The following is a 57,671-nucleotide window of genomic DNA, read 5'->3' as shown; positions in this document are numbered from 1 at the left end:
GTAAAGAAAAATCAGGAAAAGTTATTTCGGTTATTTCGGCTGAAGAACTGGAAAAAAAATCAGGACAAAACTTAGCAACAGTATTGTCACAAGTAGCCGGAGTTGAAATTAACGGAAACCAATCAGCTAACGGTAAAAACTTGGGATATTATATCCGCGGAGGTAAGAACCGTCAAATTTTAATATTGATTGACGGGATTCCGGTGACAGATGCTTCGGGGATTAGTTTAGAGTATGATTTGCGTTTGCTTCCGGTAGAACAAATTGAAAAAATTGAAGTGATGAAAGGGGCAGCGAGTACTCTTTATGGTACCGGAGCGGCAACGGGAGTTATCAATATTACATTGAAGAAAGCTTCAAAAAAAACCATTCATGGGAATGCTTATGTAAATATCGGTTCCAACAATACAACGGATAACCATAAATACAACGGGCAGGATTTTAACCAAGGATTTTCGGTGAGCGGCAATACCAACAAAATAAATTACTTCGCAGGGTTAAACAGCACTGAAACCAAAGGCATGTCACAAATTGACGGTAACAATTATGAACCGGATAGTTTTTCTAGACAAAATATTTTGACTAAATTAGGATATAAAGCTACTGAGAAACTAACCTTAGACTTCTTTGGCAATTATGATAAACTGAACAATAATTACGATTTGCCTTTTGATAATACCGGTTTTGAAGATAATAGTCTAAATAAAACAACTTCGGAACAATTTCGTTTTGGATTCGCACCAAAGTTCAAATACAATAAAGGGGAATTCAATCTGAATACCAGTTTTGAAAAAATAAAAAGAGATTATAACGAGTACAATGCTTATACTGCTGCAACGGATTATTCTTTATACCAATCAAGAAGTGTGATTGTTGATGCTTTTAATAAGTACCAATTCAGCAATCAATTCTTTGTTGTCACCGGTGCGAATTTTCAGTTTCACGATATGGCAACTGATACGCCTTATGGTAATTTGGAAAGAGAAAGCACTAAATTTAACATGATTGATCCTTATGTGACTTTTGTTTACAGTTCAAATTTTGGTTTGAATTTTAACGCGGGTGCCCGATTGAACGAGCATAGCGAATATGGTAACCATTTGGTATACAACTTCAATCCGTCGTTTCACTTTATGACAAATTTTCCGTTGAAAGTGTTGGCTTCTTACAGCACGGCTTATATCACGCCAAGTTTGTACCAATTGTATTCGGAATATGGGAATACCGAATTAACGCCGGAAGAAAACAGAACAGTTGAAGCCGGTTTTGAAACCGAATTGTTCAACAAAAAATTGAAGTTGAACGCCGTAGGTTTTTATCGTGATGAAAAAAATTCGTTTGGATTTTTCTTTGACAACATAACCTTTGATTCCTATTATATCAATCTTGATGGCAGCAACAGAGCCAAAGGAGTAGAAACCGAGCTCTCATGGGATATTACTACTAAAGTGAGAGTAAACGGAAATTATACTTTTACCCAAGTTGACGAAGCCTTGAATCGATTGATTCCGAAACACAAAGTAAATGCCGGTTTAGATTTTCAACCGACAACCCGAAGCTTTTTCAATGTGAGTTACCAATATTTTGATGCGCGCAATGATGCCTTTTTTGACGGGAATACATTTATGACACAAAATGTCAAATTAGATTCATATCAATTGCTGAATGCAATGGCTAAATACGAATTAATCAAAAGCCGATTGACCATTTTTGGTTCGGTAACCAACATTTTTAACGAAGAGTTTGTAGAGAATATCGGGTATTCCACCCGAGGCAGAAATTTCAAGATGGGGGTAACTATCATTTTGTAATTGTGGTGAAAAGGCTAATCGAAAGATTAGCCTTTTTTATTAATAGTTACATTGGTTCAAAAGATTTTTTCTGATTATTTATTTTCCAAATACATTGCTGTTCTTAATGGGTTGATGGCTTTAGCATCAGTAAAATCACGTTGAATTAATATTGGTGATTGAGGAATTAGTTTGCCGTTAGCCATTATTTTACTGATGGCAGCGCTAAGCAAAGGTTCATCAGTATTGCCTAAAACACCAAGATTACTTATTTTTTCTACTATAGGAGTATTGGGTTCAATGCCTAAAGAATATTCGCCAAAATCATTTTTATTGACTACTTTGGAAACTATGGGTTGCATAGCATATTTATGACTGGGATTTACATTAGCTTTCCCAAATGTCGGAGAGTCGTATAACGTTATAGAAGCTACATTTTTGCCGGTAGTTATATCTCCGATTTGAATTACATTAACATAAGGTTTTAAACAGTTAATGACTAGTTCGCTGGCTGAAGCGGTGCCTTTTGAAGTTAAAACATATACCTTGCTGAGGTTTAAACTATTTAGATTTCCGGCAAAATTATAGATTGATGTTCCAGAAAAAGCTTCTACTTTGGCATTCCATTTCAGTTTAGCAAATAATTGTCCGGAGAATTGCCCCGTTATCATACTGGCTAATTTGGTAGCACTTGTCACTGCACCTCCTGAATTGTATCTTAAATCTAAGACCAAATCGGTTACATTTTGAGCAACAAAACTGCCAAATGCAGCATTCAATTCAGTGTCATAACTTGGATAAAAACCATTGTACATCAGGTAGCCAATGTTGTGTGTCCCTTGATTAATTACTTTACTCAGAAGAACAGGATTCTCAGAAAGGTTGGTTTTGGTTAAGGTTATTGATTTTCCGTTAGGCGTAATGGTAACAAAACCGGTGCTGTCAATACTATAATCGGCTAAGTTGACAACGTAAGCTTCATTAGTTCCAAATAGAAGATTCCTATAAGTGGCATCTGTTAATGGAATTCCGTCAATGGCATAAAAAACATCACCACGTTGAATATCTTTGGTAGCCGCATCTGAGCCGGGAATGATATATCTTACCCAACCAAATACATCGGTGGTTGCATTAACATGCTTTAAACCAAAATCCATTCCGTTATTGAGAGTAGTTCCTGAGAGCGTCCCTTCAAGTACAGTATAGTCGCTATATATAACACTGAATCTATCAGTAACATTATCGGTACGAAGATGGTTGAATAAATCAACAGGACTAGCAAAAGAATCTAAAAAATCAAAGTATTGCGATTCATTATCATCTTTGGTGTCAACTAAATCCGGGACATCGGCTTGCCATAGGTAATATAAATTCATGCCTTTCCAAACAAAATCATTTACTTGTAAATTAGACGGAACCGGATGGTCATCCATATCTTCACAAGCTAAAGGAAAGGCAAGTAAGAACAACAGTAGCAACAGTTTTACAAAATTTTTCATAGCAGTAATTTTATTTAATATAACGTAAATTTACTAAGTTTAGTATGAATTAAAACATATTGTTGTAACAAATAAAAGTATCTTTCGTCTGGACTTTATAACCACCAACCAAAGTGTAGTTTAAATGAATCAAAAAGAGTTTATGCAATTGGTCAATCCGTTTAAGGATAAACTTTTCCGAATGGCAAAGCGATTACTCGTGAGCACGGAAGAGGCCGAAGATGCTACTCAAGAAGTTTTGGTAAAGTTGTGGAATAAGAACGAAACATTGGATGAATATAAAAGTATTGAAGCAGTAGCGATGACAATGACCAAGAATTATTGTTTGGATCAACTGAAATCAAAACGAGCGAGTAACATGAAAATTGTTCACAATAATTTCACCGATAGAGAAGCCAGCTTACAACAAAAAGTAGAAGACAAAGACACTTGGGATTGGGTAGCCAAAATAATGAATGATTTACCTGAGCAACAAAAACTGATTGTTCAAATGCGTGATATTGAAGAAATGGAGTTTGAAGAAATCAGCAAGATTTTAGAAATGAATGAGTCGGCAATTCGCACGGCACTTTCAAGAGCAAGAAAAACTATAAGAGAAACCATGATAAAAACACATCATTATGGCATTGGATAGAATAGAAATATTAGTAGAAAAATACTTTGAAGCACAAACCAGTATAGCTGAAGAGAAAGAGTTGAAAGACTATTTTACTTCTCCCGATGTTGCGCAGCATTTGGAACAATACAAACCTATATTTGGTTATGCAACTCAAGCAAAACAAGAACAGTTTACCGCGACGATTCCATTAAATACTAATAAGCACAAAAGCGTAGTTTGGTTATCTGTTGCAGCGTCTGTTGCAGTTTTATTGAGCGTGAGTTTATTTACATACAATCATTATAACCAACCTAAACCACAAGCCTTAGGCACTATTAATGATCCCGAAGTAGCCTTCAGAGAAACACAAAAAGCGTTGGCGATGATTTCTGAACATGTAAATAAAGGCATAGGAAGTATGAGTTATTTAAATGAATACGAACAATCAAAAAACAAAATTTTTAAATAAAAAAATCACTAGAAATCATGAGAAAATTAATTTTAAGTATAGTATTGGTATTAACGGCTAACACTTTTTTTGCTCAATCTGTTTTTGACAAATTTGACGGTCAGGAAGATATAACGGCTGTCATTGTCAATAAAAAAATGTTTGCCTTATTAAGTAAAATGGATGTAAAAGACAAGGAAACCCAACAATATGTCAATCTGATTAAAAAATTGGATAACCTGAAAGTATTTGTTACTTCTAACGATAAAAAAGGAGATGAAATGAAATCGGTATCCGATAAATATATTAAATCATCTGCCCTTGAAGAATTAATGCGCGTTAACGAAAAAGGGAAAAGCGTAAAAATTTATGTAAAATCAGGTGCTACTGATTCGCAAATTAAAGAACTTTTAATGTTTGTTGAAGGTGGAGGTAAAGAAGAATCAGTATTAATGTCATTAACCGGAAACTTTGATTTGGATGAGCTTTCAGTGTTGACAGATAAAATGAAATTGCCTGGAGGCGATGATTTAAAAAATGCTTCAAAAGGTTCAAAAGGGTCTAAAGGTTCTAAATAAATAAAATATGAAACTCTCTGTTTTAACTGCCGCATTGCTCTCTCTCTTTTTGTTAAGTTGCAATAGCGAGCCTTCTCTTCAAAAGTATTTTGTTGATAATGCTGAAAAGAAAGATTTTATTGCTTTAGACGTTTCGTCAAGTATTTTGAATGCTGATAAAGCCAAACTCACCGCCGAACAAAAAACAGCATTAGCATCTTTTGATAAGATGAATATCATTGCTTTCAAATCGGATAAAAACAATCAGGCATTATATGAAGAGGAAAGCCAAAAAGTCACTCATATTTTAAAAGGAAAAACCTATCAGGAGCTAATGAAAATTGGTTCCGGGAAAGACGGAGCTTCCATAAGTTATATAGGTGATGAAAATGATATAGATGAGTTTGTGTTGTTTGCCAAAAAGAAAGAAAACGGTTTTGCTGTGGTTCGTATTTTAGGCAATGATATGAATCCTAATAATATCATCAATATGCTATCCATTTTGAAAAGCTCCAATATTGATATGGAACAATTGAAGCCATTACAAGGATTTGTAAAATAATTGATTAGGTTAGTTAGAAAAAAGTCCCGAATTACTCGGGACTTTTTTATTTTTTAAAGTATTTAAACGGAACAATTAACATACCAAAACATTCGCCATCTTCTTTTCCTATATGCTTGTGATGCATTTTATGTGCCCTTCTAACGGCCTTTGCGTAACGGTTGTTAGCATTACGGAATAATTTAAAACGCTGATGAATAAAAATGTCATGAACGGTAAAATACGCCAAACCATAAGCAAAAATGCCAAGTCCGATAGCTAAACCTATTTGGAGTATATTATTTTGCCACAACAAAAAGAAACCAATACTTATTACGGCATAAAAAATAAAGAAAGCATCATTGCGCTCAAACCATGAATCGTGGTCTTTTTTGTGATGATCAGCATGCAAATGCCATAAGAAACCGTGCATTACGTATTTGTGACTGAACCATGCCATGAATTCCATGATGCAAAAAGTAAGGATAAAAACTATGATATGGATGTACATGATGGTTATATTAAATTCAAACGATAATTAACATAGCATTTGGCTAATAAACCAAATTTTTCATAATCAGGAACTCGGATTCGGGTATTTTTTATTTCCATAGAAGGTGTCTTTTTTAATTTGGATAAAAGTTTTTTGTAGTACACATAAGCAGTATAGACACCAAATTTAGCTTCCAAAGGGAGTTTTACAATACCCTGAAAACCGGCTTCAAAATCAGCTTCAATTTCTTTGATAATGGCATTTTTTGAGCATTCATCCAAACGGGATAAATCGGCATTGGGGAAATAACTTCGATTTAAGTCTTCAAAATCGGCTTTTAAATCACGAAGAAAATTAACTTTTTGAAAGGCAGAACCTAATCGCATGGCAGCTTGTTCTAATTCATCAAACTTTTTTGTGTCTCCGTTTACAAAAACTTTGAGACACATTAATCCTACTACATCTGCCGAGCCATAAATATAATCTTGATATTCGGCAAACGAATGGTAATTTGTTTTATGTAAATCCAATCGCATACTTTTCATGAAGGCGTCTATCATAGTTTGTGGAATATGGTATTTATGAACGGTATGCTGAAAAGAGTTTAAGATCGGATTTAAACTGATTTTGTTTTCCAAAGCGCTTGCTAAATCTTTTTCAAACATTTCAAATAAAGCTTCTTTATTATAGTCGTGAAAGGTATCTACAATTTCATCGGCAAAGCGAACAAATCCATAAATATTGTAAATATCCTGACGAATGCTTGGGGCCAGCATTTTTACAGCTGCCGAGAAAGAGGTGCTGTATGATTTAGTCACATTTCGGCTGCATTCAAACGATACGGTGTCAAAAATTGATTTCATAAAAACAATGAGTTATAGATTTTTTGCAATGAGTTCAGCTACTAGTTTTCCTGATATTAATGCTGGTGGGACACCGGGTCCGGGAACAGTTAATTGTCCGGTAAAATAGAGATTAGAAACTTTTTTACTTTTCAATTTTGGTCTTAAGAAAGCGGTTTGCAACAAGGTATTGGCTAACCCATAGGCATTCCCTTTGTATGAATTGTACTCTTTAATAAAATCGTTTACACAAAAGGATTCTTTAAAGATAATTGATTCTCGTACTGATTGCTGAGTCAGTTTTTCAAATCGGGTAATTATTTTTTCAAAATATTCTTCTCTAACTTCCGGTATGTCCTCTAAACCCGGTGCTAACGGTATTAAAAATATTCCAGCCTCTTTACCATCAGGTGCGGAATTTTTATCCGTTTTTGATGGAAAACTGGCGTAAAACAATGGTTCGTCGGGCCATTCCGGGTTATCATAAATGGCTTTGGCATGTTCATCAAAATCAACATCAAAAAACAAAGTATGATGTTCTACATGTTCAATTTTTTTGTCAAAACCAACATAGAAAAGGAGGGAAGAAGGAGCAAATGTTCTATTCTCCCAGTATCTTTCTTTATAGCCTCGGTACTTTTCGTCTAGTAAACTCTCGCTGTGATGGTAATCGGCACCGCTTACAATGATATCACCTTTTATAGTTTCTCCATTCACAGTAAGACTGGTAACTATGCCATTGTCAACATTAATTTTTTCGATATTGGCCTCGGTAATTATAGTCACACCAAGTTCTTTGGCTAATTTTTCCATGGCCAAAATAACACTATACATACCGTTTTTTGGATGCCAAGTCCCTAAACCAAAATCTGCAAAATTCATAAAGCTATAAAAGGAAGGTGTATCCGAAGGTTTAGCTCCCAAGAAAAGTACGGGGAATTCCAGGATTTGGATTAGTTTGCTATTGGTAAAGCGTTTGCGAATGTCTTTGGAGATGTTGCCAAAAAATTGATTTACTTTTTTAGCGGTTTCCAAAGTGACTAATTCTAAAGGGGAAACTCCCGGGCGATAAACCAAATCTTTGATGGCAATATCATAGTTACCTTGAGCTTCTTTCATAAAAGCAGCCAGTTTTTGACCACTTCCTTTTTCAATGGTTTCAAAAGCAATAATGATTTCGGGAAGGTTATCGGCTATGGTTACAAAATCATTGATGCCAAAATAAACCTGATAAGCAGGCGACAGTTTTATAAGTTCATAATAATCGGATGGTTTTTTACCAAAATCAGCGAAGAAGCGTTCAAAAACATCGGGCATCCAATACCACGTTGGACCAATGTCAAAAGTAAAACCGTCTTTTTTGAGCTGACGTGCTCTTCCGCCTATGGTAGCATTTTTTTCATAAATAGTGACTTCATGCCCTTGTTGTGCCAGATAGCAAGCAGCAGCTAATGAAGAAAATCCGGAACCTATTATTTTGATTTGTTTTTTCATATTGTTTAACAAAAATACAAAAAAGTTAAACAATAAAAAATGTTTTTCGCAATTATAAAAAATCGACTAACCCTTTGATGGAATTAAATATACTAAATTTTTCATCCAATTGCTCTTTTTCAATAGATTCAGTAGCTCTACCAATGGCCCATAAACTGGAAGATTCCTCTAAGATTTCTTTTTTTGCCTTTTTAATGTAGTCATTTACCTCTGATTTGTTAGGTTCAACAGTCATATAGCAGACAAATATAATGTTGTCGAAATACTTTTTTAAATCTTTTAAACTGTCAAGCGGAACACTTTCACCAAGATAAATAGTTTTATAACCATGGTTCAGAATTTCATAATTCAAAAACATCAAACCCAACTCATGAATTTCATTCATAGGTAGATAAAGCACAAAGACTTTATCTTCTTTTGATGGAGACACTGATTGTACTTCTTCGGTATTGGTGAGTAATTTTTGTTTGATTAAATGTGAAATAAAATGCTCATGAGCGGGTGTTATAGTATCTGCTTGCCACAGCATCCCGACTTCTTGAATTAAAGGGATAAAGACATCATAAAATACTTCACGAAACGACCTTTCTGAAAGCAATCGGTTGTATGTCGAGAAAAATAAAGTCTGATCAAAATTCATCATAGCCATTTTAAAGGAGCTTATGGCATGATGTTTTACGCTTTTCTCAGAGATGATTTCGTTGACTAATTCCGGAATACGCTCTTTGGAAAGCTTTGAGATATTCGAAATTTTATAGCCATGGTTATGAAGTAGCGTAATGTTTAAAAGTTTCTGAAGATTTGTTACATCATACAGACGAATATTAGTTTCGGTTCGCATAGGCTCCAAGACGTTATACCTTTTTTCCCAAATACGTATGGTGTGCGCTTTGATTCCGGTGAGATTTTCTAAGTCTTTTATGCTAAAGACATTTTTAACATTGTTCATGTTTTTGTTCAATTTATTAAACAAAATTAACAAAATAAAGTTAGCACAATGCTTTTTGGAAATATACTTTATAAAAAAATAAAATCTTGATAAATTTGTTAACCAAAAGAGTAATCAAGATAAGGGCTAACGTAGTTTTTCAACCTAGCATTCTTTGGAAATAAAAAAACAGCTGATAAAAATGCCTTGATTTATCAGCTGTTTTTATTCATATGTGACCACGATGGGATTGATAAACTGTCGTTTTTTTATGCCTTTTTCGTCTTATAAGACGTTTTTCGAGACTTTTTTGTAATGATTTTTTTGTTGATGTGGACAATAGTGGACTGAAAAACCACTAACTGGACACAAAAACGGGCACAAATTTTTGACATGAATTTGTTAAAATTTAACTTTAACAACATCAAAAAAGACTGGAATGAAAACACGATTTTATCTTAGAAAAGGGACTAAAAGCTATTCAATTAATTTTGAATACAGAAATTCATATGGAAACATTCGGTTAAGAACTTCAACTGGATTTACAATTCTTAACCCTAAAGAATGGGATGCCAAAAAGGAACGATTAAAACTTCCGTCATCAGTATTGAATGCTGCGAATATTAATTTGAATTTATCCGCTGCTATTTTCAAATTCAACAAATCTATTATGTATATCAACGAAGATGAATTATCTGAAATACATGCACAAAAGATAATGTATGTTGCCTTTGGTAAGAGCAATAATATTTACACTGAAAAAACGAATTTTACCAAGAGAAATTTGATTGAATACTATGAATGGTTTTTAGATTATTATTCCATGAACAATAGCCCATACACTAATAAAAATCTAACATTAGGTACTATCAAAACATACAGAACTGGATTATCAAGGCTCCAAGAATATATTGAAGACAGAAAATTAAAAAGTTTTTCATTTAACGATTGTAATAGGGATTTTTACAATGATTATATAAGTTATTTGACCGCCAAAAATTACTCTAAAAACTATATTGGTACAATCATTCAAAAACTTAAAACAGTATTGGGTTATGCCTTTGATGAAGGGATACATAGTAATGTAGAATTTAAGAAAAACTATTTTTCCAAATTTGCAGAAGAGATAGATCATGTTTATTTATCTACGGAAGAACTAAAGAGAATTATGGATTTAGATCTACAAAATTCTGTCTTAGAAATTGTTAGAGATATTTTTTTAATTGGATGTAATACAGGATTGAGAATTTCTGATATACTATCGTTACTTAAAAAGACAAATCAAATAATTTTCACAGAAGCTGACGTGAAATATTTTAAAATAAAGCAAATCAAAACTTCAAGTACAGTTATTATACCCCTTAATTCTGTCGTCAATGATATCATCAATAAATATAAGGGGAGCTTACCTAAATATCAACATCTTAAGGTTATTAATGAAAACATTAAAAAAATCTGTAAAAGAGCAAATATTACTGAAAATCATATTATAAGAAGAACTGAAGGTGGAAAGGAAGTAGAATACGAATTCCCTAAATATAAACTTGTTTCCTCGCACACAGCCAGAAGATCATTTTGTACAAATGCCTATAAATCTGGAATGCCAATTCAAGATATAATGGCTATTAGTGGCCATAAAACGGAGCGTGTTTTTCTAAATTATGTAAAGGTTGAAAAAGTGGAGAATGCTAAAAGAATTGCGAAATATTCTTTTTTTCATTGAGCAAATTGGTTATGTAGAAAGAGGCTCCGCTATTCTTTAGATTATATCAGTATTTTCAAGGCTTAGCAAAGATTTATTTTTATAGGTACAACTATAGGGTAACAGTTCTAACACTTTGTTTTAAGCAATACAAAAGTATAATATATATTTATGTTGTATTATCAATTTCATTTACAATAAGAAATTACATTACGCTTTTTAGCTAGCATGATTATAAGTCATAGATGCTTCATTTATTATTCTTCATTTTCCTAAAGCAAGATCATAATTCCTAGCTCTTATTTTTAATAATTTGAGTTGCTTTTTTTTAAAATCAGCTTTGAACTAATTTTTTTGACTGAAAGAATTTGATTATAATTTTATTATTGTGTTCTTATCCCTTTGTTTTCGGCAGACTTCATTTTTTTATTGTTTTTTTTCTAATTATATTTTTTTTGTAAGAAAAAAAGTTTTAGATTTATGAAAAAATTAACAATAACTATTTGCCTAAAAACCTGTAATCTATATGCTTAAAAAATTCCCACTACTACTTTTATTGTTTATTTTATTTATTTCCGGTTTTACCATTTTATATTTCAAAAATGCTAATAATTCGATTGTTTATGTGGATAATTATAAATTATTTGAAGGATTTAGGATGACTAAAGAACTTAAAGAAGCCGGAGAAAAAGAATTGCGATTCAAAAAAATCCAATTAGACTCGTTGCAATTTTTACTTAATAAAGCTGCTGACAATACTTCAAGATCAGCAATAATGCAACAATTAATCAATCAAAAGCAAGCTATAGAAGAATTTCAATCAAATTACAGTCAGTCAAATTCCGAAAAGATATGGGAAAGAATTTCGAACTACACCAAGGACTTTGCTGAATTGAAGCACTATGATTTAGTTATTGGCTCTAATGGCAAGGAGCAACTTTTGTATGGAAAAAAGGATAAAGATGTTACCGTTTTATTGTTGGACTATCTAAATAAAAGATATGAAGGTTTTCAATAAAGCGCTTTGTTTCGTGTTGTGTGTGCTTGCCTTGTCCTGTAAGAATGATGAAGAAAGTAAATTGGATGATTCTGATATTAGATTTCGGTATTTCAATTTAGAAAAACAAGGCTGGAAATCTAAAAGACATTTGCAAAAAGCAGATGGAATTAATTTTGAAGCAACCGAAGTTCCTATACAATATTATTTACTCAAGAATATGGGTAATTCGGATTTGATAAAAGTTGATTCAATATATGAAGTCAATAAAAGAGAAAGAGTTATTGAATTTACTTTTGAACAGGATTATGAGGAAGATTTACTTCAGGAAAAGTATACTAATTTGAATTATGAAAAATCAGTGGAATACCTATCATTTAGCATTCAAAATGATTTTACTGTTGTAACATCAAAACACGACACCATAGCGTGTACAGGAGCCCTATTTGAAAGAACATTTAAAATAGCTCCTAAAAACAAATTGTTGTTGTTTTTCTCTGGTATTAACCCCAATGATCATATACAATTAGTGTATCAAGATAAATTATTCAAAACCGGAACTCTCAAGTTTAGATTTAAAGATCCAATATTAAAACTGTAATTATATGTTTAAAGCAATCCGTACCAGCAAGTTTACAAAAGGTGTTATATACTATTTGGTATTAATGTTATTTATTGAAATGACACAGCCTATAAGGATGTATGCCTTGACAAGTGGGCCTAAACAGCCTGAATTCACTTCTTTTACACCTCTATCTACCTCAGATATGGTTAGTCTCACCTCAGGAGACTTTAATTACAACATACCGATAATGGATGTTGGAGGGTATCCTATAAATCTTGCTTATGACTCAGGGGTTACTATGGATCAAGAAGCCTCATGGGTAGGACTAGGTTGGAATTTAAATGTTGGACAAGTGACAAGACAGGTTAGAGGATTGCCTGATGATTTTCGGGGGGATTTGGTTAATTATAAAAATAATATGAAAGATAATGTTACCGTTGGATGTAATTTTAATTTATCTCCGGCTCTTTTTGGTAACGATACACCTTTTAGCCTCGGATTGGGTGCTCAGTATAATAATTATAATGGTGTTTCGTTCACGCCATCTATAGGTGTGTCATACTCATTGGGTGGAATAGGTGAAGTAGGAGTAAGTCTTTCCGGTAATGTTGAAGAAGGAGCGACTTTATCTCCTTCGATAGGATTGTCAACAAAAATAACAGGAAATACTACTGCTTCTCTGGGGCTTTCGGCTGGATTGAATAGTAGAAAAGGATTGGAGAATATGGGTATGTCTATTTCTACAGGTACGGTTCAGAAAAATGATAAAGCCTATAAAGAAGGAACGGACAAATATGATGATACTAAAGATCATACAGGTACACATTCCGGAGGTGGTGCTTCAATGGGAGGCAGTCTTTCATTTAATAATCAGAGTTACACTCCTAGCAAACGAATTGCATACAATAATAATAATAAAACGTTTAATGCCACTTTAGGAGGTGAAATTTTTGGTTTAGAAGGTCAGGTAAGAATCACAGGCTATGGATCTGTTCAAAGTATTGATGAATCCTATAAAAACAGAAATGTTGCCGCATTTGGTTACGAAAATACTCAATATAAAAACAGAAGAGAAGGCGTATTGGATTTTAATAGAGAAAAGGAGCAGGTTATTTCAAAAAACACCAATGCTTTACCGGTAACTAATTATACGTATGATATTTATAATATTGAAGGACAGGGAGTCTCAGGTATGTTTAGGCCTATTAGATCCCAAGTTAGCTACCTGTATAATGATGATGTAGCTGATTTTAGTTCGAGTAATAGTTTTGGCGCTGAATTTGGCGGAGGGAATTTAATACATGGAGGTGTTAATTTTAATGATGCCCCTACAAATAGTAAAACAGGTATTTGGAAAAATAATAATTTCGCCTTACCTGTTTTTTCTGAGAGCAATAAAGATATTAACAAGAACCCTTTATACGAACCTATAACATTTAAACTTGTAGGAGAATTAGATGTAGACAATGAAATTAATTTATACACAGGACGTATTAGAGAGGAAAGACCTTTAAGGCTGCAATTAGACCTTGATGAAATAAACCCAAGCGTGTTGCCTATATATATGTTTAAACCTAATGTGAATTTGGCTCAAGCAGCAACAAATTACACTCCGAATAGTATCCCTGTAACCACTAAAATAAAGCGTTCAGGGAGACTTTTAAGAAATCAAACCATTCAAAAAATTACAGCTAAAGAAGCTGATGGCAAATTTGTTTTCAGAAACACTTTTGCAAAAGATTACCATACGGCTGGAATGAAGGTATTACAAAATAATGGATCAACCTATGTTTTTGGTAAATCAGTATACAATACAAAAAAAGTTGAAGCAACTTTTGACGTATCAGGGCAAAATCAATCAATACCTGACAATGATATTCAAAATGGTTTAATAAGCTATAGCTCCTCTATGTCACAAAATTCTAGCGCTTTTAGTGACCGTTATGAAAATAGAGTAACAACTCCAGAATATGCCCATACTTTTTTACTGACCAGTGTACTTTCTACCGATTATGAAGATATTAGTAACGATGGTCCATCAGATGATGATTTAGGAAGTTATACTAAATTTGACTATACTAGTAAAGGTGACCCAAATTATATATCTGACTATAAATGGAGAGTTCCATTTAAACGATTTAAAGCTTCCTTTAACGAAGGTTTAAAATGTAGTGGTAAAGATCAAAAAGGTAATTATATATATGGAGAAAAAGAGCTAACCTATCTTAAGAGAATTGAAACCAAAACACACGTTGCTTTTATCGATTTAGAGGACAGACATGATGCGATGGGAGTTATTAATCAGGATGGTGGAGCCGGATCAGCATCAATGAAGTGTATAAAAACAATACGTTTGTATTCAAAGACGGAATTAATAGCTAAAAATATTACTCTTGATGAGGCTCAGGCTGCCAATGCCGCTAATCCAATTGCTGTTCAACCTATAAAAACGGCTCATTTTAATTATAATTATTCATTATGTAAAAAAATCCCGTCCTCAGATAATGATCAAGGAAAATTAACTTTAGAAAGCTTGTATTTTACCTATAGATCCTCAAACATGGGTAAGTTTACACCATATGTTTTTCATTATAATGAAGATAGTATTGAATCAAATGCAGATTACAGTATTAAATCGTTTGATATTTGGGGGAACTACAAGACTAATTCGACATTTTTGCCCACTACAGACTTCCCTTTTGTTGAACAAGACCAAAATACCGCTGATCAAAATACCGCTATGTGGGTACTAAAAAGTATTCAACTACCTTCCGGCGGAACTATAAAAATTACCACAGAAAGTGACGATTATAAGTATGTTCAAAACAGAAAGGCTATGCAGATGTTTAAGGTGATTGGAGCAGGTGGAGCAACGCCAGATGGGCCACCAAGTAGTTATAGTGACCGATTATACACTCTTAGTGGAGGACATAATAGATTTATCTATGTACAAACTAACAATCCTAGTATAACTGTTCAACAATTTAAAGATAATTACTTGTCTGAAAACATGTATAAACCTATTTACTTCAAATTTTTAATTAGTATGCATGCATCAAGTTATGATTATGTTTCCGGTTATTTTGAAATTGACCAAAAAAGAATCCAAGACATGCAAGTTAATGATGGCGTTGTTTCCCTCCCCCTAAAATTTTTAAGAAAAGATGGAGGATTTACAGGCAGTGATGAGGTTAACCCTATAGCAAAATCGGGTTGGGGATACGGAAGGACTTACTTGAATAGATTTGTTTATGGTGGTGGAGATGAAGTTAGCGCTGGATTTGTATCAATTGTTAAAAATCTAGTGTATAGTATTGGTTCGATGGCTGAAATTTTTACGGGACCAAATAGAGCTTTAGAATTAAAGCATTGTGCTGATAAATTCGATAAAGCGAGATCATGGATTAGATTGGAAAATCCTATTGGTAAAAAATTTGGTGGAGGCTTAAGGGTTAAGAAAATTGAATTAAGCGATAATTGGGATGTCATGAATAATGAGGACAATCCTATTTATGGAGAAATGTACGGACAAGAATATACCTATACATTGGAAGACGGTGTTGGGTCAAGTGGTGTCGCTACATTTGAGCCTAATGCTTCACCTGAAAATCCTTTTGTAGAACCTTTTTATGGTAATGACAATCAAAATTATGCAGAGAGAATAGGAGCTCCTAGGGAAACTAATTATGTAGAAAAACCTTTTGGTGAGAATTTTTTCCCTTGCCCAAAAGTTACTTACTCAAGAGTTACCGTTACTAATTTAAATAAGAAAAATGAATTTGATGATAATAAATTCATAAAAAAACACGCAACAGGAAAGGTTGTAACGGAACATTATACCACTAAAGATTTTCCTACTATAGTTGATTATACAGATTATGATGTAAGACTCTACGATTATAAAAGTCCATTATTACAAATGTTAAGTGTTTATGCTCAAAGTCATTTAACAGCCTCACAAGGTTTTACTATTGAGACTAATGATATGGATGGAAAGGTTAAATCGCAAAAAGTGTATGCAGAAAATCAAAATTCTCCAATTTCAAGGGTAGATTACAATTATAACGTTGATTCTACTGGAAAATTAAGTAGTGTGTTCACCACTATAGATGAACATGGGAAAATTAATGAAAAATCACTACTTGGAATTAATTATGATGTGATTAATGATTTTAATGAAAGTAGAACGGTAACTCAATCCTATGGATTTGATGCTAATATAGCCTCATTCTTAGCAGGTATCTGGCCTGTTTTTGTTCCTATTGTTTTGCCGAGAGAGGCGTATAACGAATCACAGTTAAGAACCGCTACAACTACTAAAGTAATTCATAAAACAGCTGTTTTGGTTGAAACAGTTGCCTATGATTTAGGGTCGCGAATTGCAACCAAAAATCTTGCTTGGGATGCAAAAACAGGTCAAGTGTTGCTTACTCAAACTATAAACGAATTTGATGAGAAGTACTATAGTTTTAATTTCCCATCCTATTGGTACTATAAAAATATGGGAATGGCTTCTGAAAATATTGATTTATCAGGCAAATTAGCAGAAACTATTACTTCAGGTGATTCTTATTTTTATCTTAATGGTTATTCACCTTTAGTACCTGCTAATAATATCAATAAGTTTTTTAAAGTAGGTGATGAGTTATTCTTTGATGACAATGGATTAAATACAAAACTTTGGGTTTATGCTATTAGTAGCAATCATATTAGACTAATGAATAAATCTGGTGAAATTATAGATTCATCCAATCAGCCTTCCGATTTGCATTTTAAAATTATTCGTTCTGGAAATAGAAATCAGCAAATGTTAGCTATGGCATCAATCACATTAATGAAGAACCCTATTTTAGATATAAACGGAAATTTAAGATCCCAATTAGGAAATGATTCATTTGGTTATGACAGCAGTAATGATGTGACTAGTGTTAAGGTAATCAATGCCAATGCTATTGAATATAGTGATGATTGGAAATCACAATGCGAAAATAATCTACCTAATGAATACGGTTTTTTGAACGCTATTCCTGAAACTCCAGTAAACCCATATTTGTATAATATTAAAGGTGATTGGAGAGCAATTAAGTCTTATGCATACTTAACGGGACGTAATAATTTTGAAACTACCAATAGACGTAAAACAGGTTTTTTCAAAAAATTCAGCCCATTTTATAAATTGAAAAGTCAGGATTGGTATATAGACATGGCTGGTTGGACTTTTGCGAGCCAAGTTACAATGTTCAGTCCATATGGCGTTGAACTTGAAAATATGGATGCATTAAAAAGATTTTCTTCTGCCCAATATGGATATCGATATACGTTACCTATGGCAGTTGTTTCAAATGCAAAGTATAGAGAAATTGGATTTGATGGTTTTGAAGATTATGATCCTATGAATATTTTACTTAATCAATCGGCATCTCTAAAGCCTCATTTTGGTTTTTCTCAAGGAGTTTATGATAAAGACAATGCTTATATAACAGATAAAAAATCTCATACAGGAAACAATAGTGTTGCTGTTTACCCTGGTCGTAGTGTACAATTTATAAGAAGAGTTGATGGGTGTCCTATTGATGCTGATACAGAAGGAACAAGAAATAAGTCTTTTGAAAAGGCTAAGACGACAATCAATTCCTCAACTAAAAAGAAACAATAGATATGAAAAAACTAGTTTTATCAATAACGATCCTATTTGTAACTTTATTGGCTCATGGACAATCTAATACTATTGCTTTATTGACAAGTAGTCCAAATATTAGTAGTCCAACTACCTTGACTGGAGGAACTTCCCTTGCTTTAAGCTTTAATATTAATTTACCATCATCTTCAAGTTGTTATCAAAAGATTGTATTTAATTCAGGAAGTTTGATTTATTCTTCATCGCAACTTCCTACGGGGGCTTCCGTTAGTCAGGATAATAATAATATTTATAACAGAACTGTTACAATATCAAATATAAATAGCACTACTAGTGGTATCTTAAATTTTAATATTACTTTTTATGTGCCAACTGGAGAATGTTTTACTGCTCAGTCATTGATAGCTACTTTAAGTACTTATGACGGAACTTGTTCGCCAAGTCCTGCAGTTTATCAATCGCCTTTGCTGACAATTAACAATACAGATAAACTAGATACAGATTTATCACAGGTTGAGCCGACTAATACTACAAATATTTGTGCTGGTACAGTTGTTAAGTATAAGTATCGAATTGCGAATCCCGGGAATTGTCTTAATTATACTAATGCTAAAGCTTTTTTGCAATTGTCGTCATGTGCGACGGTAATTGGTGTATATAATCAGAATTTAGATTTCAATAATCCGATTGCATTATTACCTCCTTCAGGTTCAAGTCCACCAAATTCGCAAACCATAAGTTGGAATGTATTTACTAATCCTAGTACTCCACTACCTATGACTATTTGGTCGTATCCTTTAACCTTTTATGTTTATGTTAAATACCCATGTAATATCTGCAATAGCACTCCATTTTTCAAGCCTATAACATACGCAACTGGTCAAAAACCTTCCAATTGTGGAAGTAATTTAACATATCAATCGCTAAGCCATGAGTTTACAACGTCATTATCGGGTGTTAATTGTACTGATTGTAACGGAGGAGGAGGATCAAATATTGCGGTTACAGCACCCACGTTGCCTTGTCCTAGTGTTTGCAATGTTTCTAATTATTTGACTGCAACTTATAATGTAAGTATTACGCCTGGAAGTAATTATAACAGGATATTTTTTATAGCTGATGTGCCCTCTGGTTTTCTTATAAATTCAATTACGAACTCACCACCAACCGCCTGTGGTATTACTCCTGTAGTTGAATATTTAAATTCATCAGGTAATTATGTACCGTATGCGCCTTCCTCAACTCCTTTAGCCACTACAAAAGTTAAATGGACTTATAATTGTACTATTCCTAACGAACCACTAACCTTAAATTTCAATATTTCATATCGATATAATTTGCTTAGTCCACCTTCGGGTCAGGTGCCTTTTTATTGTCATCTTTATTATGATACTATTGACACTGCCCATAATTCTTCCAATGGAGCTGGATATTCAACAGTTGCTTCATGCAGTCAACAATTAACAGCTAATAAGTATATTATTCGCTATAATCCAGATGAAAGTGAGGTGCTAAATTCTTCAGGAACACCAGCCCTTTTTGGTTCGGTTAATGATGGTTCTCCTGGCGAAGTTTTTAGTTATAGAATAAATGTGAAAAATATTTCTAATACAGGTGTTTCAAATGTAAAAATATTGGATGATTTAAGTAATAAACTTGTTTTTTAGGTCCAATAAAGTACATATACACAACTGATCCAAATCCTCATGAATCAAGTTTTACCATTTTGACAGGTAATACTATGAACATTCCTGATATGGGGGCAGTTGCTCCTTTGGTTACAATAACGAATGGACCTACTTCGACCCAACTAAAAGTTGAAAATATTAATTTTCCATCAGGAAATTGCCTTGCAAACAAAACCTTGTATATTGAGTTTAAGGTGCAGGCAAAGAATAGTCTTATGGCTCAAACCCAAATTGTGAATCAAGCTTACGTCAAGAATTCTAATGGAACCTCTTTAGTTAGTGATGCTTATTTACAAGCAAACATGACCATTAAGTCGTTATTTCATTTAAGTAATAAAATGTTTGTAAAATGTAGAAAATTTACGACTTGGTTAAGTGATGATTCTGCTACTTTAACAGAACCTCCAGTGCCAATAATACAGAAAGTACGAAATGGTGATAAGATTGACTTTAAAATGCTGGTTTTTAATGACGGTTCAGAAAATATGACTCTCTATGATTTATTAAATTTAAAACCGCAACCCGGTGATCAATTTGAAAGTGATCATACACCTCGTGGATCAGATGGTAATACTTATATTAATTATTTTAACACAACAGGTCCACCAACTATTACTACTAATACATCTTTTGTTCAACCACCTGTGGTAAGTTATAATAATGATGTAATAAATATGTTACGGGACAATTTAGCTAATTGTCCACCAGGAAGCGGGACTAGCTCGCCATGGTTGCCTAGTTTTGGGAATTCAACAAACTGGATGAGGATTAATTTCTCATCAGCAGGTCATGTTTTGCACCCGGGAGATTATGTTGAAGTTATATACTCTGCCAAAGTTTCAGGCGACACAGGGCCATCTTACAATTCCTTTATTTATAATGCGAAAGATAATTTGGGTCAGTGTGTAGTTCATGCCAACGCCAGAAAATTGACTATAATTAATGACGGTGAAGGCTGTGATCCTCCCTGTATTGATTGTGCCTCTTTTGGACTATTAAAAGGAGAAAAATATTTGGTAAGTGGATGGGTAAAAGAAGAGTCAAATGATAATCCAAAGAAACAATTTAAAACTTATGTTAATAGTTATATCAATGTTTCATTTAAACACGAGAATTCTAATGATTTGTTTGATAATCCCTACATCTATACTTTCAGACCTACAGGTGATATTATAGATGGCTGGCAAAGAATTATAGGTGAAATTACTGTGCCAGGTGATGAAACTATACGAGTTGGAGATATGATACTAGAGCTTAAAAATGAGTCAAGGTTTGAAAAAGTAATGTCTTATTTTGATGATGTTAGGGTTCTGCCAACTAAAGGGAATATGAAAAGTTTTGTTTATGATCAAAAGACCCAGCGCTTGATGGCTGAACTTGATGAAAACAACTATTCAACCTTTTATGAGTATGATCCGGAAGGTGGATTGATCCGGATCAAAAAAGAAACTGAAAAAGGAGTTTTCACCATTCAAGAGACGCGAAGTGGTAATGTAAAAGTTGGAGGGAAAGAATAATGAAAAGTATTAATATGATATTGTGGCTTCTGTTTTTATCTATTAGTATAAACAGTTATGGGCAGCAAAAAAAACTTTCAGTTGACGAGGTGATTAGAACCGCTGAAGATGTACTGAAAAAACGGAAACAGGTCTCTTATAATACAAAGTACACATTATACAGTGATTATAGTACTAAGGAAATATACGAGCAATATAAAGGTGTTTTTTTAAAGAAAAATAATGTGTGTTATGTTAAAATTAAAAACACCGAGTTTATTGCCTACGATAATTATGGATTGAAAATAAATAATGATGAGAAAGCTATACAAATTCGGAATGCAGCTAACGCTGCTTTTGAAGAGTCTCCACTATCAGTTACTGCTTATTTAAAAGTATTTGAAAATAGAACGATTAAAAATGATAAAGACTTTTATATATGTGAATTGAAGCCAGGGAAAATTTCGCAAGTAATGTTGAGTAAAGTAATTATTTATATTAAAAAATCTGATTTGAGCATTACCAAGCAATTGTTGTATTATGTAGAAAAAATGGAAACTAAAGATAAAAACGGGAAAAAAATCTACACTACTCCAAGATTAGAAATAACATTTTCAAACCGGATAATAGACAATAAAAAAGACGATTTACTAATAAAAAGAGATAATTATTTTACTGTCAAAGGGAGTGACATAAAGTTGTCTCAACGATTTTCAGGTTACAAATTATTTAAATCATAAGGAATATGAAAAAATCATATAGCTTCAATAGTTTTATTTCCAGTATGAGTTTTATGGAGGTTACTTCATTAGTGTTAACTATAAAAAAGACTTTTTTTATGAATTATTTTTTATTTTCTGCAAGTAAAATAGAAAAGCAAATAGTATTTGTCTTTTTGTTATTATGTACTAATTTTTCAGTTTTTAGTCAAAAAAATATCTACACTGCGCCTGAAGTCACAATGACATATGTTGACATTAATAATCATATGGAAGGATACTTAAGGGATCCTCAATATACAATGCCTAATCATATTTCAATTGTCCCAAAAGCTTATGCGAAATTAAAGATAGACAATGAAATTGGACCATTTCAATGGGTTAAAGTTACCGTGACAGCTTTAATTACTCCATTACTTTCTAATGGGGATGATGATACAGCAAATTCATTTTCAAAAGAGTTGACAGCTGAGTATAACCCATATGGCCATTCGTCAAATTTTGCAGATTTGTCAGTTTACGAACTTGTAAACAGTTATGGTGTCAGATTAAAAGTAGAAAATGTTCAAGTAACTAATCTTGCTAATGGCACGACAACTGATACAGTAGATCAAAATGTATCCATAGAGTTGGGTTTTAATACTGAAAGATATTATTTAATAACGAATCAACAACCCACTATAACCTCACAAATTGCCTACGACTCTGATGGGATGCCTCTAGCCCTTAATTTTAATTGGCCAAGTTTGACAGGTGCATTACAATATGAATTAGAATGGACTTGGGTTGATAATTATGCTGAGGACGGAAGTGTTTTAGCTGCTGATTTAATTGATTTTTCTTCAAGAGATTTTGAATTAAATAATACAAGAGTACAAACCGATAAAACATACTATCAAATTCCTCTGATTTATTCCAGAGGGTATGTTATTTATAGAGTTAGGGGCGTTGGTCGATTTGTAGATAATAGTGATTCTGTAGACAAAGTGTTTTATGGACCTTGGAGTTCTGGAGTGGATGATAAAACAAAAATTTCAACATGGGAGAATAGTTTTATTTCTATTAACGGTCACGAAAATCAAAAAAATTGGCAGTTTCAGGCTAGCTATGCTGAGCATGGAAAGAAAAAGGAAGTGGTAAGTTATTTTGACGGATCTCTACGTAACAGACAGACTGTTACCAAGGTTAATACTGATAAAGGAAATATAGTAGTCGGAGAAGTTATATATGATACACAAGGGAGAGCTGCCTTAGAAGTATTGCCAGTGCCGATAAAAAAGGATTACATTCGCTATTTTAAAAATTTAAATCAAAATTCTAACGGTGAGTTATATTCCCATTTAGATTTTGACTGGGATACTAAAGAGGGTGAATGTGGAGTGCCTGCCGGTATAATGAATATCAATAGTGGTTCAAGTAAATATTATTCAAAAAACAATGACTTTTTTGATAGCCCCTTTAGAAATTATATACCTGATGCTTTCCAATTTCCATTTAGTCAAATAGAATATACTCCTGATAACACCGGTAGAATATCCAGAAAAGGAGGCGTTGGCCCAGCTCATCAATTGTCTACAAATCATGAAATGCAATATTTTTATTCTATTCCTCATCAGGAAGAGCTTAACCGTTTGTTTGGTTATCAAGTAGGATATGTATCTCATTATAAAAAGAATATTGCAGTTGATCCAAATGGTCAAGTAAGTGTAAGTTATCTTGATCCACAGGGTAGAACTATAGCTACAGCATTAGCAGGAAATAGCCCTGAAAGTTTAATCCCGTTAAAGGAATCAGAAGAGGGTTTAAAAAAAATAACTGTAGACCTTTTAAATAAAGCAGATGCAAATGACGGAGATACTGAATTAGATAATAATGAACTAAGCACATCCTCTAATTTTTTCAATTATAATGATATTTTAACACTTTCAAGTCAATTAGGTGTAGCGGGCAACAATATTGACCACACTTTTAAATATAATATTTATAATAAGAATGTTTTTATTCCAGAAAAGTGCCCACAGAAATATTCATTTGTATATGATTTGCAGATTGGTTTAAAAGATCAATGTAATAATGATTTATTACACCCTCACAATTCAATGGTAATTGGAACATATGGTATAGGAACTGGTGCTTTAGTTAATTATTCACAAGGATTCACTCCTTCACCATTATTTCTAAATACTGGTAATTATTCACTGGTAAAAGAATTGAAAGTCAACAAAGAAACTCTCAATAATTATGCGGATCATTATGTGCAAATGTTGACTAATAAGGATATCGGAAAAGAATGTTATATAAGCCCGGATGGTTTTAGCCCTCAATTAAATATTGATTGTAATACTACTTGTAGTGAATGTGAACAAAGTATAGGGAGTAAATGTGAATATGTTTTAAAACAAATTAAAAACATTTATAATGTTCCTCAAACTAATACAACCATATTTATTCAAAATGAATCTGATTGTAGTATAAAAGTTTATAATTTGAATGAGAATGAAGATGAGTCAATTAATTTTGGACAACTTATAAGTCAAACGGATGTTGATCATCAAGTGATTAGTATGATTAATGATTGGAATTTATTGAGAAATACTTGTGATAAAATTTGTGGAAGTGCTTTTGCATCAAGTTGTTCAATAAATGAAAAATCATTAGAAAATGATGTTAGTCCAGGTGGTCAATATGGAATGACACCCGGTATGGTTAATAGTATAAACGATAATCCAGCAAATAGTGATAGTACTAATGCAAGTTCTACTTTATTGAGTGTTTTTAATGAAGATAATCAAATTATTTACAATGGACAAGTAAATAATACCCCAGGAAACGATTTTAATTGGAGACATCCAATGCCTATGTATACCGATACAGACGGAAGTTTATCACAAATTGAAGTTGAATATACAGGTGTGACGAGTACCAACCCTAGTGGATATACACCTCAAATAGTTTCTACCGCCGTTGTTCAAACGGGTGGTTACGTTTATCCTCAGGATTTACTATTACTTGATGATTTCATTGGCAAATGGAAGGAGTCTTGGGCAAAGTCCCTTGTTAAATACCATCCAGAGTACTGTTATTTAGAATATTCTAACAATTTATGTCAATTAATAAAAAAAACAGTTGTAAAACAATTTTCAGTTAATGCTGGTGTAACCACTGAGACGGGTTCTGTTACAAGGTTTTTAAATTCAGATGAGTATGATGGTTATTTGAATTATTTAGATACATATCAGAAGGCTTACCAAGCAGGCTTATTTGATTTAGCAAGCCCAATGATGAGCAATCCAAATATATATAGCGGTGACCCTTATTTTCAAATTATAAATGGAGAGACCCCTAATCTACTTGCTTGGAGACAAAGTATAATGCTTGAAGCTTTAAATAGTCAATACGAAACCTATTTATTAAACCAAAACGGATTAGCTACTGACCCATTAAATTACGCCAAAATGTTCCAAGCTGCGGTTATTATGGCTAGATGTAACGCAATTCAGGTATGTAATTTCAATGATGTCAGTTTAACGAGTTCAAGTTTTACAAGCTTGTCACCTAATGCCCAAGAAATCATTAAAAATAGAATATGGAATACGTATAAAAATTTATACATTTCTTTAAAACAAAAAATCAAGCATGTTTTTATTAATGCTTATGCCAAATCAAATGGTTGTTTCAACGGATGTATAGGGACAGGTGGTTCAGATAATATTACGAATGTAATCAATAATTATACTGCATATAACGGAAATAATACCTATGAAGAAATCAATACTTATATAGCTGCAAATAATCCAACTTCAACCACAACTATACCTTTATGTTCTTTGCCACAAGCTGCGGCATATGGTGCTAAGATTAAGAAGTTCATTCCAATTGATTTTGGGTATGATTCTGGAAATTTAGGTGGTTCTTTAAATCAGTTGTTAGCTCTTAATAATTATCAATATTATTTACAAACGGGAAATTGTCCATTGATAAATGATTTAAACTTGTTTATAAGTGGTCTTTTTGAAGATGTTAATTTGACAACATCTTCCAGTTTAGTAGGCTGGAATCAAATAGGGCAGGGATTGACAGCAAATTTATTTCATGAACTTACAGGGACTCCTATGCCAACTACTTTAACCCCAACTATGGGAGTTACTATAAATGGTTCGGATTTAAACTTTACTTTTGCCCCTATAGTGCCAAGCTATGTTGCTTCTGCATCACAACTGGTATTGACACTTCCTGCTTCAGCTAATTTAAGCTGGAATAATTATTCAATGGGTAATAGCAGTAATGATTGGCATATTATTGCTTGTAGCCAATTGTATTATGATGTACTTACCTCTAACTTATCGGCTAATCCACCGATTTATGGTTTCCAGATTATTGCCAGGATACAACAAGGTTCAGGGACTTTTAGAGATGTTATATTAACTGGAAAAACGATTGCTAAAATTGGTGCTTGTCATCTTGAGGGACAGTCAGGAACAGGTGAAGTTATTACGCCAGTAGTAACAGCCTGTAATGATAAAAAAATACAATTTCAAGATGCTTTTAAAGCACTTTATAATCATTTATTACAGACAAATCATTTATTTGATAGCGCTTATGATTTAACGAGTGACCCATTTTATATGAGTAGTTTTTTAAGAACTATGTTTGGCTCAACTGCTTCTGATAATGTTACATGGACCGGAACTCAACAGACAGATCATTATTTATTTCAAATATTTAAGAATTCTACCAGTATGCTTGCTTTGCAATTTTGGACAGAAAGCTTTATTGATAATGGTATAATACCACAAGATTTGATTTCATTATCCGTTGATAATTATATTTATGAACCTCAAAATTCAACCAATGAAGCCGGAAATTATATAACGAGTATTTTTAACGTTGATAACGGAACAATTACAGTAGGAGGAACTTTAACGAATTGTCAAGGGCAATATTGTCCTGGTGAGACTAAAAAACCATTGTATTTGCTATGTTGTTCTCCATGTGGCGAATGGGATTATAATGGGAATGGTATTGGAGATATCTGTGATGGTAATAATGGAAATTGTGGTACAGTAGATACTGATGGAGATGGTATTTTTGATAATTGTGATAATTGTCCAACAATTAAGAATGCCGATCAAGCTGATGCGGATAATGATGGTATTGGTGATGTATGTGATTCTGAGGGTAATCCACATCTCACATCATGTCCAATAACTCAAGAAGAAGAAGTTGCATATGAGAATAGACTTAGAGATGTTCTGAATTTTTTAATATTGCCAGGAAATCATTCCATAGCTACTTATAATAATCAGACACAATATACTGCTTATGGTCCAATACAAAGTAATGCTGTCATTTCTACATTTATTCAGCAATGCAATTTAGAGTCTCATTTTCAGGCATTAAGAGATTACCTTGTTGCTTGGCAGAATACAAATTACAATCTTCCAGTTGGTCCTTTTATAAACTATGGTTTATATTATAATACCACAGGAGGAGCTATGTTATATTTTAATAATGGGGATACATCAAATACTTCGAATATTACTATTCAATTGCATTTGCCCGATGTAGACCATATTAATTATATTGATATGACAGATACATTTTTTGGAAATGTAAGCTATGTTGACCATGTTGGTATTACTCATGTTCTTAATCACATACTAATATCTAATTATACTAAGTTTAATACTCAGGGAGAGTGGATTGGTAGTCGTTTCTGTAATTTTATAAGCAACGATTATGATCCTTTAAGCAACAGGAATAGTGCTTCTGCTGAAGGAGTTGTTTCATTTAAAGGTGACCCAGTTATTAATCAATCACCAATAACTATAAATAGAGGCGATGCTCCACCTGTAAATGCGCCTTATACAGCCGCTTGTGAATGCATCCCACAAACGGTAGCTCCAGTAGCTTGTGAAGAAAAATACACAAAGTATACGAAGTATTTAGCTGAGCATAATTTGCCTACCATTACTGTAATGCCCCAACAAGCATTTTGTGATTTGAGTTTACAATATGTAGTTGATTCTTATGTTTATTACATGAGTACTTTAAATGTTCAGTCTGCTGATGATCCAAACTTTCTGACTATAGCGCAGTTTGGAGAAACCGATTTGCATTATGGTTATAACCAAATAAACCAGGTTATAAACAACTATTTGGTCTATTGTTTAGAAAATCAAGATGACCCCGAGAGAGTATATTGGAATGATTATGTAAATACTATATATATGGCTGGCCCTCATGGATGTCCACCAGGTCCAATGCCTGCCTATTCTCCAGCGATTACTCTTCAAGATCCTTGTAAAGAATTAATGGCTAATGTAACAGCAACATATCAGTTGGATTCTTATAATGCCTATATACAATATTTGCGTAAAGAATTTATTAGACAGTACATTGAACAAGCTATTAAATATGCTGTTGAAAATTTCAAAATGACATATGGAGATCAAGAGTATCAACACACTTTATATTATTATGATCAAGCCGGAAATTTAATTCAAACTGTAGCACCTGAGGGAGTATCTAATTTAGGTGTTAGTTTAAACGCTTCAATTAATAATTTCAGAAATCATCCTAATGCTATTGAAAACCCTTTGTTAACCCCTGCTCATGGATTTAAAACTGAGTATAAGTACAATTCGCTAAACCAATTAGTATGGCAGAATACACCTGATGGTGGCATGACAAGATTTGCATATGACGCTTTAGGCAGGATTATAGCCTCTCAAAATGATAACCAACGGATTGTAGATGTAGAAACAGGAAGAGAAAAATACAGCTATTCGGTTTATGATTTTTTAGGGCGAATAATTGAAGCAGGCGAAGTATTTGTTAAGCCTGGAGATTATAATATAAGTGATGAAGGAAGGTTAATATTCGGAGGAAATGCAGTGAATGACTTTTCAGGAACCACAAATATTAGAAGAGAAGTAACTATTACGGTTTATACAGAAGATCCTCTAGTGGAATCGCCCAGCATATTTGCTTCAAGTTTATTTGTAACCAATACATCACCTGATTTTATTCCGGCTCATAACAACAGAAACAGGGTTACAGGAATTTTTTACTATGATCAACTAGATGTTCTTGATAAATTTACCAATGCAATTTTTTACAATTATGATGTTCATGGTAATGTCAAAGAATTGCTTACTTATATTACTTCTTTAAAGAATTTACCTTGTAGCCCTACAGGTGTAATTAATGAGGAAACAGGACAACTCAACGACTGTGAAAAGCATCTTAAAAGAGTAGTTTATGATTATGATTTAATCAGTGGAAATGTTAATAAGGTGACTTTTCAACCAAATAAAATAGACCAATTTATCCATAAATATAATTATGATGCGGATAATAGGTTACTCAATGTTGAAACCTCACCTGATGGAGTTGTTTGGGAAGAAGATGCGGCGTATAAATACTATCCACACGGCCCACTGGGAAGAACCCAAATAGGGGATAAGAAAGTCCAAGGACAAGACTATAGTTATACCTTACAAGGTTGGATAAAATCGGTTAATGGAGAAAATATAATGTCACCTAATAATGATATGGGGAATGATGGCAATATGTCGGGAGAAACTAAAACAAAAGATGCTTACGGTTATTCTCTAAGTTATTTTGATAATGATCAATTTACGGATTATAGAGCTATTGAAGGAGATAATGGTGATGCTGGTTACGCTCCCTTAATGTTTAGTAGAGACAATTCAATTCCAGGAAATAACAGGAATTTATTTAATGGTAATATTAAACAAATGACTACTGGTGTTAGAATTAATGAAGAAGAGGTTCTTTCAGTTCAAAAAAATAATTATACGTATGATCAGCTTAATAGAATAGTTTCATTGACCTCTAATGCTATAAAACCTAAAGAAAATGGTTCAGGTGGTTTTACGGATAGCTATTTATCCAATTATACTTATGATAGGAATGGGAATATTAAAACACTTCTTAGGAAAGCATTAAATAATGATGGTTCCATTGATGTAATGGATGATTTAAAATATGATTATCAATCGAACAATAATAAATTAACTATGGTTCATGATGAATCTTCTCCGGCTAATGAATCAGAATTTGAAAATGACCTAGAAGATCAAATTCATCAAATCCAATTAATATATCCGGACTATGTTTATAACCCTGATGATAATAATACAGGAAATTATATTTATGATCAAATAGGTCAGTTAATCCAAGATAAATCAGAACAGCTAACCATAAAATGGAGAGTTGATGGGAAGGTTAAAGGGATTATAAAAGGTTCAGGAGATTCTTATACTTATGTTGATTTTGAATATGATGGTCTTGGTAATAGAATAGCTAAATCTATACATCAAAATTTTTCTGAATCCGGTAATACAACATACTATTGTAGAGATGCTCAAGGTAATGTGCTTGGGGTATATGATTTAAAAAATAAGCGAGGTAGATTAAATTTATTTTTAAAAGAACACGATATTTATGGTAGTAGCCGAGTAGGGCTAGAAGAAAAAAATACCGTAGTGTATAGTAGTGTACCTTTATATGAGGGGCCTATTAAAGATTATGGAAAATCTACTTTGGTAAATGATAGAGAAAATGCGGTTGCAGAAAAGTGCGAAATTCAGGTTCCACCATTACCATCTGAAAATAGCATGTCAAGAATGTCATCTTGTATTGGAGACCCTGTAGTTAGAGATTATTCATTAAACTTTGGGTTAAATAAATCAGCTACATGGAATTTTAATGCGGCCATGATTACCAATCCACTACCAACTAACATTTCATTAAATACTAGTGTTACGATTAATAACAATTTATCAATACCAGTAAGTTCCATTTATACTGATTTATCGAAATTAATTTTTAATGCTACTGCTCCTGTAAATGGAATTAATATTAGTACACTTTCTCCAATTCCATCTTGTTTTACTCTAGTACAGAATGGGGATACTACTTCTGTTCAAAGGCCAACGGGGTGCCCTTCTACTTCAATGGCGCCATCTAATACTATTTTTGCTCTGAATCAATCAGGATCGGTTGAATATACGATAACAGGAGATATTAATAAATATAATGGAGTAACGGTTGGTTTTGTTGCCAATGGTGTCTATTATGGAATTAGGACTATTATAGCTGCTGGTGATCTTGTATTTAACAAAATGGTTGGAGGAGTAAGTTCATTTGTCACTTCTATTCCGTTGACTAGTTTTAATTCAAGTTATCAGCCTACCGTAAGAATAAGAAAAGCCTACAGAGGAGTCGAGTTTACTATTCCTAATAATGCCGCAAATGTTGATGTACTAGTAAATGATAGTGCAACTAACACGAGATTTAATGCTTACTCTGCTACTTTGAGAGTTGATTTTGCAAATACTAATACATCTATATTAAACCTAAAAGTAGTCCCTGAACCAATTTATGATGTTACTACAGAAGTAAAACTTTCGGTTAGAAAAAATGCCGCGGATTCTTATAAACCAAGAGTTACCATCAATAAATATTCAAGAATAATTAACAGCATTGATCCAACTAATACTATACTTAACTCCTATGAAGCTACTGCAGTTGCTAACGTGCCGAGTAATTTTGAACTTGACTTTACTACTAACTTCTCTTCAACATCTGGGGTACTTAAAATTAATGGAGCTCAAAATCAAAGTTTGACTTCAAATTGGGTTCCATCCAATACTCCCACTGTTGGAGCTATAACTATACCAACAGGCAGTAATAGAATAGGGAATTTCAGTACCATGTATGATTTTGATGTTTGTTATTTTAATTATAACTTTAATAATCTGATTGTTGATAATTATAATTTTGATGATAATGCGAATCCATTATCCCCAACTGGAAGCCCATCCTCAAATGCAATAATGAACCAAAATGGAGCAGTAAGACAATATGGTCCATGCTTGTTAGATCAAGATGAAGACGGACTTTATGATATATATGAAGTTGTATTTGACTCGCCTACCTCAGTAACTTATGCTGAAATAGATACAGATGGGGACGGTTGCCCTAACCATTTGGATGCTGATGATGACGGTGATGGAATTAATACCATTTATGAAGGAGCTAATAATGACGGCGATCATAATCCTAATACAGGTACAGTACTGAATACCGATGCAGCTTCAGCAACAAATCCTGATGGTATTCCAAATTATCTTGATTCTGATGATGATGGTGATGGTTTATTCACTTTATATGAAGGTCCGGCACCGGATGGAGGTATTTTGTCAACGGATACTGATACTGATGGTAATCCTAATTATCTAGATAATGACGATGATAATGATGGTTTATATACTTTTTATGAAAGTGCTGATCCTGACGGAAATCATATTCCTTATGATGCTATAAATACCGATAGTTATCCAACACTAAATACCAATAGTGGTATAATAGATAGTCTCCCTAACTATTTGGATACAGATGATGATGGTGATGGTATTTTAACCATTAATGAATATTCAGATCCAAATGGTGATGGTAATCCTGCTGACGCCGTAAATACTGATATTACTAATTCATCAGGAAACCAATATGTGGCTATTGATGGTATCCCGAATTATTTGGATGTAGATGATGATGGAGATGGCTATCAAACATGGGAAATCATCGAAGGAGGTCCGGGATATGTTAACTATCCTATCCCAGGAGCCGAATACACGATGGATACAGATGGTAATGGTATTCCTAATTATTTGGATTATAATCATGCTATTTTTGATCCAACCGGACCATTCTCCTATAAAAATTATAAAAACCTTGTTGGAGACAAAAGATATGAGCTTAAAAACCATTTAGGAAATGTACTAGTTGTTATTAATGATAAGAAGATACCTTACAAGCCATATGCGAGTATACCATTCTTTAATGCTGATGTTATTGCCTACAATGATTACTATCCTTTTGGAAGTCTAGTTCCTAAACGCCACGGTGGCATTGATGACTATCGTTATGGGTTTAATGGTAAGGAAAAAGATGATGAATTAAAAGGTGAAGGAGTTCAATATGATTATGGATTTAGAATATATGATGCGAGGTTAGGTAAATTTTTATCTACTGACCCACTATTTAAAGGTTATCCATGGTACACACCTTATCAATTTGCGGGTAATACACCAATTCAAGCAATTGACTTAGATGGCCTTGAAGAGCGAATAATGATTCGCGAAATGTATGCTGGGGTAGTATTAAGAAGATATGTAATATTTGTTCCTACCTCTGAAAGGATAAAAGAAGGAGTAGACGATAAAACAGTAGCTATTTTTAAATATGAAACTAGCACACCAGAAGGTAAAAATGAGTTCAATGCGGCTCGTGCTAACCTTACTAGTCTTGAAGGGAGAAAACGATTAATGAGAGTATTCCAAAATAATTATCAAAAAATTAAAAAATTTGATCAAATGCCTGCGGATGATTCTCAAGCTTTAAATTCAGCAATGGCTAAAGGAATGGCCGACAAAAAGGTTTCAAATAAATATGTTACTAACATAGCTATTCAACCTTTTGTTGTTCAATTTAAAACTGACTGTAGTATTATTGACTCATTTACACCAATAGAAAAGGAACAGCTCGAAAAAGCTGCAACTATTTCAAAAGGAACCGGAGCGACACTTAATATAGTAGGTGTTTCAAGTGGAGTGCCAAGCAGATATACAGGTAGAAGTTCTGATGGAAGCATAGTTAAAGGTGAGCTAAATGTAGATAATAATAATATTCTTTCTAATGATCGAGCAAATTTTATCAAACAAGTGTTAATAAAAGATTATGGGGTTGATGAAAGTAAGATAACAATTGGAGTTCCTGAAGTTGAAAAAAAATCTGAAAATGATACTGAAAATAAAAATAATCAAAGAGCTGAAATTAGAATTATTTTATCGGATGATTCATTCAAAACAAATTAATTGTTTTTACATTCTATTATTAATTTCAAATAATTTAATTTCTCAAAAATGGAACATTTGTATTTATGATAATGATTTACAATTCAAAGGGCATTATTCGAAGCCATTGGATTCAATTTCTTATTCCGATAATAATTTTTTTAATTTTGATGAAAAATTATATTTTTCGAATTTTGAAGGATGTTACATTAGATTTTTTCCGAGTTATCCGGATGATGATATAGATAAGAAGATTGATTCATTATTTTTTAAAAGAGATTTATCGAATCAATTTGAACTTAATGTAGCATCAAGTAAATATTCATACAAACAATTTGAGGAATTTTATTTAATAGGCGAGCCATTTCCTGAATTAAGTTTAAATTCAGGCTTTTCATCTGAAATTATTATACCAGATGGGAGATGGATTAAACTAGATAGGTATAAAAATAAAGTCTATGATTTTGAAATTAACGATTTTAAATTAAATGGCTTTATCTATCTTTATTATCCTCTTTCAAACAAGGTAAAAAGGATTAGCCACTACACTAAGGGTTTTTTTTCGAAAATCAACATTAACCTTTTTAAAAATGGTGAGGTAAGGTATATTGATTATGAAAATTTTGATTCGGATAAAACTCAACCATTATATATTCTTAATGACTCAAATGGTTTAAAAAGACATATTATTTACCCTAAACAGTTTGATATTATATATGAGAAAGGTAAAATAATAAAATACTATACGATAGACAATGATTTTTTTAACGGAAAATACTTTATAAAAAATGAAAATGGAAGTATAATTGAAGAAGGAAAGTATAGGCATGGCAGGCGGAAAGGAATAATCAGATATTATAACGATAACGGGGAGCTAGATAAAATTGAGTATTATTTGTTGGGAATTAAACTATGGAGTAAAAAAAATTGATTGACCATCAGAAACTTTATATCAAAGTGTAATTGTTTGTGTTAATTTCAAAGCCATCACTTCGAATGATTTCAATACATTTAGGGAAAATTATATAGAAAAGTACTAAGAAAAAGTTGTCGATTATTTTTCATCTTTGCTTGTTAAAAACACTCACAACTATAAATGCTGGAAATCTGAGGGGACTTATAGTACAAAATTTTTAGCTTAAACTACTCGATAATCATTTACATATAATTATTACTTACAGTAATCTAATATCTCTCCAGCTTACTATGCACTTTTTCTATCTCCTTATCAATATATACTTGGGCATAGTGAACATAGCGATTAAAGGAACTGCTGGCATGACTATGCCCACTAATTTTACGTACTAAGTGTTCAGGCATACCAAGAATTAGTAGTGTAGTAATGGCGGTTCTTCGCATCATATGCGAACTCATTTTATCACAAAAACGGTCCTTGCTTTCTTTGCTACTTGCTATTCGTTTGGTTATCCCTTGTTTCTCACGGGATATTTCTATTGGAGCTGTAAACTCGGCTAATTCACCTATACGCTTTAGGCTTTTGTTAAAATTGAAAAGTGTTATTGGTGCAAAAAGTGCCGTCTTACTATTTTTGGACTGGTATTTTTGAAAAATTAAAATAGCATAGTTAGCCAGTTTGATTGAACTACTCGTTTTGGTTTTTTTTGATTTTAATTTTAAATACCAATCATCGCCTGATTGCTCAAAATTTTTATTGGTGAGTAAAAAAATATCTGAATAACGTAAACCCGTGGTACATCCAAAAACAAATATATCTTTCACTCTTTTTAGGCTTGGTGTTAATTTGGTTTCAAATTCCTTATCGTGAATTAGAAATTTTAATTGCTCGGGAGATAATACTAGGATGTCAATTTCTTCTTTCCTGACATAAAATTGTTTATGAAAGTCACCGGCATAAATATCTTTCTCCAGTTTTAAGTAATTAAAAAATACCCGTATCACTTTGATAGTTGCCCCAACGTAGTTGTCAAAACACCCCTTTTTATATAGAAAGTCCGTAAAGTTCTTGTAAAATTTTTTCCAATAATTTTTTTCAGAAAGCAATTCTTTCTTTGTGAGTTTTAAGATATCGCAAACTCTGAGTTCTGTGTTGGTTTCTTCTGAAAATAATATGAGATTTTTAAGTACATATATATAATTATCTATGGAGCTTTTGGCTATGCGTTCCCCATTCTTTTTTAATCGTTTGCCCGATTCGGATTCTTTAATAAACTGTTTGAATAAAGGAATTAATGGCTTGGGGGTTTTCATTTTTCATTTTTTATAATAGAATAAAAAAACAAAGAAAAACTATTCTTAACGAATAGTCTTTCTTGTAGGTCTATTTTTAAGTGATGTAAACACCTTTTTAAAACGTTAAATCATATATAATCAGAATAAATATTAAAAATAGATTAATATAAAATAATGTTAAGTATAGCACATAATATTTTTTACATTTTAAAATAGATTTTTTGTCCTCAACATTAATCACATTTTGTAAACCTGAATTTAAAATTTTTAAAGAAACTCTCTTGTAAGTGATAATTAAACCTTTTCTGTTTAAATCCAAGTATAAAAGATTAACAAAAAAATTTATTCCTATTGAAATGATAAAGATTATAACTATAATAGATACATATATTTTCATGTTCAATTTTTAATTAAGTTATTACGACTTTTTCTTTTCTGTCTTTTTCTTTTCAGGTTTTTTAGCTTCAGGTTTTTTTGCCTCAGCTTTTTTATTTTCAGTTTTTTTAGTCTCCGTCTTTTTCTTTTCGGCTTTATTAGTTTCCACTTTTTTAGTTTCTTTTTTATCCGGAGTATTTGAGTTAGATTTTTCTTGTTCAACTTGCATAGTGTAGTAATTTTTAGCAGCGTCAATTGCTTTCTTTAAATCTTTAACAGGAATACCTGCTTCTTCTGCCCAATCTTCAATTGTATCACCTAGTTCTTCCCAAGTAACAGTTCCGATTAGAAAAGAATAGCCAACGGTAGCATGAAACTCAATACCGGCACCACCTCCTACTTTTGGAATAGCACCTCCAGCTCCCATTTTAGTATCATTGACATGCCCGTTTTTGTCTTGTTGTAATGAAATTTCTAAATCACCACCGTTGCCCATTGCTGATCCTCCCAAACTAACTCCCCAGCCTCCTAATTGTTCTGAGTTTGTAACATTAGGAAATAAACTAACAGACAATCCCGCGCCAATTGATACCCCCGCACCAACTCCACCTTCAGGAGTTACGAATAACGAAATTCCATTAGGAGCTACAACAACAGAAACACCAATAGCCACTGATACGATGAGAAATGTTGCTCTTCCACTTATTGTAACTTTAGCGGCTTCTAAACCTTCTAGCTCAACCCGATCAATAACCCTATTTTCACTAAATGCATAGGGACTATTCCAAGGATATTTTGCAGTTAAAGGATCAATCGCAAAAAACCTCCCTATTCTCGGGTCATGCATTCTAAAATCATAATTCAAAGAATTTCCTTCTCCCTTAATCTCATCATCTTTCTCCTGTCCTTGGAACCCATAACGATAGTCATCAATGCCACCGTGGCGTTTAGGAACTAGACTTCCAAAAGGAGGGTAATCTTTTTCGCTGTACTATCAATAAATACAATGAACTTGACGCTTTTAAAAATAGCAAATTATGTTGCTATTTGGACAGAAATCGTATTATTTTCAAAGGTAAATATTATTTTATTGCCCCGTTTCTTTATTTTTATTTTTTTCCTAAAAGTCTTATATTGCATAAGTTTTAAAATAATAGAATTTTGAGAGATTCAGTTGTAAATTTGGTTATAGGGACTGTTGTTGTTTTATCATTTTTTTCTTTTCAAGAGCCTAGGCTTAAAAAAAGAATTACGGATAGTAATTTTAAATATGAGTTTTATGTAACTGATAATAAGCCTGATGTGATGTCAGACAGGGTCTATTATTGGTTTAAGGGCGGCGCTATTCACAATTCAGAAAATGGTATTGCTGGGGAACTGCTTGATGAAACTTTTGATAAATTTTATTTAAATAATCAGTTAGCAGAATCAGGCACATTCAAAAATGGGCTAAAAGTTGGTCTATGGAAAACTTGGCATACAAATGGATTCTTAGCTACTAGTCAGTATTGGAATGATGGTCGAAGAAAGGGAATGAATTTTCATTATAGTGATAGAGGAGAATTGATCGAAAAAGGACGTTACAGTAGAGGTAAAAAGCAGGGAGTGTGGATAAATTTTATTTCAAAAGACACCGTTACTTTTAATAACGGCGAGAAAGTAATACCAAGTCAAGTGGATTTGGCCAGAGAAGCTAAAATAAAAGAAAATAAGGCTAAAAGAAAAATAAAGCGCGATGAAAAGAAAAAGGATAAGCAATTAGAGAAAGAAAAACGAAAAGCCGACAAAACTAAAGCTACTTCCAATAAAGAAAACGATACAAGAGGAAATAATAAAATGAATTCCTCAAATAATAATCCGGAGCCTAAAGCTAAAAAAGATAATTTCTTTAAGAGATTATTTTCTAAAAAGGAGAAGTCAAATGGTAAAGGCAAATAGTTTACTCTATGCTGTTTATGTTTGTTTACTGGTTTCAATATTATGCGGAGCCTTATTGTATTTTTCTAGTTTATATACAATGCTCAATACCTTCTATAACACTAGAGAGGATATGTATGTTCAAAATGAATCAATTTTGAACTATGCACTTACCCAAGGAGATGAAGAAAATACAATGGTTAACAAAGAGAACGGAATTGTCTCCAACTACCAGATGAAATCACATGGGTTGCTTAATGTAATTGTTGTAAGCAGCATTTTAAAAAATGACACCATTGCATCTGCTCATTTTGTAGGGCATTATGCCACCAATACAACAGCCTTATATTTGAGCAATTTTTCTAATGATTTGTCTTATTCTGGTAATGTAACTTTAATTGGAGATAAACTATTGCCTAGTAAATTTATTGATGAAAAATACATTACTAGTGCTCAGAGCAATTTGAAGTCCATAGGAAGGATAGGTTTGTCCACCAGTGTTTTACCGGAGATAAGTCCTGATTTTAAAAAAGTATTTGAAGAAAAAAATCGGCAGGCTTTTTTTTAAAAGATATAGAAAAGAGTAGGGACTCTATTTATTTTAATTCCTTTTTAAGTAAGACTATTGAGGTGGAGTTGAACTCACCGCTACTTGAAAATGTAATTATTAAAGGGAATTTTATTTTATATGCTAAAGATTCAATTACCATTAGTGCTAATGATGTATTAGAAGATGTAATTATAAAGGCTCCAATAATTAAAATAAGCAAAGGTTTCAAGGGGAATATTCAGGCTATTGCCACTAAAAAGATTGTGATAGAAGATGACGTTATACTTAATTATCCATCGGTAATGGCTATTTATAATACTTCCAATGAAAAGAGTGAGATGACGATTAATAAAAACTGTTCTATTTATGGCGCTGTGGTGTTATTTGGTACACGATTGAATAATATTGATGATAACAGTATAGTACTAAAAGAAGATACAAAAATAGTAGGTGATGTTTACTGTACCGGAAAATTGATGGTATACGGTAGTGTTTACGGTTCGGTATATACTAATAAAATTTTTAGCCGAACTTCCTCGGGAAATTATGAGAACTGCATTATAAATGGAGAAATAGATGTTACAAAAAGACCTAACTATTTTATCTCCATACCACTATTTAAAAACAAGAATGAACCGTATGGCATATTTAAGAAAGTATTGTAGACTATCGGCTAATTCTATTTTGGAATCAGTAATTGCTTTATGCATTATTGCTATATGTCTTTATGTGGCAGTATTGGTTTATGCAGCGGTATTTACTCCTAAAACTTCTCCTAAATTTTACGGTTCTAGGAACAGGTTGGCAGAAATATATTATATGGTTCAGGTTAATCCCGATACGATTGAAAAAATGTCAAATGATAATTTAGTTATCCATCAGGAATGGGTTAACAGTAATTTGCAGGAATTCAGTATTAACTATAAAGACAGTTCCGGAGTGTTTATTAAGAATGATTTTTTTGTTCAGCAACAAAATGAAAAATAAATTGACTGCAACAGCGAGAGCCTTTTCTGTATTAGAGGCAGCATTTAGCATGGTCATTACGGCTATAGTGATTGGTTTGGTTTTTATTGTTTTTAGCATATTATCCGAAAGAATGCTCGATTTTAAGAATCAAAATCAATTTGTTGCCGATATGAACCGATTAACTTATGCTTTAAATAAGGATATCTTTGACAGTGAGAAAATGTCAAGGGATGATGAGAATATTGTCTTTAATACTTATGCGGGAGCTAATGTAAAATACCTGCGTGTTGATGAATACACCATAAGAAGTAAAGATGGTTTTCAAGACACTTTTAGAATTCCATTGACACATTTTATCATAGATACAGTTAAAAACAAAAATAACCGCATCGTTTTTCAGCGTCTTTCTTTGGAATTGAATGTCAATCAACAGCTGATGAATCTGAAGTTTTTTAAAAAAGTATATTCTAATGAATTAATGAAAAACTATAAATAGGATGAGTATTGATTTAAGTAACTATAAGAATATCTCGGCAAATAAAACAGAATTTAACTTTGAATTAAAATCTTTAACCGGTACTAAAAAGTTATCGGACAAGAAGAAAGAAGTGTTTTATCGAGAATTGGGGATGTTATTAAAATCAGGAGTTGATTTTAAAAAAGCACTGGAAATCTTAAGCCACCAGGCCAAATCTAAACTTGAGCAAAGCATCATTATTGATATTAAAGAAAAAGTGGTTTTGGGTAAAAGCATTTGTGAAGCTATGATCAGTACCAATCAATTTTCACCATATGAATATTACAGCATTCAAATTGGTGAAGAAACTCGAAAATTAGAAGAAGTATTAAATGAATTGCAGAAATTTTTCAATAGAAAAATTCAAATGCGCCGCCAAGTCATCTCAGTCTTAACCTATCCTTGTATAGTAATGTTGGTTACTATTTCCGTACTCTATTTTATGTTGAATAAAGTAGTGCCAATGTTCAGTTCTGTTTTTAAACAATTTGGAAGCGAGCTACCCAAAAGCACTCAAATGATTATCAAAATATCAAATCATTCAGGAGCATTATTTCTGTTTTTATTTTTATTAATAACTGGATTAGTTGTTTTTCATTATCTCTTCAAAGAAAAAGATTCTTATAGGGACATTACCTCAAAAATTGTTTTGAGGATACCTTATTTTGGTGATTTAATCAAGAAAATATATATTTCCCGGTTTTGCCAATCTATGAATTTATTAACTACGTCTAAAACGTCGTTAATTACCTCCTTATCATTAACTTCAAAAATGATAGGTTTTTATCCTATTGAAAAATCAATCGAAAGCATTAAAGGTGATGTAACCAAGGGGATTTCTTTAAGTGACAGTCTGAAAAAACACAGCGTATACGAAAATAAAATGGTTTCAATGATTGAGGTAGCAGAGCAAGTAAATCAATTAGATGTTATGTTTGAAAGACTAACAGAACAATACAACGAAGAAATAAATCATCAAACTAAAATGATTGGTGTGATTTTGGAGCCAATGATTATTATCTTTATTGGAGTTATAGTCGGAGTTATAATGATATCGATGTATGCTCCAATGTTCGATTTAAGTAAGATTATCAAAAATTAAAGGAATAGTATTAATTTAGGAAATACCTTGTATAATTAAAAAAAAACCTTTAATTAGAAGTCAAATTATTAATAACACTGAATTGCGAATTCAGATGCTAAATAAGCAATAAATTTTATCCTTAAATTATAATAGAAGATGAAAAAGTCAGGAATTAAAATGGTTAAAAAAATTAAAGGAACTATGGTTAAAGCCTACTCTATGACTGAAATATTAATTGTACTGTGCATAATTGGAATTATTCTTTTAATGGTTTTACCCAATCAAACTGCGGTTATCAGTCAGGCTAAAGCCATAGAAGCTCAGGCTATGCTGAATCAAGTTTACGGGCTGGAAAAAAGCCATTTTTACCGGTATTCAAAATACAGCAATAATCTTGAGGAGTTAGGTTTTGAACAAGAGTTGACTGTGGATCAAGGAGGACAAGCTGTTTATAAAGTGGAGGTTATAGATGCTACCAACGATTCTTTTTTGGCCAGAGCCACTTCTGTTTCTGATTTAGATAGTGATGGTGCCTTTAATACATGGGAAATTGACAATAAGAAAATATTAACGGAAGTAACAAAGGAGTAGATTGGATTTTATTATTACAGGATTGCTATTGAGCTTAATTATAGTGCTATTTCAGGATTTGAAGTTCAGGAAGATACATGTAGTATTGCCTGTATTGATTTTTTTGTTTTCTGTTTTCCTATTTAATAAAAAATCCGGATTGATGAGTTCTATATATATAACCAATATGTTGTTTTTTATAGTAATAATAGCAGTTTTAGTATTGTATATGAGCTTAAAAAACAGAAAGCTATTAAACCCCTTTTCCCATTATTTCGGTTTAGGAGATTTGTTATTTTTCATTAGTATTACTCCCTTGTTTTTAAATTTTAATTACATTCTTTTTTTTATACTCTCCATGATTTTTTCGATTGTATTGTACCTATTGTTTCAAAAAGGAATGAAAGAAAAAACAATCCCCTTAGCTGGGTTTTCAGCTTTGCTATTACTGTTATTTTTACTAAAAGATTTTTTGCTTAATTATACTAAAATGACCATAATATAAGACCATGCAAGAAATCAATATTACTCCCGAAAATCAACATATTATTTCGAGTGATTTAGCTAATCATTATAAGATTGTGCCTAAAAATGCTGATGAGAACAGCATAACTTTTTTTGTAGATACTACTTATAACACTAAAGATTCTATAGAAGAGTTGGAGTTGCTTTTGGGAAAAGATGTATTTTTTTTACCTTTTGAAAGTAATGAAATCGAAAAAGCACTCTCGTTATATTACAGAAAAGATAGAGGTAGTAATGCTTCACAATCTTTAAATATAGATAAAGGAGATTTTTTAGAAAATTTGCTTTACGAAGCAAAGTCACTAAAAAGTAGTGATATTCATTTTGAAATATATGAGTTGGATGCCAGAATCAGATTTAGGATTGACGGTCAGCTTATTGAACGCTATAAAATAGATAAAGAAAATTATTTAGAGTTAGTCAATAAAGTAAAAATTAAAGCAAAGCTTAATATTACTGAGAAAAGATTGCCTCAAGATGGTAGGATTACCAATGATTCCTATGATATAAGGGTTTCTATTTTACCGACACTCTTTGGAGAAAAGATTGTGATGCGTTTGTTAGGCAATGATGCTTCTAATATTGATTTGAATACACTAGGTTTGGATGGTGATGAGTTGCACTATTATCTTGAAGCTATTAAAAAGCCTAATGGAATCATTTTAATTAGTGGTCCAACCGGTTCAGGTAAAACTACCACTCTGTATGCTACTTTGAAATTATTAAATGATACAGTCCGCAATATAGTTACTGTTGAAGATCCAATAGAGTATACTCTTAAAGGAATAAATCAGGTTCAGCTTAAAGAAGACATTGGATTAACATTTGCTTCAACTTTACGATCTTTTCTTCGTCAAGACCCAGACATCATTATGCTTGGAGAAATCAGGGATTCTGAGACCGCTATGATGGCAATAAGAGCTTCGTTAACCGGTCACTTGGTTTTATCTACCATACATACCAATTCGGCAGTAGGAACTGTTGCCAGATTAATTGATATGGGTATACCACCATATTTAATTGCTGAAACGTTAAATATTTCAGTAGCACAACGCTTAATCAGAAAACTTTGTTCCCATTGTAAACTACCCATTGACTTTACTGCAGAAGACTTTCCCAGTAGTTTTCAAATACCTTACAAAATTGATAAATTGTATAAAGCTATTGGATGTAATAAATGTTATCATACCGGTTATAGTGGTAGAAAAGCAATATACGAGATATTAAACGTAGATTTTAAAACAGCAAACCACATAAAAATAATGAAGTAAATACTATATTCAGTGATAAGGCTAATCATAAGTCTCTACCAGATAGGGCTTTTGATATACTTTCAAGCGGTGAAACTGCACTGGAGGAAATTTATTCAATTTTAATCAATGCTTGATAATGATAAACAAAATTATATATACTGTTATTGGATTTTTTGTTATTAACCTTTCGTTTGGTCAACAAGATTATACGGAGATTAATAAGAAGTTCGAAGATTTTTCGAAGATTAAAAAAGGACTGAATGATGTAATGAAAACAGATGTTTCCGGTTTAACATTATATGATTTTATCAACTCGATAGCTCAAGAACATCAGTTGAACGTTAGTGTTGATACAGATTTAAATCAACCTGTTGTTAATAATTTTTCGATGTAACCGTAAAGGATGTTTTTACTTTTTTGGTTCAGAAATATGATCTTGATGTTGATTTTGTTAATAATATTATCATCTTCAAAAAGAGAATGGAGATTAAAGTCATTCCTAAAAAAGAGCTCAAAATAATTGATGTCACCTATAACAATTTAAATGATTTTCTTTCCGTTAAACTTGAGAATGATTCTTTGCCTAATGTAGTTCAGGCTATAATTGACAAGTCGGGGAAAAATATCATTATGGCCCCTGACATTAAAACTCAAAAAGTATCCTCCTACATTCTAAACCGTCCCTTTGATCAGGTTATCGAGATGATGGCTAAATCAAATAGTCTTACTGCTACTAAAGACGATAATGGGTTTTATCTTTTAGAAAGGAGTAGTCAGAACTCAGTTTCAACTGCCACGGAAAAAAACAATACCGTTAAAAATAAACCTCAAAAATTAGCCGCTGATGCTCCCGGATTTTTTCAGGTGGATGTTAATAAGAATGGATTTTTAGATGTTAAAGCCAATGTTGCTGATGCCACCGATTTAATTGAAGAGGCTGCAGAAAAATTAAAAATCAATTATTTTTTCTATAATAAGCCTGAAAATGAAAAGACATCATTGCAAGTTGATAATCTAACTTTCGATGATTTATTGGCAAATATTTTTAAAGGCAAAAAATATGCATTCAAAAAGCAGAATGACTATTACTTAATAGGGGAACAGGTAACAGAAGGGCTAAGGGCAACAGAAATCATTCAGCTTGAAAATCGTTCTATTGAATCTGTTTTGACTTCATTGCCAAGAGTTTTTACTGAAAAATTGGAAATTAAGGAATTTGTTGAATTGAATGGTTTAGTTGTTTCTGGTGCCAAGTCTTTGATTGATGAATTGCGTGTCTATATTAAACAAATTGATAAAGTAGTTCCCTTAGTTCAAATAGAAGTTATTATCGTACAGTATAATAAATCATATGATATTCAAACCGGTATTAAGGCTGGTATTGATAAAAGCAATATTAAACAAACCAGCGGAGTTCTATTCCCTACAACTGATGTTAATCTAAATGGTGGTTCAGTGAACAATTTGATAGATGCATTTAATGGACTCGGATTAATTAAATTGGGAAAAGTAACTGAAGCTTTCTATTTGAATCTACAAGCACTTGAGAATAATTCTATTATTAAAATTGAGTCAACTCCGAAAATAGCCACGATTAGTGGTCACGAGGCCAAATTAGCAATTGGGGAAACTAGTTACTATTTTGAGCAAACTAATCAGTTAATTAATAGTGGGATAAATAATAATATTTTGCAGTCAGGATCTTGGAAATCTACTGATGCTAATTTAAGTCTATCTATAAAACCATTTGTTTCTACTGACGAAAATGTTACTCTTAATATAGTTGTTGAAAAAAGTTCTTTCCTAGCCAGAGCAGGGGCTACAGCACCGCCGGGTAAGGCCACACAAAAATTTGAATCTTTGGTGAGAGTTAAAAATAATGAAATGATATTGCTAGGTGGATTAGATGAATTGGAAAGAGAGAATTCAGGTTCAGGTGTTCCCTTGATATCAAGAATACCTATAATTAAATGGTTTTTCAGTAGCAGAAAAAAGGCAAAAAGTACTTCGAAACTTCATATTTTTATTAAACCGACAGTTGTTTATTAATGAATTTTTTATTTCATAAAATAGTAAATTTTAAGGCCCTTAATCTAATCGGAGTCTTTAGGACTGGTGAAGGTGATTCTTATTTTCTTTTGAAAGTAAAGAAAAACAAGTCGCAGTTAGATATTGTTGAAAATTTGGTTTTTTCTGATATTGAAAGCTTAAAAGCTAAACTGGATACCGGAAATCCGTCGATTCTTTTGTTGGATGGCAAAGGAATATTGAATAAAAAGATTGACTTAAAAAATGAGGCTGATACTGAATGGTTAAAAAATTTAGATTATAAATCAATACATTATACCAGTTATAATACTCAAGACAGTCAATTTTTGAGTTTTTGCAGAGCTACTGTATTAGACGAATTGATTGGTCTTTTTCATAAAAATGAAATCCAGATTATTGATTTTTATATTGGTGGTTTAACTGCAGTTTTGGTTAATGATTTACTTGATAAAGGTAAACTCTTATCCAATGAAACAGTACTTGAATTTAATAATAACACTTTAAATGCTATTTCAAAAACTGTTGAAGATAACAAAACTGAAAATTATGCTATTGGAACGGCCTCGATTACTAATTTCCATCTTCCATTATATGGGGCTGCCATTAATTTTTATATCAATCAAAATACTATTCAAAAAGTAGTAGTGGTCAGATAGATTACGAGGAGGTTATTTATAGAAAGGTTTTTGAAAAATCGGGAGTTGTAATGTTAGTTGGTTTTTTTTGTTTACTGCTTGCCAGTTATGGTTTAACTCAATATTTCATTTATAAAAATGCAACTTTAAATTTAGAAAACAGTTTTACAAATAAGTCATATATGGTTATTAATGATTTAGAACTTCAAAAGGAAAAAAAACTTAAAATTCTTGCTGAAACTGGTTTTTCTTCGAAGAAGTTTATCTCATTTTATTGTTATGAATTGTCAAAATCAATTCCGGCTGCCATCAATTTTTCTTATTTGGAAGTGTACCCATTAAAAAAGAAATCAAAAAAACCGAAAAGGTTGAATTTGATTATAAAATCATTTTATTGAGAGGGAATACTGTTAATGAAACTGCTTTTAATGATTGGATTGATTCTTTAAAAAATGAAAAATGGTTGCAAAATTGGAGATAATATCTATTAAAAGAGACAAACAAAACATATCTTATTTTGAATTAAAAATCACTATCAAGGATGTTTAATGAATACAGCTATAAACTCAAATTTAAATTTCTGATTGTATTTTTATAATACTTTCTATAACTGCTTACAAGAGATCTTTCAGTAATTTGATTTTATTGTATACGGAAAATAATGTTTTGAGAGATAAAAAAGCGCTAATGAATAATCAAACTTCCAATATTAGAGTTTTGAGCAACCAAGTGGCTGGGTTAGATAAACTGATTGGTAAAGAAGGGGTTGAAAAAGAAAAAATTCAACAGGAAATCATTGATTTTTTAGTGAAAAATGGCTCCGAAATTTCGATTAATAATTTACAACCCATTCACAATTTTGTATACGATGATTATCAGGTTTATACTTATGAAATAGATTTAACAGGAAGCTATAATCAGTTATTGGACTTGACCTATAAATTTGAAAAACAATTTGACTATTCAAAAATAATAAGCCTTGCCTTTTATACTGATAAAAAAACACTAAAAAAGAAATGTTACATTTAAAACTAATATTCCAAAATTATGAAAGCAATAAATAGCATAATCATCGTACTGACTTTGATTTCTTTGTGTTCTTGTGAAGATATTATAGAGAAAGATATCACTAACGATGTTGTACAAATTATATATCCGCAAAACAGCCAATCTATTTACAGTAATGTAGTAGATTTTCAATGGAATGAACTCGATGGCGCTGACAAATACAGAATACAAGTTTACTCAACCAATTCTAATATGGTTTTAGATTCATTAGTCAGTCAAAATCATTTTAGTTTTCCTTTGACCCAAGGGAATTATCAATGGCGTGTTAGAGGTGAAAACTTTGCATATTCTTCTACTTATACTTTTAACTATAATTTTGCGGTTTATGAGACTAACGATTTAACTAATCAGCAAATTATATTATCTAATCCATCCGATAATTTTTATACTAATAATACAGCCGTAATTTTATCTTGGCAAAGTTTAACTGCTGCTGATAGTTATAGTTTTGAGTTGATTAATGTTACCAATGCAGCGTCTATAGTTAATCAGCAATCTAACTTAACTGTCACATCTCTTACCTTAAACAGTACTATATTGGCTAATGATGCCCAATATAAATGGAAGATAAAAGGAGTAAACAGTACTAGTGCCACGATGTTCTCTTCGAGAAATTTTTATTTAGACAGAAGTATTCCAAATACTCCTGCAAACGCTTTACCAGCAGCTAATTCATCACAAACTATAAATGAACCGATAAACTTTACCTGGACCATCCCTGCAGATGTTGGAGCCATTCAATCAGCCATATCCTATACGATAGAATTTTCCAGCGATGTAAACTTTACTTCAATTCTTCAGTCATCGAATACTGCAACAACGAGTTTCCAACAGTCATTTTCAACAGCCGGAGATTATTATTGGAGAGTAAAAGCAAAGGATTTAGCCGGAAATACAGGATTGTATAATGTGCCTTTTAAATTTACAGTAAATTAAAACTCATTTTTTAGTTGATGAAAAAGAAATTAAATGTTGTTTTATTAGTATTGATGTTATCCTTGTGGGGAACTGTAATTTATAGATATGTAAATCAATATTTGTTAAAAAGGAGCCATTGTCTTTTGCTACTATTACCAATAGTAATTATGATGCTAAAAATAAAATACTTAAAAAGGATACTTTTGAATTGAACAAGATTATAAGAGATCCATTTCTGTGCAGCTCTAAAGGAGTAGCTAAAAGAACACGCATAAATTCAAATAATGTATCTTCTAAGAAAGAACTAAAAAAAGAGCTGTCAAAGGCGACCTCTAAAACTTTATTTCCGAATGTTCGTTATTTTGGATATATTAAATCTGTAGATAATAAGGCACAAGAACAATCCTTTTAAGCTCAGACGGCAAGTTTTTGAAACTGCATTTGAATCAGGATAAAGATGGCTTAAAAGTAACCGCCTTAAACAAAGATTCTATTAAAGTATATTATAATAAAGAATCAAAATGGTTTCGGGTAAAAAAGAAATAAGGTAATGTTGGTAATGTTCCAATGTTAGTGATGAATAAAATTACAATGTTTAACTATATTTGAATCAATAGGAATTATAAAATTTATTAGTGCATTGTAAAATTCTTGCGTTCCCAGCACGTGCCTTACGTTCTGCATCTAAAAGAATTTTATTTCCAAATCCTTTCCCTTCAAAATCTTTTGCTACTGAAACATGAGAAACTTCCCATTGATACCATTGTACTTTTTTGCTTTCTGCACAAGCAATAACTTTTTCGAAATCTAATATATAAACATAATTGTCTTTATTGGCTAAAGCTTTTTCTTCGGTATATTGTACTGTCAATTGATTTCGATTGTTCAGAAGTTCTGCTATTTGATTTGCGATTTTGGTAGTCATAAAGATGATGTCTAAGTAATTGAATCAAGATTAATTAAATTGTCTTTTGTAAACCAGCTTTCAGCAGTAGATAAGATTGCAGGGGAGGGTAGATGAAAAAAAACTGCTAAGTTCTCTTTTGCTCTAGTACAGCATACATAAAATATTTTTGTGTCCTTTCTTTAATTTTTGGATAACTTTCTAGTTTAGATTTTGTCTTTGATTTGCCATCAATTAATGATTGATAAATACTCCCATTATCAAAACATATTCGAAGTTATATTTATTCCAATTTCCTCGATCTAGAATAACTAAAACATTATCAAATTCGTTTCCTTTAGTTTTATGTTGTGTCGAGAACGGGGTATAGCCCTCTAAATAATTGAAAAGATTTAAAAATTCAGTATAACCAACTTTACAAACCCTGTTATAAACATATTGTTTTTAGCAATATACTCATCTAATCGTTGGTCTTTTATAATAATTTTGTAAGTGTCTGCCAAATCAATCATTTCTCCAATACTCTTAGAACCAATATTTGATAAATCTTCAATTTGCTTTTTCAAAACAGTTTTATCATTAATAGAGTTAATTTTATAATTCGTTGTTTTTAAAAATCATTGTAAAATCCGTCTTTGTATAAACGTATACAATTTTGAATTTTAAATAAATGCTTTAAGAGATTGTCGCGTTTTGAACCCTTTTTGCTCTCTTCTCCTTCTTTTGTTTTTTATCATCGGTCAGTATCTCGCTATCCAAGTAAATCTTCTTAAAAACTTCGAAGGGATAAGTTATGGCTTCATTAAATAAATCTTGATTTGAAGTTATAAAATTCAACATATTGCCGTTAGAAGGATTTATTCCTGTTTTTTTATAACGTCACTGAAAGTATCGCTTTCAAGAACTATTATTTCGGGATGTTCCTTTAAAAAAGAATTGATTAAATTTTTATATTCTAAAATCTGGTCATCATTATAGATACTCATCAATGCCGAAAATTGAGCTTGTTTAGCTATTAAATTATGGGTTAAATTTAACTCCTTTGTATTTCAGCATCATTAAAATCCCAATCGAGATATTGACGTACTTTTTCCAAATTATATTCTGATGAATATATAAATTTATATCACCGGGTTTTACCTTACCAGTAGTATCCATATTTGGAGCATCTAAATCTTGAGATTCCTTTTGTACCAATCCATCATTTCTCAGTTTATTAGCTAAGTCTATTACTTTTAATGGATTACGACGATTCTGTTCTTTTTTATTTCTCTAACCAAATCACCTGAATTACCTTTATAGCTATCCAAACTACCGATCGAATTATCATAAATGGATTGCATAGCGTCGCCAAAAAAACCAACTATATTTACCTTTTTACTTTTTTTGAAATGTTTTAAAAAATCTTAATTACTAATTCATTCGTATCTTGATATTCGTCAACAAGTATGAATTTAAATTTATCCTTGATTATATCATTAAGTTTAATATAATTTTCAAAAAGGTGTTCGGCTATTATCAAAAGCTCATCATGTGAAATAATACCATTTATCAAACTTACGTTTTCCTTATACTGGATCCCATTTTCATTAAACATTTCGATTGTGGGGTTCAGTATGTTAATTTTCTTCACATCAACATTATTGGCTAAATCAACTAGGGCTTTTTTTAGTTCGTATTGATAATTTTTAATACAATCCCATAAAAAATCGTGAATAGTTGAAACATCAAGGTTGTCATCGTCAATTCTTTCCTCAATTTCTTTGACTGCTGCATTAGTGAAGTGATACAGGCAACCCGTTCGGTAGGATATTTACCAATGATCAATCTAATGGTTTGCACCAGTGTATAAGTTTTGCCACTACCAGCTCCACCACTTAAAAGGAAATTATTTTTACTATCAATCTGTTCGATAATATCATCTATTTCAGTTCTAATTAATTTTCCTTCAGCCATAATATACCTTCTTCTATATATTGGGGAATATCCAGTTTGAATAATCATCATTACTATTATATATGATGTCAAGCGCAAAGTGTGTTTTTTTATCTATACACTCATTAGCTAAATCATATACATCTTTACTTGAATCGCCAAAATATCTTGGATTTTAATTCCTCTAAATCTGGCTAGTTTTTTCTTTACTAAATCTAGATTTTTGTGATAGCAAAGAAGGAATCTTCGAAACTCCTTGGAAAGTAGCTATTACATTCTGTTGGTATACTATACATAATATGCCATTTATATTTGGAACCCATCCTGAACTATCTTTTATTAAACATTTTCTTCTAAGGGTAATGTTTTCAAATCTTCTAACGTCTTTCCTTTTAAGAAGTATTTTAATGAAGTATTTGAAAAATCGGTCCCGATTGAAACCCTACAAGCTTCGGCAACTAATCTGTCCTTACCATTTTTATTTGTACAGTTTTCATTTGCACCGCGTCTAAATCAGTGATGATTAGCGATTTTATTCCAATGAAATCAATAAATAATTCAAAATTTGAGAGAAAGCACCAACCTCTATTATTGATATGTTTTGTGATAAGAGAGGAATCTTTTTGTCTATTAAATCTGATGCAGAATTTTGAATGTCTAATTTCTTCATCATTGTAGGTAGTAATATCCGTTCAGTATCTCCTTCAATTAATATAGCTTTGTCCGCAAAAAATATTTCAGCTCTACTGATAGTTAAATATGTTTTAAAAATCATAGTGCCTATTTTTTTATTGTAAAGAAACTTGAGTTCTTTAAGATTTCTGGATTCAATTTTTGATCCAATCTTTCTTAAATATTTAATTTCATCGAAATTACTATCTGCTACGATATGAGAAGAGTGTGTACTAATTAAACATTGTAAACTTTTTGATAACACGTTATTTGTTCCTGCCGTGTTTTTTATTTGCTTTTCGATTGCGTTACCAACGATAGTTTTTATGTTTTTATAAAAACGTACTGCATTTGTGGATGCGTATGTGCCTCAGGCTCCTCAATAAACAGAAGATTTATTTCAGATGGGACTTCTAATAAAGATTTTTGAAATTCATATTTTTTATTTCAATTTCAAAAATCATACTTATTAAATTCAAATAACCTAGACCGTTAAATTGTTCCGGCAAATCATGAATATCATGTTTATAAAATACTGTCGTGTTTCCTTTTAAAGTTCTTTAGATTGTAAAGTAGATAATACGGATAAAACAGAATCATTTTCTTTTATACCTCCGAGTGTTTTAATTTAGAAATAATATCTTCAAAGAAGGATTCATAAATTTTTGACAATTCATCGTCTGTATTTATAATAGTGTCTTGAAACTCCTCAATTTTTCTCTTTCACTTTCTTCTGTTTCTTTCTTTTCGTAAATTTTCGACGTTTGCAGTGAAAGTGTTTTGTCAGTTTCTTTATTCGTTACATCTCTTCGTGCCGAAATGTGTTTGAAATTATAATATCGGAAAGTTTTATATCCTCTATGAAATAAAATTATCTTCAATTATTTCATTAGTACTTTTATCGTAGAAAATAGATTTTTTTTGTTCGTAAATAATCTTGAAATTTAATTTAATAAAATTTTTAAATGTCTTTTCAATATATTTTTTGGGAGGACTTGAAGATGCTGCTTGATTTTTTTTCCCTGTCTCCCTATTTTTAAAAGCTTTATAATCGTCTCTATTTTTAGGTAGTTTCATAATTTAAATAGTAGTCAAACCCCAAAACTATAAAATTATTTTCAGGATCTAGGTCTAACATCAATTTCTGAACTTTGCTAAAATTATCATGGTCAAAATACTCAAAAAAGGATCCTTAACTTAATTCCATAAAATTTTTAACAAAATCTTCTTCTTTTAATTCTAATGAATCTTCAATTAAATTAGTTATCGATGTCACAAAATTTAAATTAAAATCTTCGATACTAAATCTACTACTTTCAGGCTGATTTAAAAATTTATCTAAAATTGTAAGATAGAAGTTTTCCCGGAATTATTTTTCCCGATAATCAGAGATATTCGTCTTCTAAATCGATAACGAAGTTTTCTAGAATTCTAAAATTATTGATGTAAAGTTTTTTGATTTTCATAATTTTTCATGAGTTAAATAATGAAGCCAATCAAAATAATCAAATGAATATTTTGATAGATAATTGCAAATAAACTTTTGTGGTATTTGTAGGGGTGGGGCAGGTCAAAAGTAAGAATAAATTTATTAGTCGACTAAATTTTACAAACTTTTTGATGCAAAATTAGTAAGGAAAGTAGATAGAAACAAATATAATCAAAAACACGAGAATACACTAAATGGGGCAATAACACCTAATAAAAAAAGACTGCAAGATCAGTCTTTGTAATTTATTTAATGCTTATTTTGCTTCAGCAAACGTTTCATAGATTTTGTTGGACAACCGCGCTACTTCTATGCCTATATTTTCTGTGCCATAAATACAAAGATTAGTATATGCCCTTTCACCTTCCTTTTTGATTCTCCAAATATTTTGATGAATTCCTTCGTGATTACGATTCCAAGTCATTGCTTTGATACGATACCTGCTAAATCCGGATTATAGCGTATTCCAAGATCGTGATTAGCAAAAATTACATCATGATCGTTTTCCATTAGTACTTCTACACTAGCAGGTACCCTCAATACCCTTTTGTTAGCTTGGATAACATGCTTTTCAAAATAATTTCGAACCTCGAATCGTTTCCAGAGGCTACTCTAAATAGCTGCGAGCCGCTGTATTTTGATAGGTAATCGTTTAATGCTCTTTTTCTAATATTTAATGCTGAAAAAAACTTAAAGTGCTTCCTCAAGTAGCTCTCTTTAAAAAAATATTTTCCAAAAATCTTCTCTGCATTATCACTAAGAATTTTGCTTTTAATCTCGCCATCAAAAATCTTCCTAGAAACTAAATCCAATATTTCTGAAAAAGTACCGTATTGAACTGTATCATTGAATTTAACCACAATATAGCTTTCGTCGTCAATATTTGCGGGTAATGGCTTGTTTAATTTAACAATTGAATCCCGATTATAAGATTTTGAGTCAAACTCACGGAAGCCCATTTTGCTTGTTATCTTTTGATAGCTCATGGAAGAAGAATTTCTCGGCTTCAATATAAACCGGAATTAAAAAACCACTCGCAATGACTTCATTATCTAAATAACCGTAAAACTTCATCTTTGTCATAATCCGCCGTTATTTTTAATATGACTTTTAACAATTTTTTTAATTTCTTTATAACTTGATTCTACAGGTCTGTCATTCTGTTAGAGTAACTTTTTACGTCACACCCATAGCGTGTTTGTAAAATGGTTTTAATTGATTGAAGGTAAATTACCAGTAGAAAATTTTAAATCAAACTCGGGCAGAATCACTAATTCCAATCCATTACTAAAATGAAAGGGAAAATCATAAATTAACTCAATTGCACTTTTTCGGCCATCTAACTTGTCATTACGGTCATCTGCAATCATCTCTAAATAGCCCTTGATTGCCGGAATCCATCAGGCACAGCAGATTTGTTCTTTTCATCATAGTAAGCCGCATTGTTCTCAAAAAAATGATTAATGACCCTATAAATGTAATCATTATTCCCACTAAAATCAAAATCGTCCAGCGTTAATTTAGTATTAAAAAAATACTTTTCCATACGGTCATGGTGAAAAGCACCAGAATCAAATGGGAATGACTTGACTGGTTGTATAGTAGGTTTTTTTAAAAACGAAACACATTGGAAATGCATCATGTTTATTCAGCTTAAAGGCAGCCCTACCATAGAAAAATATAAGTAATGTTCACCAAAAAACTTCACATTTTTCATTAGGTAATCATTGGAAATTCCATTTTTAGCAAGGAATCCTTCTATGTTTTTTATATTAGCTATATGGTTAACAGGCATTTCAGGAATTGCACATTCATCAATAGCACTGACATAATCGTTAAAAATCCCCATAATTATATTAGTTGATCATTCTATTTCAAGTTTAGTAAAAAAATCAATTTAATATACATTTTCTTTCATTTATTTGAAATAACTACATAAGTATTCTTTCTTAACGTTGCTCAAAATTTAGATTTGTTATGCACTTTAATATTGTGTTTGAGATGATACATAAATTTCTACTAAAAATATGCCCATAATTTATTAACTGACTTCTTCAATTACAACACCCAAATGCTATCTAAAAAGTGATTATCTTCAAAATCTAATCCAGTAAATATCATTTTTTTGTGTCATCCCATTTTGCAACAACCCAATAAAATGTTCATTGTATTTTCTTCCCGAGTTATCAATCTCTAATTGGAAATCTCGCTCTTCAATTAGAACATTGTCTTTATTAAATAATGAAACAACCATTCTAACTTTTTTAGGGCTTCCTTTAATTGGAACAAAATGTAAAAATTGATAAGTATTATCTTTTATCAATGAATCAAAAGTAAATTGATTGACACCTTCAGGTGTATACGCTGTGAAAGTTTCCATATATAGAATTGTTAAAAGGTTTAATAATCTCTTCCTTGAAGAATTCTTTTTCTGTCTTTGGTCTGCAACTCATTGAATTTGTCAATTTTTGCCTGTAAATCATCAGGAAGTTTTATTTGTCCAAATAAGGCAACATAAATTTCATATTGCAATTTAAAGGTATATTTTTTGACATGTCATAGCTTGTTTGCCAAGTGAGTAGGTTCCATCTAGATTCTTCACCCGATGCTCTTTTTTTATTGTAAAGTTTACACGAAATGGTCGTTTATCATTAACGATTTCATATGTCAAAGTTTCTTTATAAGTATCGCTTTCAGAATACCATTCGCAAAATCCTCTGCTTTCACTTTCACGTAAAACTTTTGGTATTCTTGTGCGCCCGAAACGTTCATGGCTTCATAGACCTGCGGTCTTTCGGCGTTGTAGGGTTTATTTTCAACTAATGACTTTTGATATCGTTCAATCTCATCCAGTAAATCTCTTTTGATTGAGCTACTGTATTGAATAAAAGCTAAAATAAATAATGCTAATTTAATAGTTTTCATATTGTCGGTTGGTTTACCCTGTCCCAAGAGTTTTAGAGATTAGATAAAACCAACAGCGTGGGACAAACTCATTACCCAACTCCGCTGGTACCGGCAAGCACCCGAAATATAGATAAGAGAAGCCCACGCCTTGCGAGAGCGACTGCTTAATAATCTATATTTCTTCTGAAGTTTGCCGGTTTCGCGAGAAAGACTATTAGCTTACGCTATTGATATTTACAATGTTATATATTCTTTATTCTATATTGTTTTTTTTAAATTTCAATTCAAATATATTACATTTTCAATGTAAAAACGATACTATCAATAGATTCATTAAAAATAAAACTGCATTGCAATTAAATGTAAAGCGCATATAAAAAATAAAAATAAATTCCATCCATATTGATACACATTAATCCGTATTAATTTGGATAGATAATCAAAATGAAAATCTTATTTTTCATCTTTTTGCACTTGGTGTAAGTAATTGTAGGTGCAAACAGCAGCTGATAGAACTAAGGCTGTGAATAACAATAGTAACTGTTTTTTAATCTGTTTTTGCTTTCAATCAAGGACTGTCGTTGAATATCCGGTGTCACAATTTCAATATTTCTAATATCTATCATTTTTCAAAATTTTTATTGTTGATTCGGTAATTTTATGATTATAAACTCATACACATGGGCTGGTTTACCTTCCCATTTCTCAAAGTGGGTCGTTAAATTGAATTATATCCTCTGCCTTTTAAAAACTCCTCGTGAACAATAGTTTCTGTTTTATTTCCCAAGAAGTTCCTTAAGTATATTTCTATTTTTATGGAGTGGTCGGTCTATAAATGCTCTTTCAAGTTTCAATTTACTGGCCTTATCATTATTGTATTTGATTCTGTTTTGAGGACTAGCAAAGCGTTGAGAGATTTTTTAGGAATAAACTCTTCGCCTGAATATAAACACTTTATGGGTTTTTTATTATCGTTCATTTTAAACTTAATTTCAATAAAATTTATAGGGTATTTTGAAAATTTGGCTTAACCGCATTGATGTTTTCCTCAGTTAATGAATCGGAGTATATAAGGACACGCTTTCCGAGTTTAAAAGCTTTTATTCGATTGTCCCGGATTAATCTGTCAATGGTCTTTGTTGATACTTTTAGATATCCTGCAGCTTCAAAGCGATTAAAGAATTTTTCAGAATTACTAGTATTTTTCCATTGGTATTTATTTTAATACAACGGTACAAGGTTA

At 31.8% G+C, this 57,671-nt stretch carries 46 protein-coding genes and 3 pseudogenes (1 of these 49 running past the window's edge); 28 read left to right on the top strand and 21 right to left on the bottom strand.

Annotated elements, in window-relative coordinates:
• A protein-coding gene (locus tag GUU89_RS00225; protein WP_235921907.1) for a TonB-dependent receptor plug domain-containing protein crosses the window boundary here: on the top strand, window positions 1-1,811 show its 3' portion. The gene continues 130 nt to the left of window position 1, outside the view; the window shows 1,811 of its 1,941 coding nt (coding positions 131-1,941); the start codon falls outside the window, past its left edge; its stop codon occupies window positions 1,809-1,811.
• Window positions 1,812-1,885: 74 nt separating this feature from the next.
• Here GUU89_RS00225 and GUU89_RS00220 read toward each other — a convergent pair whose 3' ends face one another.
• Window positions 1,886-3,289 (bottom strand): S41 family peptidase, encoded by a 1,404-nt coding sequence (locus GUU89_RS00220; RefSeq protein ID WP_162126069.1) that lies wholly within the window; start codon window positions 3,287-3,289, stop codon window positions 1,886-1,888.
• Between the two features lie 124 nt (window positions 3,290-3,413).
• On the opposite strand from GUU89_RS00220, the gene GUU89_RS00215 reads away from it, so the two are divergent.
• The 4 genes from GUU89_RS00215 to GUU89_RS00200 are packed head-to-tail and all read left to right on the top strand — an operon-like array spanning window position 3,414 to window position 5,454.
• Window positions 3,414-3,923 (top strand): RNA polymerase sigma factor, encoded by a 510-nt coding sequence (locus tag GUU89_RS00215; RefSeq protein ID WP_162126068.1) that lies wholly within the window; start codon window positions 3,414-3,416, stop codon window positions 3,921-3,923.
• Entirely contained in the window at window positions 3,910-4,356 is a 447-nt protein-coding gene (locus tag GUU89_RS00210; RefSeq protein WP_162126067.1) for a hypothetical protein, read from the top strand. Before GUU89_RS00215 ends, GUU89_RS00210 begins: the two co-directional genes overlap by 14 nt.
• Window positions 4,357-4,373: 17 nt before the next feature.
• Window positions 4,374-4,913, top strand: a complete 540-nt coding sequence (locus tag GUU89_RS00205; protein WP_162126066.1) for a DUF4252 domain-containing protein — start codon at window positions 4,374-4,376, stop codon at window positions 4,911-4,913.
• 7 nt (window positions 4,914-4,920) lie between these two features.
• Window positions 4,921-5,454, top strand: a complete 534-nt coding sequence (locus tag GUU89_RS00200) for a DUF4252 domain-containing protein (RefSeq protein ID WP_162126065.1) — start codon at window positions 4,921-4,923, stop codon at window positions 5,452-5,454.
• Between the two features lie 46 nt (window positions 5,455-5,500).
• On the opposite strand, the gene GUU89_RS00195 is transcribed toward GUU89_RS00200, so the two are convergent.
• From GUU89_RS00195 to GUU89_RS00180, 4 genes are read right to left on the bottom strand one after another with little or no spacing between them, the layout of a single operon-like run.
• On the bottom strand, window positions 5,501-5,944 hold the full coding sequence (locus GUU89_RS00195) for a sterol desaturase family protein (protein ID WP_162126064.1): 444 nt from the start codon (window positions 5,942-5,944) through the stop codon (window positions 5,501-5,503).
• A gap of 5 nt (window positions 5,945-5,949) precedes the next feature.
• Entirely contained in the window at window positions 5,950-6,789 is an 840-nt protein-coding gene (locus GUU89_RS00190) for a phytoene/squalene synthase family protein (protein WP_162126063.1), read from the bottom strand.
• A gap of 12 nt (window positions 6,790-6,801) precedes the next feature.
• On the bottom strand, window positions 6,802-8,262 hold the full coding sequence (locus tag GUU89_RS00185; RefSeq protein WP_162126062.1) for a phytoene desaturase family protein: 1,461 nt from the start codon (window positions 8,260-8,262) through the stop codon (window positions 6,802-6,804).
• A gap of 52 nt (window positions 8,263-8,314) precedes the next feature.
• Window positions 8,315-9,211, bottom strand: a complete 897-nt coding sequence (locus GUU89_RS00180; protein WP_162126061.1) for a MerR family transcriptional regulator — start codon at window positions 9,209-9,211, stop codon at window positions 8,315-8,317.
• Between the two features lie 418 nt (window positions 9,212-9,629).
• Here GUU89_RS00180 and GUU89_RS00175 point away from each other — a divergent pair, with 418 nt between their 5' ends.
• From GUU89_RS00175 to GUU89_RS00135, 9 genes are all read left to right on the top strand, one after another.
• Window positions 9,630-10,913 carry a tyrosine-type recombinase/integrase gene (locus GUU89_RS00175; RefSeq protein ID WP_162126060.1) on the top strand — a complete coding sequence of 428 codons (1,284 nt, stop codon included), beginning with the start codon at window positions 9,630-9,632 and terminating at the stop codon, window positions 10,911-10,913.
• A gap of 505 nt (window positions 10,914-11,418) precedes the next feature.
• Window positions 11,419-11,910: an OmpH family outer membrane protein gene (locus GUU89_RS00170; RefSeq protein ID WP_162126059.1), complete on the top strand. Its 492-nt coding sequence runs from the start codon at window positions 11,419-11,421 to the stop codon at window positions 11,908-11,910.
• Window positions 11,894-12,490: a hypothetical protein gene (locus tag GUU89_RS00165; protein WP_162126058.1), complete on the top strand. Its 597-nt coding sequence runs from the start codon at window positions 11,894-11,896 to the stop codon at window positions 12,488-12,490. The genes GUU89_RS00170 and GUU89_RS00165 overlap by 17 nt, the downstream gene beginning before the upstream one ends.
• A 4-nt stretch (window positions 12,491-12,494) precedes the next feature.
• Window positions 12,495-18,110 carry a hypothetical protein gene (locus GUU89_RS00160; RefSeq protein WP_162126057.1) on the top strand — a complete coding sequence of 1,872 codons (5,616 nt, stop codon included), beginning with the start codon at window positions 12,495-12,497 and terminating at the stop codon, window positions 18,108-18,110.
• Between the two features lie 2 nt (window positions 18,111-18,112).
• Window positions 18,113-19,759, top strand: coding sequence for a hypothetical protein (locus GUU89_RS00155; protein ID WP_162126056.1), 1,647 nt, complete (start codon window positions 18,113-18,115; stop codon window positions 19,757-19,759).
• 74 nt (window positions 19,760-19,833) lie between these two features.
• Window positions 19,834-21,297, top strand: a complete 1,464-nt coding sequence (locus GUU89_RS00150) for a hypothetical protein (protein ID WP_162126055.1) — start codon at window positions 19,834-19,836, stop codon at window positions 21,295-21,297.
• Window positions 21,297-22,016, top strand: a complete 720-nt coding sequence (locus GUU89_RS00145; protein WP_162126054.1) for a hypothetical protein — start codon at window positions 21,297-21,299, stop codon at window positions 22,014-22,016. The genes GUU89_RS00150 and GUU89_RS00145 overlap by 1 nt, the downstream gene beginning before the upstream one ends.
• A 5-nt stretch (window positions 22,017-22,021) precedes the next feature.
• On the top strand, window positions 22,022-33,901 hold the full coding sequence (locus GUU89_RS00140; protein WP_162126053.1) for an RHS repeat-associated core domain-containing protein: 11,880 nt from the start codon (window positions 22,022-22,024) through the stop codon (window positions 33,899-33,901).
• Window positions 33,825-34,811, top strand: a complete 987-nt coding sequence (locus GUU89_RS00135; RefSeq protein ID WP_162126052.1) for a toxin-antitoxin system YwqK family antitoxin — start codon at window positions 33,825-33,827, stop codon at window positions 34,809-34,811. Before GUU89_RS00140 ends, GUU89_RS00135 begins: the two co-directional genes overlap by 77 nt.
• Window positions 34,812-35,065: 254 nt before the next feature.
• On the opposite strand, the gene GUU89_RS00130 is transcribed toward GUU89_RS00135, so the two are convergent.
• Window positions 35,066-36,109 carry a tyrosine-type recombinase/integrase gene (locus GUU89_RS00130; RefSeq protein ID WP_162126051.1) on the bottom strand — a complete coding sequence of 348 codons (1,044 nt, stop codon included), beginning with the start codon at window positions 36,107-36,109 and terminating at the stop codon, window positions 35,066-35,068.
• 400 nt (window positions 36,110-36,509) lie between these two features.
• Window positions 36,510-37,430 (bottom strand): annotated as a pseudogene (locus tag GUU89_RS14745) (RHS repeat-associated core domain-containing protein); the annotation flags it as partial.
• 197 nt (window positions 37,431-37,627) lie between these two features.
• Here GUU89_RS14745 and GUU89_RS00120 point away from each other — a divergent pair.
• The 14 genes from GUU89_RS00120 (at window position 37,628) to GUU89_RS00060 (ending at window position 48,933) form a co-directional block, all read left to right on the top strand.
• Window positions 37,628-38,404, top strand: a complete 777-nt coding sequence (locus GUU89_RS00120; RefSeq protein WP_162126050.1) for a toxin-antitoxin system YwqK family antitoxin — start codon at window positions 37,628-37,630, stop codon at window positions 38,402-38,404.
• The gene (locus GUU89_RS00115; RefSeq protein WP_162126049.1) at window positions 38,388-38,951 is read left to right on the top strand and encodes a hypothetical protein; all 564 of its coding nucleotides are present in this window, start codon (window positions 38,388-38,390) and stop codon (window positions 38,949-38,951) included. Before GUU89_RS00120 ends, GUU89_RS00115 begins: the two co-directional genes overlap by 17 nt.
• Window positions 38,952-39,019: 68 nt before the next feature.
• Window positions 39,020-39,598: a hypothetical protein gene (locus GUU89_RS00110; protein ID WP_162126048.1), complete on the top strand. Its 579-nt coding sequence runs from the start codon at window positions 39,020-39,022 to the stop codon at window positions 39,596-39,598.
• Window positions 39,573-39,920 (top strand): hypothetical protein, encoded by a 348-nt coding sequence (locus tag GUU89_RS00105; protein WP_162126047.1) that lies wholly within the window; start codon window positions 39,573-39,575, stop codon window positions 39,918-39,920. Before GUU89_RS00110 ends, GUU89_RS00105 begins: the two co-directional genes overlap by 26 nt.
• Window positions 39,910-40,398, top strand: coding sequence for a hypothetical protein (locus tag GUU89_RS00100; RefSeq protein WP_162126046.1), 489 nt, complete (start codon window positions 39,910-39,912; stop codon window positions 40,396-40,398). The genes GUU89_RS00105 and GUU89_RS00100 overlap by 11 nt, the downstream gene beginning before the upstream one ends.
• Before the next feature lies 1 nt (window position 40,399).
• Window positions 40,400-41,521 carry a type II secretion system F family protein gene (locus GUU89_RS00095; protein ID WP_162126045.1) on the top strand — a complete coding sequence of 374 codons (1,122 nt, stop codon included), beginning with the start codon at window positions 40,400-40,402 and terminating at the stop codon, window positions 41,519-41,521.
• 138 nt (window positions 41,522-41,659) lie between these two features.
• Window positions 41,660-42,094, top strand: a complete 435-nt coding sequence (locus tag GUU89_RS00090; RefSeq protein ID WP_162126044.1) for a type IV pilin protein — start codon at window positions 41,660-41,662, stop codon at window positions 42,092-42,094.
• 488 nt (window positions 42,095-42,582) lie between these two features.
• A complete protein-coding gene (locus GUU89_RS00085) occupies window positions 42,583-43,869 on the top strand; it encodes a GspE/PulE family protein (RefSeq protein ID WP_235921904.1) in 1,287 nt (428 codons plus the stop codon).
• Window positions 43,870-43,987: 118 nt separating this feature from the next.
• Complete coding sequence (locus GUU89_RS14865) at window positions 43,988-44,245, top strand: hypothetical protein (protein WP_235921903.1); 258 nt, start codon at window positions 43,988-43,990, stop codon at window positions 44,243-44,245.
• Window positions 44,246-44,331: 86 nt separating this feature from the next.
• Window positions 44,332-45,900 carry a type II secretion system protein GspD gene (locus tag GUU89_RS00080; RefSeq protein ID WP_235921901.1) on the top strand — a complete coding sequence of 523 codons (1,569 nt, stop codon included), beginning with the start codon at window positions 44,332-44,334 and terminating at the stop codon, window positions 45,898-45,900.
• Entirely contained in the window at window positions 45,900-46,556 is a 657-nt protein-coding gene (locus GUU89_RS00075; RefSeq protein ID WP_162126043.1) for a hypothetical protein, read from the top strand. Before GUU89_RS00080 ends, GUU89_RS00075 begins: the two co-directional genes overlap by 1 nt.
• A gap of 666 nt (window positions 46,557-47,222) precedes the next feature.
• Entirely contained in the window at window positions 47,223-47,564 is a 342-nt protein-coding gene (locus tag GUU89_RS00070; protein WP_162126042.1) for a hypothetical protein, read from the top strand.
• 18 nt (window positions 47,565-47,582) lie between these two features.
• Window positions 47,583-48,539, top strand: a complete 957-nt coding sequence (locus tag GUU89_RS00065; RefSeq protein WP_162126041.1) for a hypothetical protein — start codon at window positions 47,583-47,585, stop codon at window positions 48,537-48,539.
• Between the two features lie 118 nt (window positions 48,540-48,657).
• On the top strand, window positions 48,658-48,933 hold the full coding sequence (locus tag GUU89_RS00060) for a hypothetical protein (RefSeq protein ID WP_162126040.1): 276 nt from the start codon (window positions 48,658-48,660) through the stop codon (window positions 48,931-48,933).
• 198 nt (window positions 48,934-49,131) lie between these two features.
• Here GUU89_RS00060 and GUU89_RS00055 read toward each other — a convergent pair whose 3' ends face one another.
• From GUU89_RS00055 to GUU89_RS15370, 14 genes and pseudogenes are all read right to left on the bottom strand, one after another.
• Window positions 49,132-49,446, bottom strand: a complete 315-nt coding sequence (locus GUU89_RS00055; RefSeq protein WP_162126039.1) for a GNAT family N-acetyltransferase — start codon at window positions 49,444-49,446, stop codon at window positions 49,132-49,134.
• Window positions 49,447-49,817: 371 nt separating this feature from the next.
• Window positions 49,818-49,991, bottom strand: a complete 174-nt coding sequence (locus tag GUU89_RS14740) for a hypothetical protein (protein WP_202924426.1) — start codon at window positions 49,989-49,991, stop codon at window positions 49,818-49,820.
• An 830-nt stretch (window positions 49,992-50,821) separates the two neighbouring features.
• Window positions 50,822-51,022: a UvrD-helicase domain-containing protein gene (locus GUU89_RS15385; RefSeq protein WP_394350919.1), complete on the bottom strand. Its 201-nt coding sequence runs from the start codon at window positions 51,020-51,022 to the stop codon at window positions 50,822-50,824.
• Between the two features lie 71 nt (window positions 51,023-51,093).
• Entirely contained in the window at window positions 51,094-51,381 is a 288-nt protein-coding gene (locus GUU89_RS15380) for an AAA family ATPase (protein WP_394350891.1), read from the bottom strand.
• Between the two features lie 511 nt (window positions 51,382-51,892).
• Window positions 51,893-52,135, bottom strand: a complete 243-nt coding sequence (locus tag GUU89_RS00045) for a TOPRIM nucleotidyl transferase/hydrolase domain-containing protein (RefSeq protein ID WP_162126038.1) — start codon at window positions 52,133-52,135, stop codon at window positions 51,893-51,895.
• Window positions 52,136-52,356: 221 nt separating this feature from the next.
• Window positions 52,357-52,458 (bottom strand): annotated as a pseudogene (locus tag GUU89_RS15375) (AAA family ATPase); the annotation flags it as partial.
• 432 nt (window positions 52,459-52,890) lie between these two features.
• Complete coding sequence (locus GUU89_RS00035) at window positions 52,891-53,109, bottom strand: hypothetical protein (protein ID WP_162126037.1); 219 nt, start codon at window positions 53,107-53,109, stop codon at window positions 52,891-52,893.
• Window positions 53,110-54,057: 948 nt separating this feature from the next.
• The gene (locus GUU89_RS00030; protein WP_162126036.1) at window positions 54,058-54,507 is read right to left on the bottom strand and encodes a hypothetical protein; all 450 of its coding nucleotides are present in this window, start codon (window positions 54,505-54,507) and stop codon (window positions 54,058-54,060) included.
• Window positions 54,508-54,893: 386 nt separating this feature from the next.
• Window positions 54,894-55,163 carry a hypothetical protein gene (locus GUU89_RS00025; RefSeq protein WP_162126035.1) on the bottom strand — a complete coding sequence of 90 codons (270 nt, stop codon included), beginning with the start codon at window positions 55,161-55,163 and terminating at the stop codon, window positions 54,894-54,896.
• 6 nt (window positions 55,164-55,169) lie between these two features.
• On the bottom strand, window positions 55,170-55,370 hold the full coding sequence (locus GUU89_RS00020; protein WP_162126034.1) for a hypothetical protein: 201 nt from the start codon (window positions 55,368-55,370) through the stop codon (window positions 55,170-55,172).
• Between the two features lie 246 nt (window positions 55,371-55,616).
• On the bottom strand, window positions 55,617-55,901 hold the full coding sequence (locus GUU89_RS00015) for a hypothetical protein (protein ID WP_162126033.1): 285 nt from the start codon (window positions 55,899-55,901) through the stop codon (window positions 55,617-55,619).
• A gap of 20 nt (window positions 55,902-55,921) precedes the next feature.
• Complete coding sequence (locus tag GUU89_RS15110; RefSeq protein WP_262886102.1) at window positions 55,922-56,053, bottom strand: hypothetical protein; 132 nt, start codon at window positions 56,051-56,053, stop codon at window positions 55,922-55,924.
• A 135-nt stretch (window positions 56,054-56,188) separates the two neighbouring features.
• Complete coding sequence (locus tag GUU89_RS00010; protein ID WP_162126032.1) at window positions 56,189-56,446, bottom strand: hypothetical protein; 258 nt, start codon at window positions 56,444-56,446, stop codon at window positions 56,189-56,191.
• A gap of 984 nt (window positions 56,447-57,430) precedes the next feature.
• Window positions 57,431-57,583 (bottom strand): annotated as a pseudogene (locus GUU89_RS15370) (excisionase family DNA-binding protein); the annotation flags it as partial.
• Window positions 57,584-57,671 lie beyond the last annotated feature (88 nt).

It is taken from the genome of Flavobacterium phycosphaerae, from assembly GCF_010119235.1.
In the GTDB taxonomy this organism is placed as follows: domain Bacteria; phylum Bacteroidota; class Bacteroidia; order Flavobacteriales; family Flavobacteriaceae; genus Flavobacterium; species Flavobacterium phycosphaerae.
Note: the sequence above shows the minus strand (reverse complement) of the source record. Positions and strands in the feature narration are given on the sequence as shown.

Coding starts and splice junctions, on each gene's coding strand:
- GUU89_RS00220 (WP_162126069.1), bottom strand. CDS start 3,289: ATGAAAAATTTTGTAAAACTGTTGCTACTGTTGTTCTTACTTGCCTTT.
- GUU89_RS00215 (WP_162126068.1), top strand. CDS start 3,414: ATGAATCAAAAAGAGTTTATGCAATTGGTCAATCCGTTTAAGGATAAA.
- GUU89_RS00210 (WP_162126067.1), top strand. CDS start 3,910: ATGGCATTGGATAGAATAGAAATATTAGTAGAAAAATACTTTGAAGCA.
- GUU89_RS00205 (WP_162126066.1), top strand. CDS start 4,374: ATGAGAAAATTAATTTTAAGTATAGTATTGGTATTAACGGCTAACACT.
- GUU89_RS00200 (WP_162126065.1), top strand. CDS start 4,921: ATGAAACTCTCTGTTTTAACTGCCGCATTGCTCTCTCTCTTTTTGTTA.
- GUU89_RS00195 (WP_162126064.1), bottom strand. CDS start 5,944: ATGTACATCCATATCATAGTTTTTATCCTTACTTTTTGCATCATGGAA.
- GUU89_RS00190 (WP_162126063.1), bottom strand. CDS start 6,789: ATGAAATCAATTTTTGACACCGTATCGTTTGAATGCAGCCGAAATGTG.
- GUU89_RS00185 (WP_162126062.1), bottom strand. CDS start 8,262: ATGAAAAAACAAATCAAAATAATAGGTTCCGGATTTTCTTCATTAGCT.
- GUU89_RS00180 (WP_162126061.1), bottom strand. CDS start 9,211: ATGAACAATGTTAAAAATGTCTTTAGCATAAAAGACTTAGAAAATCTC.
- GUU89_RS00175 (WP_162126060.1), top strand. CDS start 9,630: ATGAAAACACGATTTTATCTTAGAAAAGGGACTAAAAGCTATTCAATT.
- GUU89_RS00170 (WP_162126059.1), top strand. CDS start 11,419: ATGCTTAAAAAATTCCCACTACTACTTTTATTGTTTATTTTATTTATT.
- GUU89_RS00165 (WP_162126058.1), top strand. CDS start 11,894: ATGAAGGTTTTCAATAAAGCGCTTTGTTTCGTGTTGTGTGTGCTTGCC.
- GUU89_RS00160 (WP_162126057.1), top strand. CDS start 12,495: ATGTTTAAAGCAATCCGTACCAGCAAGTTTACAAAAGGTGTTATATAC.
- GUU89_RS00155 (WP_162126056.1), top strand. CDS start 18,113: ATGAAAAAACTAGTTTTATCAATAACGATCCTATTTGTAACTTTATTG.
- GUU89_RS00150 (WP_162126055.1), top strand. CDS start 19,834: ATGAACATTCCTGATATGGGGGCAGTTGCTCCTTTGGTTACAATAACG.
- GUU89_RS00145 (WP_162126054.1), top strand. CDS start 21,297: ATGAAAAGTATTAATATGATATTGTGGCTTCTGTTTTTATCTATTAGT.
- GUU89_RS00140 (WP_162126053.1), top strand. CDS start 22,022: ATGAAAAAATCATATAGCTTCAATAGTTTTATTTCCAGTATGAGTTTT.
- GUU89_RS00135 (WP_162126052.1), top strand. CDS start 33,825: ATGATACTGAAAATAAAAATAATCAAAGAGCTGAAATTAGAATTATTT.
- GUU89_RS00130 (WP_162126051.1), bottom strand. CDS start 36,109: ATGAAAACCCCCAAGCCATTAATTCCTTTATTCAAACAGTTTATTAAA.
- GUU89_RS00115 (WP_162126049.1), top strand. CDS start 38,388: ATGGTAAAGGCAAATAGTTTACTCTATGCTGTTTATGTTTGTTTACTG.
- GUU89_RS00105 (WP_162126047.1), top strand. CDS start 39,573: ATGGCATATTTAAGAAAGTATTGTAGACTATCGGCTAATTCTATTTTG.
- GUU89_RS00100 (WP_162126046.1), top strand. CDS start 39,910: ATGAAAAATAAATTGACTGCAACAGCGAGAGCCTTTTCTGTATTAGAG.
- GUU89_RS00095 (WP_162126045.1), top strand. CDS start 40,400: ATGAGTATTGATTTAAGTAACTATAAGAATATCTCGGCAAATAAAACA.
- GUU89_RS00090 (WP_162126044.1), top strand. CDS start 41,660: ATGAAAAAGTCAGGAATTAAAATGGTTAAAAAAATTAAAGGAACTATG.
- GUU89_RS00085 (WP_235921904.1), top strand. CDS start 42,583: ATGCAAGAAATCAATATTACTCCCGAAAATCAACATATTATTTCGAGT.
- GUU89_RS14865 (WP_235921903.1), top strand. CDS start 43,988: ATGATAAACAAAATTATATATACTGTTATTGGATTTTTTGTTATTAAC.
- GUU89_RS00080 (WP_235921901.1), top strand. CDS start 44,332: ATGGAGATTAAAGTCATTCCTAAAAAAGAGCTCAAAATAATTGATGTC.
- GUU89_RS00075 (WP_162126043.1), top strand. CDS start 45,900: ATGAATTTTTTATTTCATAAAATAGTAAATTTTAAGGCCCTTAATCTA.
- GUU89_RS00070 (WP_162126042.1), top strand. CDS start 47,223: ATGAATAATCAAACTTCCAATATTAGAGTTTTGAGCAACCAAGTGGCT.
- GUU89_RS00065 (WP_162126041.1), top strand. CDS start 47,583: ATGAAAGCAATAAATAGCATAATCATCGTACTGACTTTGATTTCTTTG.
- GUU89_RS00055 (WP_162126039.1), bottom strand. CDS start 49,446: ATGACTACCAAAATCGCAAATCAAATAGCAGAACTTCTGAACAATCGA.
- GUU89_RS15385 (WP_394350919.1), bottom strand. CDS start 51,022: ATGTTTAATGAAAATGGGATCCAGTATAAGGAAAACGTAAGTTTGATA.
- GUU89_RS15380 (WP_394350891.1), bottom strand. CDS start 51,381: ATGGCTGAAGGAAAATTAATTAGAACTGAAATAGATGATATTATCGAA.
- GUU89_RS00045 (WP_162126038.1), bottom strand. CDS start 52,135: ATGATTTTTAAAACATATTTAACTATCAGTAGAGCTGAAATATTTTTT.
- GUU89_RS00035 (WP_162126037.1), bottom strand. CDS start 53,109: ATGAAACTACCTAAAAATAGAGACGATTATAAAGCTTTTAAAAATAGG.
- GUU89_RS00030 (WP_162126036.1), bottom strand. CDS start 54,507: ATGAGCTATCAAAAGATAACAAGCAAAATGGGCTTCCGTGAGTTTGAC.
- GUU89_RS00025 (WP_162126035.1), bottom strand. CDS start 55,163: ATGATGCATTTCCAATGTGTTTCGTTTTTAAAAAAACCTACTATACAA.
- GUU89_RS00020 (WP_162126034.1), bottom strand. CDS start 55,370: ATGGGGATTTTTAACGATTATGTCAGTGCTATTGATGAATGTGCAATT.
- GUU89_RS00015 (WP_162126033.1), bottom strand. CDS start 55,901: ATGGAAACTTTCACAGCGTATACACCTGAAGGTGTCAATCAATTTACT.
- GUU89_RS00010 (WP_162126032.1), bottom strand. CDS start 56,446: ATGAAAACTATTAAATTAGCATTATTTATTTTAGCTTTTATTCAATAC.